50 protein-coding genes, 1 pseudogene and 1 riboswitch (2 of these 52 cut by a window edge) are annotated in these 57,671 nt (G+C 38.7%); of the genes and pseudogenes, 47 read left to right on the top strand and 4 right to left on the bottom strand.

Annotated features, from left to right (window positions below):
- Window positions 1–1,432, top strand: partial view of a cardiolipin synthase gene (cls, locus tag HMPREF9703_RS06210; protein ID WP_004636447.1) — the 3' portion only. Its footprint begins 23 nt before the window's first position; 1,432 of the gene's 1,455 nt are visible here — the last part of the coding sequence; its start codon lies beyond the left edge, outside the window; it ends in the stop codon at window positions 1,430–1,432.
- A gap of 91 nt (window positions 1,433–1,523) precedes the next feature.
- Here cls and HMPREF9703_RS06205 read toward each other — a convergent pair whose 3' ends face one another.
- Window positions 1,524–1,877, bottom strand: coding sequence for a DUF2200 domain-containing protein (locus tag HMPREF9703_RS06205; RefSeq protein ID WP_004636446.1), 354 nt, complete (start codon window positions 1,875–1,877; stop codon window positions 1,524–1,526).
- 197 nt (window positions 1,878–2,074) lie between these two features.
- On the opposite strand from HMPREF9703_RS06205, the gene HMPREF9703_RS06200 reads away from it, so the two are divergent.
- From HMPREF9703_RS06200 to relB, 11 genes are all read left to right on the top strand, one after another.
- Complete coding sequence (locus HMPREF9703_RS06200) at window positions 2,075–2,485, top strand: hypothetical protein (RefSeq protein ID WP_004636445.1); 411 nt, start codon at window positions 2,075–2,077, stop codon at window positions 2,483–2,485.
- Between the two features lie 758 nt (window positions 2,486–3,243).
- The gene (locus HMPREF9703_RS06195) at window positions 3,244–4,152 is read left to right on the top strand and encodes an ABC transporter ATP-binding protein (protein WP_004636443.1); all 909 of its coding nucleotides are present in this window, start codon (window positions 3,244–3,246) and stop codon (window positions 4,150–4,152) included.
- The gene (locus tag HMPREF9703_RS06190; protein ID WP_004636442.1) at window positions 4,136–4,864 is read left to right on the top strand and encodes an ABC transporter permease; all 729 of its coding nucleotides are present in this window, start codon (window positions 4,136–4,138) and stop codon (window positions 4,862–4,864) included. The genes HMPREF9703_RS06195 and HMPREF9703_RS06190 overlap by 17 nt, the downstream gene beginning before the upstream one ends.
- 10 nt (window positions 4,865–4,874) lie before the next feature.
- A complete protein-coding gene (locus HMPREF9703_RS06185) occupies window positions 4,875–5,093 on the top strand; it encodes a hypothetical protein (protein ID WP_004636441.1) in 219 nt (72 codons plus the stop codon).
- A 185-nt stretch (window positions 5,094–5,278) separates the two neighbouring features.
- Complete coding sequence (locus HMPREF9703_RS06180) at window positions 5,279–5,989, top strand: ABC transporter permease (RefSeq protein ID WP_004636440.1); 711 nt, start codon at window positions 5,279–5,281, stop codon at window positions 5,987–5,989.
- 368 nt (window positions 5,990–6,357) lie between these two features.
- The gene (locus HMPREF9703_RS06175; RefSeq protein ID WP_004636439.1) at window positions 6,358–7,056 is read left to right on the top strand and encodes an ABC-2 family transporter permease; all 699 of its coding nucleotides are present in this window, start codon (window positions 6,358–6,360) and stop codon (window positions 7,054–7,056) included.
- Between the two features lies 1 nt (window position 7,057).
- Window positions 7,058–8,545 carry a sensor histidine kinase gene (locus HMPREF9703_RS06170; protein WP_004636438.1) on the top strand — a complete coding sequence of 496 codons (1,488 nt, stop codon included), beginning with the start codon at window positions 7,058–7,060 and terminating at the stop codon, window positions 8,543–8,545.
- A complete protein-coding gene (locus HMPREF9703_RS06165; RefSeq protein ID WP_004636437.1) occupies window positions 8,526–9,122 on the top strand; it encodes a response regulator transcription factor in 597 nt (198 codons plus the stop codon). Before HMPREF9703_RS06170 ends, HMPREF9703_RS06165 begins: the two co-directional genes overlap by 20 nt.
- A 127-nt stretch (window positions 9,123–9,249) precedes the next feature.
- On the top strand, window positions 9,250–9,432 hold the full coding sequence (locus HMPREF9703_RS06160; protein ID WP_004636436.1) for a hypothetical protein: 183 nt from the start codon (window positions 9,250–9,252) through the stop codon (window positions 9,430–9,432).
- Between the two features lie 579 nt (window positions 9,433–10,011).
- The gene (locus HMPREF9703_RS06155) at window positions 10,012–10,278 is read left to right on the top strand and encodes a hypothetical protein (protein WP_040376835.1); all 267 of its coding nucleotides are present in this window, start codon (window positions 10,012–10,014) and stop codon (window positions 10,276–10,278) included.
- 76 nt (window positions 10,279–10,354) lie between these two features.
- Window positions 10,355–10,582: a type II toxin-antitoxin system RelB family antitoxin gene (gene relB, locus HMPREF9703_RS06150; RefSeq protein WP_004636435.1), complete on the top strand. Its 228-nt coding sequence runs from the start codon at window positions 10,355–10,357 to the stop codon at window positions 10,580–10,582.
- A 116-nt stretch (window positions 10,583–10,698) separates the two neighbouring features.
- On the opposite strand, the gene HMPREF9703_RS06145 is transcribed toward relB, so the two are convergent.
- Entirely contained in the window at window positions 10,699–11,328 is a 630-nt protein-coding gene (locus HMPREF9703_RS06145) for a tetratricopeptide repeat protein (protein ID WP_004636434.1), read from the bottom strand.
- Between the two features lie 286 nt (window positions 11,329–11,614).
- On the opposite strand from HMPREF9703_RS06145, the gene HMPREF9703_RS06140 reads away from it, so the two are divergent.
- The 16 genes from HMPREF9703_RS06140 (at window position 11,615) to HMPREF9703_RS06065 (ending at window position 30,911) form a co-directional block, all read left to right on the top strand.
- Window positions 11,615–13,639: a bacteriocin-associated integral membrane family protein gene (locus tag HMPREF9703_RS06140; protein WP_004636433.1), complete on the top strand. Its 2,025-nt coding sequence runs from the start codon at window positions 11,615–11,617 to the stop codon at window positions 13,637–13,639.
- A 2-nt stretch (window positions 13,640–13,641) separates the two neighbouring features.
- Window positions 13,642–14,274 (top strand): ABC transporter ATP-binding protein, encoded by a 633-nt coding sequence (locus HMPREF9703_RS06135; RefSeq protein WP_040376834.1) that lies wholly within the window; start codon window positions 13,642–13,644, stop codon window positions 14,272–14,274.
- A gap of 187 nt (window positions 14,275–14,461) precedes the next feature.
- On the top strand, window positions 14,462–14,797 hold the full coding sequence (locus tag HMPREF9703_RS06130; protein WP_004636431.1) for a response regulator transcription factor: 336 nt from the start codon (window positions 14,462–14,464) through the stop codon (window positions 14,795–14,797).
- Window positions 14,798–15,173: 376 nt separating this feature from the next.
- On the top strand, window positions 15,174–17,834 hold the full coding sequence (polA, locus tag HMPREF9703_RS06125; RefSeq protein ID WP_004636430.1) for a DNA polymerase I: 2,661 nt from the start codon (window positions 15,174–15,176) through the stop codon (window positions 17,832–17,834).
- A gap of 38 nt (window positions 17,835–17,872) precedes the next feature.
- Window positions 17,873–18,706 (top strand): DNA-formamidopyrimidine glycosylase, encoded by an 834-nt coding sequence (gene mutM / locus HMPREF9703_RS06120; protein ID WP_004636429.1) that lies wholly within the window; start codon window positions 17,873–17,875, stop codon window positions 18,704–18,706.
- The gene (gene coaE / locus HMPREF9703_RS06115; RefSeq protein ID WP_004636428.1) at window positions 18,706–19,317 is read left to right on the top strand and encodes a dephospho-CoA kinase; all 612 of its coding nucleotides are present in this window, start codon (window positions 18,706–18,708) and stop codon (window positions 19,315–19,317) included. The genes mutM and coaE overlap by 1 nt, the downstream gene beginning before the upstream one ends.
- Window positions 19,318–19,401: 84 nt before the next feature.
- The gene (gene nrdR, locus HMPREF9703_RS06110) at window positions 19,402–19,860 is read left to right on the top strand and encodes a transcriptional regulator NrdR (protein WP_004636427.1); all 459 of its coding nucleotides are present in this window, start codon (window positions 19,402–19,404) and stop codon (window positions 19,858–19,860) included.
- Between the two features lie 12 nt (window positions 19,861–19,872).
- Window positions 19,873–21,264, top strand: coding sequence for a replication initiation and membrane attachment family protein (locus tag HMPREF9703_RS06105; RefSeq protein ID WP_004636426.1), 1,392 nt, complete (start codon window positions 19,873–19,875; stop codon window positions 21,262–21,264).
- Window positions 21,264–22,190: a primosomal protein DnaI gene (gene dnaI, locus HMPREF9703_RS06100; RefSeq protein ID WP_004636425.1), complete on the top strand. Its 927-nt coding sequence runs from the start codon at window positions 21,264–21,266 to the stop codon at window positions 22,188–22,190. The genes HMPREF9703_RS06105 and dnaI overlap by 1 nt, the downstream gene beginning before the upstream one ends.
- Window positions 22,191–22,496: 306 nt before the next feature.
- A complete protein-coding gene (gene brnQ / locus HMPREF9703_RS06095) occupies window positions 22,497–23,891 on the top strand; it encodes a branched-chain amino acid transport system II carrier protein (RefSeq protein WP_004636424.1) in 1,395 nt (464 codons plus the stop codon).
- A gap of 209 nt (window positions 23,892–24,100) precedes the next feature.
- Window positions 24,101–24,535 carry a hypothetical protein gene (locus HMPREF9703_RS06090; RefSeq protein ID WP_004636423.1) on the top strand — a complete coding sequence of 145 codons (435 nt, stop codon included), beginning with the start codon at window positions 24,101–24,103 and terminating at the stop codon, window positions 24,533–24,535.
- A gap of 229 nt (window positions 24,536–24,764) precedes the next feature.
- Window positions 24,765–26,528 carry an ABC transporter ATP-binding protein gene (locus HMPREF9703_RS06085; RefSeq protein ID WP_004636422.1) on the top strand — a complete coding sequence of 588 codons (1,764 nt, stop codon included), beginning with the start codon at window positions 24,765–24,767 and terminating at the stop codon, window positions 26,526–26,528.
- Window positions 26,518–28,293: an ABC transporter ATP-binding protein gene (locus tag HMPREF9703_RS06080; protein WP_004636421.1), complete on the top strand. Its 1,776-nt coding sequence runs from the start codon at window positions 26,518–26,520 to the stop codon at window positions 28,291–28,293. The genes HMPREF9703_RS06085 and HMPREF9703_RS06080 overlap by 11 nt, the downstream gene beginning before the upstream one ends.
- 170 nt (window positions 28,294–28,463) lie before the next feature.
- Window positions 28,464–29,219: a type I methionyl aminopeptidase gene (gene map / locus HMPREF9703_RS06075; RefSeq protein WP_040376989.1), complete on the top strand. Its 756-nt coding sequence runs from the start codon at window positions 28,464–28,466 to the stop codon at window positions 29,217–29,219.
- A gap of 125 nt (window positions 29,220–29,344) precedes the next feature.
- Window positions 29,345–30,190, top strand: a complete 846-nt coding sequence (locus tag HMPREF9703_RS06070; RefSeq protein ID WP_004636419.1) for a YihY/virulence factor BrkB family protein — start codon at window positions 29,345–29,347, stop codon at window positions 30,188–30,190.
- Window positions 30,191–30,569: 379 nt separating this feature from the next.
- Window positions 30,570–30,911, top strand: a complete 342-nt coding sequence (locus HMPREF9703_RS06065; protein WP_004636418.1) for a hypothetical protein — start codon at window positions 30,570–30,572, stop codon at window positions 30,909–30,911.
- Between the two features lie 73 nt (window positions 30,912–30,984).
- Here HMPREF9703_RS06065 and galE read toward each other — a convergent pair whose 3' ends face one another.
- Window positions 30,985–32,001 (bottom strand): UDP-glucose 4-epimerase GalE, encoded by a 1,017-nt coding sequence (gene galE / locus HMPREF9703_RS06060; RefSeq protein WP_004636417.1) that lies wholly within the window; start codon window positions 31,999–32,001, stop codon window positions 30,985–30,987.
- 122 nt (window positions 32,002–32,123) lie between these two features.
- Between galE and HMPREF9703_RS06055 the strand changes: the two genes are divergently transcribed.
- The 4 genes from HMPREF9703_RS06055 to HMPREF9703_RS06040 are packed head-to-tail and all read left to right on the top strand — an operon-like array spanning window position 32,124 to window position 36,655.
- Entirely contained in the window at window positions 32,124–33,179 is a 1,056-nt protein-coding gene (locus HMPREF9703_RS06055; protein ID WP_004636416.1) for a glycosyltransferase family 2 protein, read from the top strand.
- Window positions 33,180–33,201: 22 nt separating this feature from the next.
- Entirely contained in the window at window positions 33,202–34,122 is a 921-nt protein-coding gene (locus HMPREF9703_RS06050; protein ID WP_004636415.1) for a glycosyltransferase family 2 protein, read from the top strand.
- Window positions 34,123–34,134: 12 nt separating this feature from the next.
- The gene (gene wecB / locus HMPREF9703_RS06045; protein ID WP_004636414.1) at window positions 34,135–35,283 is read left to right on the top strand and encodes a non-hydrolyzing UDP-N-acetylglucosamine 2-epimerase; all 1,149 of its coding nucleotides are present in this window, start codon (window positions 34,135–34,137) and stop codon (window positions 35,281–35,283) included.
- Window positions 35,276–36,655 (top strand): sugar transferase, encoded by a 1,380-nt coding sequence (locus HMPREF9703_RS06040; protein ID WP_004636413.1) that lies wholly within the window; start codon window positions 35,276–35,278, stop codon window positions 36,653–36,655. The genes wecB and HMPREF9703_RS06040 overlap by 8 nt, the downstream gene beginning before the upstream one ends.
- A 53-nt stretch (window positions 36,656–36,708) precedes the next feature.
- Here the strand turns inward: HMPREF9703_RS06040 and HMPREF9703_RS06035 are convergent, their stop codons facing one another.
- Window positions 36,709–37,803, bottom strand: coding sequence for a glycosyltransferase family 4 protein (locus HMPREF9703_RS06035; RefSeq protein ID WP_004636412.1), 1,095 nt, complete (start codon window positions 37,801–37,803; stop codon window positions 36,709–36,711).
- Window positions 37,804–38,053: 250 nt separating this feature from the next.
- On the opposite strand from HMPREF9703_RS06035, the gene HMPREF9703_RS06030 reads away from it, so the two are divergent.
- From HMPREF9703_RS06030 to HMPREF9703_RS05960, 15 genes and pseudogenes are all read left to right on the top strand, one after another.
- Entirely contained in the window at window positions 38,054–39,019 is a 966-nt protein-coding gene (locus HMPREF9703_RS06030) for an LCP family glycopolymer transferase (protein WP_004636411.1), read from the top strand.
- Window positions 39,020–39,040: 21 nt separating this feature from the next.
- Complete coding sequence (locus tag HMPREF9703_RS06025; RefSeq protein WP_004636410.1) at window positions 39,041–40,213, top strand: nucleotide sugar dehydrogenase; 1,173 nt, start codon at window positions 39,041–39,043, stop codon at window positions 40,211–40,213.
- A gap of 19 nt (window positions 40,214–40,232) precedes the next feature.
- Window positions 40,233–41,285: an SDR family NAD(P)-dependent oxidoreductase gene (locus HMPREF9703_RS06020; RefSeq protein WP_004636409.1), complete on the top strand. Its 1,053-nt coding sequence runs from the start codon at window positions 40,233–40,235 to the stop codon at window positions 41,283–41,285.
- Between the two features lie 131 nt (window positions 41,286–41,416).
- Window positions 41,417–41,968: a DUF3013 family protein gene (locus tag HMPREF9703_RS06015; protein WP_004636408.1), complete on the top strand. Its 552-nt coding sequence runs from the start codon at window positions 41,417–41,419 to the stop codon at window positions 41,966–41,968.
- A gap of 4 nt (window positions 41,969–41,972) precedes the next feature.
- On the top strand, window positions 41,973–42,914 hold the full coding sequence (gene prmA, locus HMPREF9703_RS06010) for a 50S ribosomal protein L11 methyltransferase (RefSeq protein ID WP_256998280.1): 942 nt from the start codon (window positions 41,973–41,975) through the stop codon (window positions 42,912–42,914).
- Complete coding sequence (deoC, locus tag HMPREF9703_RS06005; RefSeq protein ID WP_004636406.1) at window positions 42,914–43,585, top strand: deoxyribose-phosphate aldolase; 672 nt, start codon at window positions 42,914–42,916, stop codon at window positions 43,583–43,585. The genes prmA and deoC overlap by 1 nt, the downstream gene beginning before the upstream one ends.
- Window positions 43,586–43,684: 99 nt before the next feature.
- Window positions 43,685–45,876, top strand: a pseudogene (locus tag HMPREF9703_RS06000) (RelA/SpoT family protein).
- Between the two features lie 50 nt (window positions 45,877–45,926).
- Window positions 45,927–46,379, top strand: coding sequence for a D-aminoacyl-tRNA deacylase (gene dtd / locus HMPREF9703_RS05995; RefSeq protein ID WP_004636403.1), 453 nt, complete (start codon window positions 45,927–45,929; stop codon window positions 46,377–46,379).
- Between the two features lie 241 nt (window positions 46,380–46,620).
- Entirely contained in the window at window positions 46,621–48,510 is a 1,890-nt protein-coding gene (locus HMPREF9703_RS05990; protein WP_004636402.1) for an AAA family ATPase, read from the top strand.
- A gap of 61 nt (window positions 48,511–48,571) precedes the next feature.
- Window positions 48,572–49,324: an N-6 DNA methylase gene (locus tag HMPREF9703_RS05985; protein WP_256998279.1), complete on the top strand. Its 753-nt coding sequence runs from the start codon at window positions 48,572–48,574 to the stop codon at window positions 49,322–49,324.
- Window positions 49,314–53,684 (top strand): Eco57I restriction-modification methylase domain-containing protein, encoded by a 4,371-nt coding sequence (locus HMPREF9703_RS05980; protein WP_004636400.1) that lies wholly within the window; start codon window positions 49,314–49,316, stop codon window positions 53,682–53,684. Before HMPREF9703_RS05985 ends, HMPREF9703_RS05980 begins: the two co-directional genes overlap by 11 nt.
- A gap of 33 nt (window positions 53,685–53,717) precedes the next feature.
- The gene (locus HMPREF9703_RS05975; protein WP_040376986.1) at window positions 53,718–55,241 is read left to right on the top strand and encodes an RNA-directed DNA polymerase; all 1,524 of its coding nucleotides are present in this window, start codon (window positions 53,718–53,720) and stop codon (window positions 55,239–55,241) included.
- A gap of 102 nt (window positions 55,242–55,343) precedes the next feature.
- Window positions 55,344–55,443: riboswitch (TPP riboswitch) on the top strand.
- A 79-nt stretch (window positions 55,444–55,522) separates the two neighbouring features.
- Entirely contained in the window at window positions 55,523–56,698 is a 1,176-nt protein-coding gene (locus HMPREF9703_RS05970) for a YkoF family thiamine/hydroxymethylpyrimidine-binding protein (protein WP_004636398.1), read from the top strand.
- Between the two features lie 299 nt (window positions 56,699–56,997).
- Entirely contained in the window at window positions 56,998–57,348 is a 351-nt protein-coding gene (tnpB, locus tag HMPREF9703_RS05965) for an IS66 family insertion sequence element accessory protein TnpB (RefSeq protein ID WP_004636394.1), read from the top strand.
- Window positions 57,349–57,516: 168 nt separating this feature from the next.
- On the top strand, window positions 57,517–57,671 hold the 5' portion of the coding sequence (locus HMPREF9703_RS05960) for a nucleotide pyrophosphohydrolase (protein WP_004636393.1). Its footprint extends 145 nt past the window's final position; the window shows 155 of its 300 coding nt (coding positions 1–155); its start codon is at window positions 57,517–57,519; its stop codon lies off the right edge, out of view.

The following is a 57,671-nucleotide window of genomic DNA, read 5'->3' as shown; positions in this document are numbered from 1 at the left end:
TTGGTGGTTTATAATCATCAACTCGACCTTAGCTATCTTTACCATCTTTCGTGACAAGACTCGTGATATAGCCTCGATTTGGGCATGGCTTTTAGCCCTTATTATGTTGCCGGGGATTGGATTTATTGCTTATTTGTTCTTCGGTCGAGGCATGAGTGATAAAGATATTTACGATATTAAGCAACAGGATCAGATTGGATTACGCGAATTGAAAGACACCTTAACCGAACGATATGAACATCAACATGAAGCAAGGGATGAAGTATTTTCTAATAATAAAAAGGAAATGGTTTCTCTGTTCCAAGGATTGGATAATGCAGCACTAACACGTGATAATGAAGTTGATATTTATTCGGATGGTAAGGAAAAGTTCGATCAGTTATTGGAAGATATTAAGCAAGCCAAGCATCATATTCATCTCGTTTATTATATTTTTCGAGGGGATAAGATTGGTCGTGCCATTGTGGATGCACTGGAAGAGAAGGCTAATCAAGGTGTCGAAGTACGTGTTCTATACGATCCGGTGGGTACTCGGTGGATGACGCGATCATTTTTTAAGAAATTAAAATCATTCGGTGGGCAAGCCTGTCCATCATTCGGTGAACGGATGCATATTTTAAATATGCGCTTGAACTATCGTAATCACAGAAAAATAGTTGTAATTGATGGAAAGATTGGCTACACTGGGGGCTTCAATGTCGGGGATGATTACTTAGGAGAATATCCGGAAATGGGTTATTGGCGTGACACGCATGTCCGAATTGTCGGTAATGGGGTACTCCCATTGCAGACCCGCTTTTTAACCGATTGGAATGCATCAGCTGATGAGGCACAACAAGTTCCTTACGATAACCAGTATTTTCCTATTCAAGAGACAACAGGTGATGTCGATTTGCAAATTGTCTCTAGCGGTCCGGATAGCACCGAACAACAGATCAAAAAAGGCTTTATTAAGATGATTAGCTTAGCACGTGAATCTGTTTATATCCAGACACCGTACTTAGTGCCAGATGATGCCGTGTTAGAGACGATTGATATCGCCTCTAAGTCAGGGGTAGAGGTTCATGTCATGATTCCAAACAAACCGGATCATCCCTTTATTTATCAGGCAACGTTGAGTTATGCTGAGCAATTAGTTGAATACGGCGCTCATGTGCATATTTACGATGGGGGCTTCTTGCATGCGAAGACTATAATTGTAGATGATGAGATGTTAAGTATCGGAACAGCTAATTTCGATATCCGTAGCTTCAAGTTGAACTTCGAAGTTAATACCTTCATGTATAGTGAAAAACTAGCCCAAGCCTATCATGCTCAATATATGAGTGACTTACAACATGCTTATGAATTAACGCCGGATATTATTGCCAACTACTCACTCTGGGAACGCTTCAAGCAACAATTCTCTCGCTTATTCAGTCCTATCTTATAATATATACAAAGCTCCGTACCATCATTATTGTTTCGATGAGTACGGAGTTTTTCAGTATGTATAAACAAGGATGACCCCCTGTTGATGTGTATCATTGGGTACGTTTTATATTTTCGAATTTTTTGCCTCGTGCAAGTTCATCTATTAATTTGTCCAAGTAGCGAATATTTTGCATTAGCGGATCTTCGATATCTTCAACACGTTTCCCACAGATAACTCCTTTGATTAATGTACGATTTGGATGTAACTTAGGCACTTGGTCGAAGAATTTTTTGAATGATACATTAGCCTCCAACTGTTCATGCAACTCATCTTGGCTGTAGCCTGTTAGCCAACACATCAGCTCATCCACTTGCTCAGCAGTCTTACCCTTCTTCTCAGCCTTGTTGACATAATGCGGATACACCGCACTCACCGCCATATCAAAAATCTTATGTCTCGCCATGTCATCATCTCCTTCACATTCATTATAACATACGAAACTAAACTCATATAATGTGAATGAGTCAAGTTGCCCGGGCTAGACTTATCGGTAAAACAAGATGAAATGAGCAGCGATTGCCTGAAATACTCATGGGTTTCGACGGACAATATGATAAAATAAGGCTAGATAGTAGCCCTACAAATAAGGAGATGTTTCATATGAATCAGGAATCACACTACCAAAACCTACAGCTACAACTACACGACACTATGACACAACTCGATAAAATGATTAGCCAACTAAAATCGGCTAAACAGTGGTCATGGGTAGACTTGTTAGGAGGCGATTTGTTCTCAAGCATGGTTAAGCGCAAAAAAATGAAAAACATTAGCAGTGACCTACAAAAACTCCAACCTCAATTAAATGCTTTGAAACATAATTTGCAAGATGCCAATATTCAGGTGCATAGCTCCTTTGATCACTCAACATCGCGCCAATTTTTTGATATATTCTTCGATAATGCCTTTACTGATCTTAAAGTACAAGATGAGATCAAACAATTACTGACTGAACTAACGACACTTCGTCAAGTCTTAACTACGTATCAGCAGCAGATTGATAAGGAGTGAATTATTGTAAAGTGTTCCATGATTAAAGTCATTTTAGGGAATTAATAGCATTGCCTAATTTACTCATGTGCGAGATAGTTGTGTAGGGTAGAATGTAGTTGTAATAAAATGGAATACACAAAGTTGACAAAATAAGATGTAATGTTTTTGGTTTAGATTATTTTTAGAAGGGGTAATTATATGAAATATTTACCATATACATTATTGATAGTCGCAGCCGTTTTTTTATATAGTTTTGTACAAAAAATAATAGCTTCGAGATCTCTTAATTTAGATGATCCAATAATCATTATTGCATGTATTACTGGATTTTTTGTGTGGCGCAACTATCAAAAAAAGAGAGAAAATTAATCATACCTTGTTTATTCACATTGAGCTTATAAGTAGAGATAAATATTTATGCTGATAAAGAGGGCTAACAGTTGTCTTACTTTATCAGCATTTTTAATTGATTGATACGTTACTATTAATTTATGCTTCCCCTCTAGAATGACGAGGGAATTTTTGAAGAGTATCTCATGCGATATATGATTAGTCATTTTCAACGAAAAATACATATGCCAAGTAGAAAATCTAATATTGCCAATTTTACTCATGTGATTGATCAATTTGTGAGATAGAATACAGTTGTAACAAAAGGGATGTACGGGAGTTGACATAATAAGAAACACAAGAAGACAATAAAAGCAGAAAAAAATAAATTAGATGAGGATTATGTAAAAAAAGCCGATAAGTACTAAATCTAGGAGATGATAAACATGAATATCACATTTAATAATGTCAACAAAAAATACGGCCGAAAACAAATTTTGCAAGATATTAATATTACCATTCCAGAAGGCAAGATTTATGGATTTATCGGAGCGAATGGTGCGGGGAAAACAACCGCAATGAAGATTTTGACTGGATTGACGCCGGCGAGTAGTGGGACAGTCACTTTTGATGGGAAGGAATTAAATCAGCTAGAGAATAAAGCAAAAGCGTTCGGAGCGTTTATCAGTACACCGACGTATTACGAGAATTTAACGGCATATGAAAATCTAGCAATTATTCAAGATGTCTTAGAAGAATCTAAAGATGAGATTGATCGCGTACTGGAGATTGTTGGCTTGACCGACGCGAAGAACAAAACAATTGCTGAGTATTCATTTGGAATGAAACAACGGTTGGGATTAGCGTTCTCCTTTTTAAATGATCCAGATATTTTGATTTTAGATGAGCCAACGAATGGACTGGATCCGAAAGGCATTGTGGAAATTCGAGAATTACTGTATTCATTGTCTAAAGAGCAAGGGAAGACGATTTTTATCTCAAGTCATAATATTTCAGAATTGGAATCGATTGCTGATATGATTGGCATTATCCAAAATGGTAAATTGATTTTTGAAGGAGAGCTTGATGAATTATACGCAAGTGGCGAAAGTTCTTACTTACTGGAAGTAGATAACATTGAGCAAACCGAATCAGTGCTTAGCAAAGAAGCGATTTCCTTTACAAACAAGGAACACAAATTCCAAATTAAATCGTCTAAGCAACGTATTCCTGAAGTGATTAGTGCATTAATGACTCACGATATTGACATATTTGAAATTACACCGAACAAGAACTTAGAGCGGATTTTCTTAGACTTAACGGACGGAGATGACGGACATGTGGACACTCATTAAAAATGAATTTAAGACTAAAGGTAGTCAACCTGTATTTTACATTATATTAGGTATTATTAGTTTACTGCAGGTATTAATGGTAACCATGATGATTAAATTTTTTGATACCATTACGGTGAATTCTCCATTTTTAAAAGCACCATTTCGTGTAAATAATGCATTTTATCTAGGTCGTTCATTTTTCTTTACGGTTATAGTTGGCGCTATTATAGGTTACTATATAATATCGGTGGAATATAAGAATAATACATGGGAAATGTTGTTATTAGGCACAGGAGATAAAAAGAAAATATTGTGGTCAAAGTTTATAACTAGTACTCTGTATTATTGGGGCTACCAAGTCATTGCATATATACTTTTTTTAATTATCCAAATGACGTACTTTAAATTATCTGTTGATTGGCAATTCTCAATGTTAGCATTATTATCTCTCATATTTTCATCTCTTATTTTATTTACGCTCCAATTGATGGCCCATTACTTTATTAGTAATGGGACGTCAGCAATTACTTTTGCAGTTGTTTTAATTATTTTAATAATATTGATGGGACGCATTAGTAAATTTATGAGTTATATTGTAGTCTCATTGACTTCTCAATATTTACTGGTTATCGTTCAATTTAATGTGATGTACTTTTTGGGTATTATCGGATTAAATATTTTTGGAGCTATAATTTTAATGCTATTTGTTAGCAAAAAATTTAACTTATAGGGGACACAATATGTTTTTAAAATTAAAGTTATTAAAATTCAAACGTGGATTAAGTGTTATCTTGTTATTGCTATCTATGTTAGTAGTTGTTAGTCTACAGATAATGGTAGCACTTCATGTTGAAGACTCAAACTTTCAACATCCTGAACTAACTAAACCTTTTGGTACTATTGACATAACAGTTGAAAAGCTAGAAGTATTGGGAGGTGGAAAAGGCCCGGATTGTTAAAGACACTTATAAAAAGCTATCCTGGTACAGTTTCCGATGTTTGTGTAGATATCTTAGTGGTTAGCGCATATAAAAATTGTGAGTAAATAGAGTTAAAAAATGATATCGTGCGAAATCCGACTGGTAATATGGTGGGTTTCCTCTTTTTGATAAGCAGAAAGAATTATACGAAAAGGATTAAAAAAATGAAAACACTACTAAAAAAAGAATTCAATACACACGGGCAAAATAAATTATTGTATATTGTTCTACTAGTCGTTGGCATGATGCAAGTGTTTCTTGCGAGATCATTATTTGGAGCAGAAGGTGGGGGGACACTAGCTAAAACGATATTTCAGGACAACAGCATCATCTATTCTCTAATAGCTACGATATTTACGCCGATAATTGCGGGAGTTTTGGGTTATTATTTCATTTCAAGCGAGTTCGAACAAAGAACTTGGGAGATGTATTTTTTAGGCATAAAAAATAAGTCAAAAATCTTATGGACAAAGTATGTGGTATGCTTGTTCTATTGGATAGCATATAATATTTGCGTTTGGGGAATATTTCTAGGGTTATCTGCATTTTATTGGCAGCGTCAAGTTGACCTTTTTTTTGTTTGGTTGATCCCTATTAGCACTACTCTATTAGGACTATTTCTGTTCACAGCACAATTGAGTACTCATTTTTTGATAGCAAACACTAAGGTATCTATTTCTATGATACTGGTATTCATTGGAATAGTTGGAATGGTTGGAGAAACTTGGTTAATTTATATCATACCATTATCATCTGGTTTTTACTTAAATGATATAGATCATTTTAATATTGTAGAGAATGTACGGTTGATTATCCAAAATATTATTTTTTCAATTATTCTAATATCTACTGTGATTAAGCAATTTAAGTTATAGTTGCCTATTTTACTCATGATTTTTTTAAAAAGTCAATATAAAATACACACAGAGTCATCGAAAATCACACAAAAAGAAGCGAAGAAGGCATCTCATTTACCAATAAGGAACACAAATTCCAAATCAAATCGTTTAAGCAACGTATCCCTGAAATAGTTAAAGCATTGTTAGATCGTGATATTGCTATATTTGAAATCACACCGAACAAGAACTTAGAGAGGATTTTCTTAGACTTAACGGACGGAGATGACGGATATATGGACACTCATTAAAAATGAATACAAGCTACAGATGGATTAAACATTATCATTGCATCTGGTATGATGATACTTATTGTTAAACAATTCAAATTATAGGAGGCGAAGCAAATGTTCTTAAAACTGGAATTATTGAAATTCAAACGAAGAATTAGTGTTGTTGCGTTATGTTTATTTATGTTGCTAGTTGTGGGACTTCAAACATTTATAGCAATGAAAACACCAGAATTGGAGACGAATGTATTTTATATTGCAAGTTTAGAGTGGTTCAGTGGGATTATCTTCCCAGCACTAGCCCCCATATTTATTACGTTATCGATTTATGCGGCTACAGAACATAAGGGCATGCAAAATTTTGTGTTAAAAGGGGTGAAACCCCAGAAATTATCTCAATCGACGTGGAAGTTCTTTCTTATCGCGTTACCCTTGCTGTATTTAAGTTATGTGATGATACCATTTGTCTTGATGTTCTTTAGAGGTGGGCTAACGAGTGAAGGAATTTGGTCTGTTGTGATATACAGTGGTTTGTCCGTTATCAGCATTGTGTCACTTGTGAATATCAGTTTTATTATCTACAGAATAACGATGAATGACTTTTTACCTGTGATTATTGCCGTTGCAAGTGTGATGTTAGCTTTTGCTCCACTTGGACAAGATCTGTGGTTAGTTAATCCGTATTTATATATGTACTACAGTGCGGGACATAGTGGGTTTAATTGGTATCATTATGTTGTTATTATTGGTGTCTGTGTTGTAAGTTTTATACTAGTTAGATGGCAACATCACTATCAAAAAAATAAGGAGAGATAGTGTGAAGATAGGACGTATCAAGTTAGATATTATGTATCACATTGGATTTTTAGGTGTGGTAGTTTATCTGTTTTTGATGTATAGAAATGCTCAAAATTTATTAATTATTCCAGCTATAATATGGATTGTTTTGTTGCTATTTGATTATATCATGTTGACTATTATTGGGGTGAGAACTCAGATAGATCAGTTAATTGTATGGACATTTAGATTATCCCAAATTCAAATATTATCATTGATTGATCAGGTTCGACTACCAATAATTGTTCACTATTTGCTATTAATTGGCTTATTAAATATATTGTTTCTGTGCATTAGTAGTTTGTTAACTCAGTTTATAGATATGTCATTGTTGAAACAGCGATTACTCATCGGCAGTATAACAATTGTCGGATTATGGACAAACTATACACATTGGATAGTATTGGGTTATGTCGGTTATATCGTTATTTCATCATTTGTATCTATTAAGAATCGAATAAATTATTTTACATATATGAAAAAAGATCATATTGGTTATTGGCTATTAGTAAGCTTATTTGCAATACAATTGGTCCCTTGGCTAGGTATTGTTATATTATCAATTTATAAATATTTTGTCTTTACACAATTATGGTGGTTTTTTATTACATTAATGAATGTTTTATTGATGTTAATTGCAGGTTTTGATCAGAAATCTATGATACGTTATGGGCAGAAATGGTTAGGGTTAATCTTTTCTTTATTGCTATGCATTTATTTGTTTATATTAGTGATCGATATACCTTCATGGATTGTTATTTTTATTTTATATAGTGTGGGGAGTATTCAGTATATACTTCTGCTTATTAGATCAAGTGAAAATAGAGATATAAATACGTTGGTATTAATAAAAAAAGAAGAGGCTCTAAAACAAGATTTCTCCAATTATTTACACGATGATGTTTTGCAAGATATTAATGTATTGATCAAGATGACCACGTTGGAGCCGTCTGAGAAGACACAAGCGTTCTTGCGGGAGCAATTGTCAGCTTTAAATGATCAATTGCGCCAGCAGATGAATCAGTATAGTCCACAATTATCCAAGCACTTAACTTTGCAAGAGAACTATCGTCTGCTTGTGCGGTCACTAGAGCAGACATATCCGAATCAAGCTGTGTCGACATCTTTTTCGATGAATCGGAATTTGACTTTACCAGAGCCGTATGATGTGCTAGTTTATCGGTGGCTCAGGGAGTTGATTCATAATGTGTACAAGCATGCAGAGGCGAATCAGTTAGATATTCATGTGGCAGCGTACGATGAGTTGATAATTGTGTTGGTGGAAGATGATGGGTGCTTTGAGAAGGGATCGCATCTTGAGATTGGTCATGGGTTGTACGTGATCCAAGAGCAAGTGGAAGCAATTGGTGGCCAACTGTATATAGAGGCGAATCGTCCACGGGGGTTGCGGATGCGGGTTGAGTTCAGTGTGATGGGAGGCGAGATAATTGAAGATTTTGTTAATTGATGATCATAAGTTATTTTCGCAAAGTTTGGCATTAGTGCTAGATCAGACAACAAGTGATGTGCAAGTGGATATGATTAATAGTGAAGGGGAGTTACCTGATGATCTAAGCGAGTTGACAGTATATGATGTGTTAGTGTTGGATATTAATTTAGATAAGGGATTCAGTGAAGATGGGTTCGAGTTGGCAGAGCAGATTCAAGCGGTGGTGGACGTGCCGATTCTGATGCTGACGGGCTTTGATTTGCCGGTGTATGAATATCAGGCGCACAAGTTGGAGTTAAGCGGCTTTGTCAATAAAAATATTGATACCGAAGATTTATTGAGCCTACTCAAGCATGTGAAAGATGGTGGGCGGCATTTTACAACGGAGAATTGGTTTATTGATGAGTTGACACCACGCGAGCGAGAGTTGTTAGGGGCTATTGCGACAGGCAAGAAGCGGAAGATGATCGCTGAAGAGCTTTATATTTCTGAGCGCACACTGACCAATCATATGCAGAGTATTATGGACAAGCTAGAAGTGAACTCCACGATTGAAGCGATCCAGAAAGCCCGGGAGTTAGGTTATTTGAAGTGATCGGTGGCGGGAGAAAGATGACTTTTGGGGTATACGGATCTTGCGCTTTGAATGATTGCTTGATTTACTCATGCATTGCGCTGAATTGGGGAGTAAACTGGGGGTAGATTAGGTAATGGAGGAGATTATGATGAAATATGCACCGTATAGTCTGCTAGCCTTAGCAGGTATATTAGTTTATCTGACAGTGAATCGCTATATTACAATGCACAGCATTAATGTCGTTCCCCTGATTGGCGCAATCTTGTGTGTTATTTTCTTTTTCGTCTGGCGCAATCACTTGAAACAGCAAGGGTATTATGATGATTAAATAGATGAAGTCTCAGTGAAGGTACTGAGGCTTTTTTATTGGAGTAGACTTAAGATAATATCAAGCAGCTGCTGGGTGATTTCTTCGAGTGTGTCTAGGGGAATGGTGGATAGCTCTAATAGCAATGGGAAGTGATCACTGTCAAGTGAGTTGGGCAGGTGGTGTCGTTGGCAGGTTTTGATTAAGTCACGCAGGTTGATGTGTCTTGAGAGCGCGTGGCGGTAGGTAGGGTAAGTGCTGGTTAATTGGGTGATTGGCAACGATAGAGTGGAACAGCTCTAATTTCGCACTGTAATGTTGGTGGAGTTGCTTTAAGTGGCTATCCAGCATGCGGTTGTCGATGAGATAGAGTTGGGACGATTTGTTGGCCGGCAGTGAGTTATCCAAAGGTAGATAATTAGTTTGTGTGGTATTGAGATATTTAATTGAAGTATAAAAAAACTATGACCAAAGTGTTGTAACCGGATTCTTTAAGTGGTAAACTGTTGTTGGAAACAAATTAATGAAAGTAGAATGTACCGCTGTCGAACGATTAATTCAAAGGGGTGTTAATATCAAACATAAACAGTTACCTAAGATATGTTTTTGGTTAGGGTTGTTGTGTTTACTGTAGCCGTGCTGCTTCCAACTGATTTATTCCAAAGCATCACCTGGATTGAGAAAATACTTGGTGAATTAAAACCAGTCGGATTAGCGACCATATTTTTGTTGCCAATTATCGGGAGTGTAGGAGTGGTTGGGTCCATTATGAACAAATCCGTCTTGTGCGGCAGTTTGAATGTTACATTGATTCTGTCATTCCCGCTGATGATATTGGTTTCTAATATTGTGCATGCATTGTTTTAAATGATCAAAAATAAGTTATCCATAAAAGAAAATATTAGATTTTCTCTGAATAATGTATTACGAAGGAGAGATAAGGATGACTATTGTATCAGTAAGATTGAACAAAGAAGAAGAGAAAGCGATAAATAGCTATGCCACATTAACGGGACAGCCAGTATCACAACTGCTTAAACAAGCACTTCTTAGAGAGATTGAAGACAAGGTAGATTATACAATTGGAGTAGAAGCGCTAGAAGAACACGAGAAAGATCTACAGACATTTACGATTGATGAAGTAGCTGGGGAACTAGGAATTGAGCTGTGAGTTGATCGTATTAGCTCTAGCAGTTGGGCACGGTAAAGCTATTTACAAGTAGTACCAGTTACAATAAAAAGACAAGCTATCAGAGAGATGTCTCAGTGGCTTGTTTTTTTAATATGTCAAGTTTTGTCAGTGAACAACTGACTCATTAATAGCTGAACTTCTTGGGCGCCAATAGTATCGCCACCTTGTTCAAATAATTGAATCGCTCGCTTGAAATATTTCCTTGCAAGAGACGGCTTGTGTTGGGCGACGCATATTTCACCCATACCACGCTGAGCGCATGCTTGAGCAATTAAATCATCTGTTTGTTCTGCTTGTGTTAAACTTTGAGCCATAAAAGAGACTGCTTCGTTTAGTTGTTGCAATTTCATTCTTAAGTAGCCTTGTTCGTAGTTATTGACGGACTGTTTAAGTAAGTTATTAGGAAAGTGCTGTTCAATAATACGTGCTTCTTGTTGAATCAATTCCAATGCTTGTCCGTAATCTTCACGCATGCGATAGACCATCGCCAGTTGATGTAATGCTATATGTTCTTGTTCTATATCATGATTTTTACGGCTTAATTGTAGCCACTGTTGGTAAGTAGATTCAGCTTTATCTATTTTACCGTCTTCTAGATAGATATAGCCGAGTAAGTTCAATGCATTGTAATCAGTCGTTGCTTGTTCATTTATATAATCATCAACGAGTTGTTTGGCTTTTGGGATATTTCCACGCGAAAATTGTCCCCATGCTTGATTTATCATTTATTTCACTCCATTTGTCTATTGATTTATTATACTGGATTCAGAATAATATTTCGAGTATTTATTAAAAATAATTATTTTATTATAACTATATTATGTTATAATAAAATTAATAAAAATAAGGAACAAACATCAAAGGCATTTATTCCTACAAAATTTGGTGAAAGAGCAGCCTTTTACTACGGTGTTGACTAGATAGAATCAATATTTTTTTACAATCTGATTACTTTTAAAATAACAAAGTAATCAGATTGTATTTATAGATAGATAGAAAGAAGAATGAGCAATGATAAAGAAAATATTTGTCGTAGTATCTGTTTTTTTGACTTTAGTATTGTTATTAACAGGAATAAATTCACATAAGCATCAACTGGATTTCTCACAATATAAGGCAGTTAATATATTTGGTATTCAAGAAGATGTACATGTAGCTGATCGTGAAACTGTAACTGAACGATTAGAACAATTTGCTAGGGAGCATGATATTGTGATTGCTAGACGTATTGTTGAACCGAATGAAACTGGTGAAGTATTTTTTACGTATGATGTGTATGGTCAAGGTGACCTCCCCGATGAATTAGAAGTAGCTTCAGAAGAAAGTGCAGGAAAAAGTGACCTGGCCAATAGTTATTTAATTGTCTCAGGTGAAGTTGATACGGAGCTGTTGAGAAGTGAATTTGATAGTATGGGATTCCTAGCGATTACTAGTGGAGAAGCTTCGCCTATAAATCTTATTATGCCTTTAATAGCAGAAATGTCAACGTTAATTAGTTTTGTTATATTTATATTAACCTTTGCCGCTTTAACCATCATCTATCGAGTAAAAGATTTAAGGTTAGCAGGCATTCGATTGTTAGCAGGAGAATCTTCATGGCAAGTAACGCTACGACCAGTGAAAGAAGATTTGATCCTAATTGTATCATCATATGTGATTAATTTGATGATTGGATTAGTTTCTTTATTCGCTCTTGATCTTGCAACCATGCTTAATATCAGTCTTATAGCAATAGGTCTGCTGGTTCTTCCCCTAATGTATTCAGGGATATCAGTGGGCTTGAGTATAATTTATTTAATGAGTTTGAGACGACATATGTTAGTTGATCTACTTAAAGGGAAACTTCCATTGTACCGTTTAATTAGCTTAATGTTAGTTGGTCAGATGATAGCAGTCGTTGTCGTTGGATGGAGTATTAATGAAACGATTGTTGCTACTAGCAAGTATCAAGAATTATTATCTGGTCAACAGATTTGGCAAAGCAATCCTGATTTAGTGACTTTATCAGCTGGAATGTCAGCAGATGGGGGGAATGCCTCCGAAAGTAGCCGACGTGATAAAATTTGGTATAATTTTGCTCATGATGCAGTAGAAAATTATAATGCTATGCTAGTTAGAAATAACTTAGAGCAATATGTATTGAATGATGTGTCAGATGGTATTCATAAAGATGACTATGTTCCTATAGGTAATACAATTTATGTAACACCTAATTACTTAGATAGAGAAGGAATTGATGTATCTCCTACTATTCGTGAAAAATTACATCATTTAGAACAGGGGGAATTTGGCTTGCTCCTTCCTGAAAAATTAAAATCAGAAAGTGAAAAATACATTGAGATATTTACAGATGATATGAATAGCTATGGTAAAGCAGAATTAGATGCAGATAGCGAACAACTTTATACTTTTCAAGCTGTTGTCGATTATGTACCTAACAATCAGAAACGTTTCTTATATAATGATGCGGAGATAGTTAGAACACAATTTTTAGATGACCCGATTATTGTCGTTATAACTCCCAAATCAATGGGAGAAACTCTAGATACATTCTTGACTTGGGGGGCAGATGTGGCCAGTATGCTTTACTCTGATTACGAGGGAACAATTGATTTACTTAAACAACACGGTGTTTATGAGTGGGTTTCGTATGTAGAAGGCGGACAGTTGAAGTACCTTCAGAATATGGCGAGTATGAAGACTAACTTAATCATTCTCATTGCCGGCGCTGTCTTAAGTTTAGTGACATCAATTCTACTGTTTGTGTCAATGAACATATTGTATTTCGAGCAGTTCCGTCGTGAGTTATTCATTAGACGCATTGCTGGCATGAGCCCATGGGAAAATCATCAATACTACCTGATGGCTCAACTCGGAGTCATTACGGTTTCATCAGGCATCTCTTGGTATTTAACCGGCAGTATCGGGGTGGCTTCAGGTACATTCGGCTTATTCACTGTCAGTGCATTGGGTGCCTTATTCATCCAAGCACGACGGGAACACCACACGGCAATGACCGTACTGAAAGGAAAATAATGATGTTAGAAGTTCAGAATTTAGTAAAAGCCTTTGATGGGCGCCGGATTTTTGACCGTGTTCAGGTGGGATTTGAGCCGGGGAAATCGTATGCCTTAGTTGGGGCGAGTGGCAGCGGGAAGACGACTTTGTTAAATATCTTAGCGTATTTAGAGCCGTTCGAGAGTGGGCAGGTGCTGTATGATGGCAAGTCTCTGACGGAGGTGAAGTCGCAGCATTATTTCCGCGATCATATGGGATATGTATTACAGAATTTTGGGTTAATTGAGAGTCAGTCGGTGAAGGATAATTTGGACTTAGGATTTGTCGGGAAGAAATTATCGAAATCAGAGAAAATATCGAGGCAAAAACGAGCGCTAGAACAAGTTAATTTGGGCTATTTGGATCTGAAGCAAAAAGTGTTCACATTATCTGGCGGGGAAGCGCAACGGGTGGCGATTGCGAAATTAATCTTGAAGAATCCGCCATTGATACTTGCTGATGAGCCCACTGCCGCACTTGATGAGACAAATGGCAAAGAAGTGATTCAGATGATTTTATCGCTGCTGAGCGAAGAGCGAACTATTATTATCGCCACACACGATCCACTTGTCTGGGAGCAAGTCGATGAAGTCATTGATGTGACGGGGTTATAAGACTGTTTAAGAGTCAAGTTTACGGCGGGCAGACCGTGAAACTTGGCTTTTTTCAGGGTGAATATTATTGTCTTATACATAATTCAGGGGAGGAAATTTCGAATCGCTAACCCCTTGATATGATAGGGATTTCACCGATCCAAAAATAAACATCGACAGACCAAACCCTTTCATAATAGGATTTGATTTGCCGGTCTATGAATATCAGGCGCATAAATTGGAATTAAGTGGATTTGTCAATAAAAATATTGATACCGAAGATTTATTGAGCATACTCAAGCATGTGAAAGATGGTGGGCGGTATTTTACAACGGAGAATTGGTTTATTGATGAGTTGACACCACGCGAGCGAGAGTTGTTAGGAGCTATCGCGACTGGGAGGAAGAGGAAAATAATTGCTGAAGAAATGTATATTTCTGAGCGCACGTTGACCAATCATATGCAGAGTATTATGGATAAGCTAGAAGTGAACTCTACGATTGAAGCGCTTCAGAAAGCCAGAGAATTAGGTTATTTGAAGTGATAAAAGATATTATGAATAAATAGATAAAGTCTCAGTAATTATGTACTGACCCCAAGAGTTAGAGTGAATAATTCTAATTTTTTGGGGTCACATCATTTTAAGGGATTATTTTAGTCGTATTGTGGTGCTGTCATACATTAGATAGGGCTACAAGCTCATCCCTCGCATGTATTCAATTTCTTCTTAAGTTGTTTTATCTTTTGAAAAGATTATAGACCAATAAAAAGTCAAGTTCTACGGCGGGCAGACGGTGGAATTTGACTTTTTAAATGAGCTAATAAAAATGAGTCAATCACTAGGGTTTATACGAGCGTGTTCTTTTGGTAAAATAGGAATTGACGATAGGGAAGATGAGATAATATAGGGGAGTTAATCGATGTCAAAGAAGAAATTGTTATTAATTGATGGGTATAGTATTGCGTTCCGGGCGTTCTATGCGATGCATAGTCAGTTGCACCGGATGAAGAATAAGAATGGGCTACATACGAATGCACTCTATGGGTTCCATAATATGTTAGAAGCAGTGATGGAAAAAGAACAACCGACGCATGCATTAGTGGCATTCGATGCGGGGAAGACTACTTTTCGGCATGAGTTGTTTGATGATTATAAGGGTGGTCGTGAGAGTATGCCGGCTGAGTTATCCGAACAGATACCTTATTTGAAGGAATTAATTGCAGCGTATGGTCTACAGACGTATCAATTGCCGGATTATGAAGCGGATGATATTATCGGAACCTTAAGTACTCAAGCATCAGATGAATTCGAAGTCGTCATTATTACGGGAGACAAGGATTTGACGCAACTGGCCAGTGATCAGACCCGGGTTGATATTACGAAGAAGGGGATTACGCAGTTGGAGTCGTATACGCCGGAATCAATGATGGAAGAGATGGGGATTACCCCAGAACAAATTACCGATCTGAAGGGATTATCGGGGGATTCTTCGGATAATATTCCAGGTGTGACACAGATTGGAGATAAGACGGCACTTAAGTTGTTGAAGAAGTTCCATACAGTAGAAGAATTGTATGAACGTATTGATGAGATGAATGCTTCTAAGCGCAAGGAATATTTAATCGCTGAGAAAGAAACAGCGCTACTCAGCAAGCAATTGGCGACGATTATTACTGATGCGCCTATTGAGATTTCACCGGAGTCATTAGCTTATTCGGGGAAAAATATGGAGGCGTTGATTGGCTTCTATAAGGAAATGGACTTCAATAGTCATTTAGAAAAGTTAGATACGGATGTGTACTTCGAAGAATTACAAGATGAAGCAGAAGCGGTCGAATATGAATGGGTTGAAGAAGTAACGGAAGCAATGTTCGGACAGAGCGGGACGCTGTATTTTGAAATGTTCGAAGAGAATTACCATACGGCACCTTATATTATTGCGAGCTGGACTAATGAGAAGAAAGTCTATGTAGCTGAGCCAGAGACGTTATTAGCTTCCAAGGCTTTCCAAGATTGGCTAGAAGATGAGTCAGCCCGGAAGTATACGTACGATGCGAAAGCATTAATGGTATCCTTGAAGCAACGTGAATTGGAGATTGCTAATATTACTTTTGATTTATCGTTGGCATCGTATGTATTGACCGCTGAGAATTCTAGTGGAGGCGACGTGGCGGCTATTGCCAACAAACATGGATATGTGGATGTGTTAGAAGATGAAGCGGTCTACGGTAAAGGGAAAAAAGTAAGTATTCCTAATGATAAAACAGTCATGTATGAGCATGTAGCCCGTAAAGTAACAGCAATTGATGCCTTAGCAGAGCAGTTAACAGTGGAATTGGCGGATAATGATCAGTTAGCCCTGTTCGAAGAGATTGAATTACCGCTTGCTCATGTCTTAGGTGAGATGGAGATTCAAGGTATTACGACGGATGCGAATCGTTTGGAGACTATGAAGGAAGAATTCGCTGACGTATTAGAAGAGATTGAGGCTAAGATTTATGCAGAAGCAGGCGAATCATTCAATATTAATTCTCCGAAACAATTGAGTGATGTACTGTTCAGTGAAGATAAGTTGAACTATGAGCCGATTCGTAAGACGAAGACGGGTTACTCTACTGCGCAAGATGTCCTGGAAAAGATGACGTCCTATGCGCCCATTGCTAAGCTGATTCTGGAGTACCGAACCATTGCGAAACTCCAGTCAACCTATGTGGAAGGCTTGTTGGATGTAATCGAAGCAGATGGCAAAATCCATACGCGTTATGGTCAAACCGTGGCTCGGACAGGTCGCTTAAGTTCAGTTGATCCGAATCTGCAAAATATTCCGGTGCGTTCTGAGATGGGGCGGAAGATCCGCCAAGCGTTTGTTCCAAGAGAAGATGGATGGAAGATCTTCGGGGCAGATTATTCTCAGATTGAATTGCGTATTCTTGCCCATATGTCGGAAGATGAAGCTTTAATTGAGACGTATCTGAATGATCAAGATGTCCATACGACAACTGCGATGAAAGTCTTCGATCTAGAGTCACCGGCAGAAGTGACAGCAAATCAACGTCGCGATGCCAAAGCGGTTAACTTCGGAATCGTCTACGGGATTAGTGATTATGGTCTATCGGAGAACTTAGGTATTACGCGAAAAGAAGCACGAGAGTATATTGATACGTACTTTAGTCGCTTCCCGAATGTGAAGGAATATATCGATCAATCCATCCGTGAAGCGAAGGACAAAGGTTACGTAGAAACTCTGTACCACCGTCGTCGTTATTTACCAGATATTAATTCGAGAAATTTCAACGTGCGGTCATTTGCGGAGCGAACAGCGATGAACACGCCTATTCAAGGCAGTGCAGCTGATATTATTAAAGTGGCGATGGTTGAGATGCAAAAACGACTGAAAGCATCAGACCTGAAAGCAACGATGCTCTTGCAAGTTCATGATGAATTAATCTTCGAAGCACCGGAATCAGAATTGGCTGAATTAGAAGCGTTAGTTAGTGATGTCATGGAACATGTGGTTGAACTGGATGTCCCGCTACAAGTTGCTAGCAGTTCTGGCGACAATTGGTATGAAGCGAAGTAAGCATAATAGTAACTGAGATGATGAAGAGGAGGATATAGATGCCAGAATTACCAGAAGTCGAAGCGGTGAAGCGAGGATTAGATCAAAGTATTGTGGGGAAGCGTGTAACAGCTATTGAGGTGATGTGGTCTAAGATCATTCGGCATGATGATATAGAGGCATTTAAACAATCACTTATTGGTCAAGTATGTCAGCGAATAGATCGTCGCGGGAAATTTTTGTTGATCTATTTTGATACACATGTGCTTTTGTCTCATTTGCGGATGGAAGGAAAGTATTTTTTGTGTGATAAGGAGCAGCCGGTGCACAAGCATACGCATGTTATCCTGGAACTGGATGAGCAGGAAGAGTTGCGTTATCATGATGTGCGCAAGTTTGGGCGAATGGAGTTGCTGGAGATCGGTCAAGAGTTCCAGCATCCATCCCTTACAAAATTAGGTCCGGAGCCAATGCCAGCAACATTCAGCCCTCACGTCATAAAAGAGTATCTAAGTGGCCGAACAACTGCGATCAAAAATATTCTCTTAGATCAGCGTATGGTGGCAGGCATTGGGAATATCTATGCGGATGAAATTTTATTTGATGCCTATGTTCACCCTGAGATGTCAGCAGCTGAGATTACGGATGAGGAGATTCAGCAGTTGTATTATTCGATCATCTCTATTATGCAAGCAGCAATTAAAGCTGGAGGCTCAACGATTCGTAGTTATACTAATATGTTCGGTGAAGCCGGTCATTATCAGGCGTATCATCAGGTATACGGCAAAGATGGCGAAAGTTGTTCACGATGCGGCACAATCATTGAGAAGACTAAAGTGGGTGGACGAGGCACGCATTTTTGTCCGAATTGTCAACGAAAGCGAGGCGCTTAATGACCACGATTATAGGACTAACTGGAGGCATTGCAACGGGGAAATCAACTGTTACGAACTACTTACGAGCACAGGAGATTCCAGTTATTGATGCCGATGACTTATCACGTCGCGTCGTCCAGCCAGGAGAACCGGGCTTAGCATTAATTAAAGAGCACTTTGGACCTCACGTCATTTTAGATACCGGTGAGCTAGATCGGCAAGCATTGGGCAAAATTATCTTTGGGGATAAGGTGCAGCGGCAACAGTTGAATGAGTTGCTCCATCCGTTGATTGCAGCTGAGATGGACCGAGAAATTGCACGGTTGAAGCAACAAGGTGAGAGGCTGATTGTGTTAGATATTCCGTTGTTGTTTGAGACAGATTTTGGGGAGAAAGTGGATGAAGTACTGGTTGTCTATACGCCAGAATCTGTCCAGTTAGAACGATTGATGACGCGCGATGAACTCTCCCGAACAGATGCGGAATTGCGAATTCAGGCACAACTTTCAATTGAGGAGAAACGTTGCCGGGCGGACTACGTGATTGATAATTCCAGGAGTCACGCTCAAACCATCCAACAAGTCACTGAGTGGTTGCAGACAAGATCTGAGTTGGGGTTTAATGGCTAGCTAATCGTTTTTGGGTAGAAGAGGCGCTAGTTGATGGCCAAGAGTGTGGTATAATAAAGGGTGTATATGAGGAGGAGTGGCATCATGCAGTGTCCAACATGTAAAAATAATGGGAGTAAGGTCATTGACAGTCGACCGTCTGATGATGGGAAGTCGATTAGACGGCGCCGTGAGTGCGAACAGTGTGGTACGCGTTTTACAACGTTCGAGCGGACAGAACAGTCAGCGATCTTAGTTGTGAAGAAGAATGGGAACCGTGAAGAGTTTAGTCGTGAGAAATTATTGCGCGGGATTAGGCGAGCGTGTGAGAAGCGTCCTATTCCGGCTGAAGTACAGGAGTCCGTGGTGTCTCAAGTAGAGCGCCAAATTCGTGATGATGGCAAGAGTGAAGTGGATTCAACCGAGATCGGTAAATATGTGATGGATCAGCTAGCACATATTGATGATGTGGCTTATATTCGCTTTGCCAGTGTATACCGTGAGTTTAAGGATATTGGGGTCTTTATGGAAGAGATGAAAGCTTTTGAAGAGAAGAAGAAGTAATGGAGGAGTTAGATGAGTTATCCGTGGCAACATATTGATCCGAAAGATCAGCTGATGATCCAGTTAAGTCAACCGATTACAGAGGCAGATACTTATCTAATCAGTACACTGTATAAGCCACTGATGAGTGGGCAGGCCGTGTCGTTGTATTTATCGTTAAAATCAGTACTTTATTACTCACCGAAGGCATCATCTGAAATTTTGGTGTCGCGGTTATTAAGTGAGAATAATATAGGGATTGAAGCATTTTTTAACGCGCGTAGTCAGTTAGAAGCCTTGGGACTACTGGATTTATATCAGCACAAGCATCAACAGCATCAATATATTTATCAAGTGCATCCTCCTTTATCAGCGTCTGAATTTTTTAGTGATCCCATTCTGCGGACATTATTGTACCAACAAATCGGGGAATCCCATTATGACATGTTGAAGCATACATTATTACAAGGCCATGAGATATCGGATCAGTTCCGGAATATTACAAAGTCATTCTTAGATGTCTATCATTATAATGGTCAAGTGGTGTCACAAGAGCCCATTCATTCACCCAAGCAGTCAACTGTCAAGGAACAAGTGGAAGCTGAGAGTGATTTTGACTGGCAGTTTTTCAAGCAAGGGTTAAGTCAACACTTTGTAAAGGTGCAATCGATTACGAGCGAAATTCGCCAACTTATTGCGATCTATCATGTGACGTATGGCATCGATGAGCAACAAATGCAGCAAATTATTTTGGAAACAGCCGACGTTGAGACGGGGAATGTGGATGCGGCTACTCTTGAGCGAAACCTTAACCGTAAAATCCAACAATTAAACCGCTCGAATCAGTTAACCCAAAAATCCCAAGCAGTCACTCAAGCAACTGAGAGCGATGGCCCAACAGATGAAGCGTTGGCTAAGCAAGGGTTTTCGCCAGAGACAATCGAGTCGATCCAAGTCGCCTATGCGTATTCACCGCTTGACTACTTAGAGTCTATAAAGCAACAACGGCATGGGTTCGTTACCTCATCAGAAAAATGGACTATCAAGGAATTGGTGAGTCAGTCCCGATTAACAGCACCAGTCATTAATATCTTGCTGAGTTATATTTTAATTATTAAAGATAATCCGACGTTAGAGAAAAATTATGCGCTCAAAATTGCCAATGACTGGGCCCAAAAAGGTATTCGAACACCAGAAGAAGCGATGAAGCTTATTTATGACTTGTATCGACAACAGAACTCGTCGAACAAGCCAAGAACCAATAAATCGCGTTCATCCTACAAAGGAACATCGTCAAAACGTGAGTCGCTCCCGGACTGGGTAAGTAATCCAGTTGCAGAAGAAGAACGCCTCAGCCCAGAGAAAGAAGCCGAAATGCGCCAAAAATTACAACAAATTAGCCACTTAACTAGAGGAGAATCATAATGGAGAGTATGCGTGATTTATTGAAATATTATGATAAAGACAACAAGATGCAGGAGCAGTTCGAAGCGATCTTGCGTGAAGAAGTCTTTACCGATACTGATGTGAAAGGCTTCTTGAATGAGCATCAAGATTTGTCTGAAGAAGTCATTCGCCGGAGTTCAGCTATATTATACGAATTTGTAAATGAGAAGAAAAAATTTCAGCACAATGAACGCGGCTTAGTCTCCGGCCATTATCCTGTCTTAGTGCGGCATAATAATCAAATTGAGATTGAATATGTCCCAACTAAAGAAGAAAAGCAGCGCCAAAAACAAGTATCTGAGAAGAAGCGTTTGAACTTATTTTATATGCAATCAGATGTGCAAGGGGCTTCTTTTGATACGTTAGAGCTTACGCAACAACGTGAGGAAGCGATCGTGAAAGCAACGGACTTCATTACCCAATATGATCCGAAGAGTGCAGAGTATCAGAAGGCACTTTATTTACATGGAGCATTTGGTGTAGGGAAGACCTTCTTATTAGGAGCGGTAGCGAAGGCCTTAACGAAAAAAGGACATACAGTCGCGTTAGTTTATTATCCATCGTTTTGTACGGATATGAAGGAATCAATTCGCGATAATTCGGTTAATCAAAAGGTAGATTACTTCAAATCAGTTGAAGTGTTGATGCTAGATGATATTGGGGCCGAATCTTTATCGACGTGGATTCGTGATGATATTTTGGGAATTATCTTACAACATCGGATGCAATATAATTTACCTACATTTTTTACGTCCAACTTAAGCATGCAGCAATTGCAAGATGAGCACTTATCGACGGCTAATAATGGAGCGCACGAACCGATGAAAGCCCGCCGTATAATGGAGCGCATTAAATACTTAGCTGAAGAAATCGAGCTTAAAGGAAAAAACAAACGCCATTCGTAAAAAAATAAAAATTGTGCTTGCATTTTGTATAAAATCCAGTTAAAATAAATAACATATTAGATTAAATCAATAAAATTCAGAAAACAAAGGAAAGATTCCCATGCAAACTCAGACGAAAGCTATTGTGATTATTATTTAATATCGGACTAACACACTTAGATTTTTTTCTCAAGTTGTTTTAGTCCTATTCGTACGGAGAGATGGATGGGACTAAAGGCCTCCCATTTATCAAGGATGGGGGGCCTTTTGTGTGATTTGGATAGCGTTGATGATCTAATCATCTTAATTATATAGAGGAGTGATTTTATGGAACAAAAATTAAGCACAAAGCATTATATCACGATTGGTGTGATGTTATTTGGGATGTTTTTTGGAGCCGGGAATTTAATTTTTCCGATTTTTATGGGTCAGAATGCGGGCGTTAATTTCAGTCAAGCCACATTAGGATTTATTATTACGGGGGTTATTGTGCCGTTTCTAGGAATTGTGGCGCTCGGTGTTAGTCGAAAAGAGAGTGTCTTCGAAATGGCAAGTAAAGTTCATCCTATTTTTGGGTATATCTTTACTGTCGCGCTTTATATGACAATTGGTCCATTATTTGCGATTCCGCGATTAGCAACGGTTCCGTTTGAAATTTCAATGACACCGTTCGTTCCCGATTCAGCTGAAACATTGGGCTTAGCAATTTTTTCTATTTTATTTTTTGCCGTGTCTTTATTTATGTCGCTTAATCCAACAAAAGTATTAACATATGTTGGGAAATGGCTAACACCAGCCTTTTTAGTTGTATTAGCTATTTTATTCCTGACAGCAATCTTCAATCCAATGGGAGAAGCAACTAGTACGATGGCCGTTGATAAATATATCGAACAACCATTCTTTACCGGATTTTTAGAAGGATACAATACAATGGATGCGTTGGCGTCGTTAGCTTTTGGGGTTGTTGTAATTAATACGATAAAACAATTAGGTGTGAGTGAACCTAAAGCAATGGCGATTTCATTGACAAAATCAGGCGTTATTTCGCTGTTGTTAATGGCGGTTATTTACTGGGCAATGGCATTTGTCGGAGCGAGTAGTGTCAGTACGTTAGGAATGTTCGAGAATGGTGGATTGGCGCTCGGTGCGGTGAATCGTCATTACTTCGGAGGGGCAGGAAATATTTTGCTGGCATTGATGGTCATCTTAGCTTGTGTGAAGACATCAGTTGGGTTGACAGTTGCGATTTCAGAATCATTCGTTGAGATGTTCCCGAACAGCTTTAGCTATAAAACATGGGTTGTTTTAGTCAGTCTATTAGCAGGTGGATTAGCCAATATCGGGTTAACAAATGTTATTGCGTTCGCGGTACCCGTCTTGATGTTTTTATACCCACTAGCAATTACGTTAATTTTTGTCGCATTGTTGTCACGCTTATTCAATGATAGTCCAATTGTCTACATTGGAACGATTTTATTCGTCTTACCGATTAGCTTATTGGATGGGATCCGTGCAGCTTTAGGAACAGTGGCTTCTTTGGAAAATTACACTGCAACATTGCAACCCTTCTTCAATGCAAGTGATCGGGTTGTTCCATTTATGGCATATGGAATGGGTTGGGTTGTGCCAGCTGTTATCGGCTTCGTCCTTTCATATGTCCTCTATATGACTATGAGCCCGCGCTTGAAGCGGGTAGATCGTCACCACTCTACAGCAGAATAAAGCTTAAAATAAGTAGCGCCCAGTGCAAACTGAGCGCTGCTTATTTTAATGCCATTAAAGATAGATGAGATTATATTAAAAAAAACACTAGCATCCCTATCGATTCCTTGATAAAATAGAAGGAGCTAAAAAAAAGTAAGTGAAAAAATATCACGACTCAGTGAGTCCTATCTGTTATAAGATGAGTGATCAAGTAAAGGAGTATGAGAATGGGAATTGTATTAATTTTATTACTATTTTTGATTGTTGGTATTTGGGGAGCACTCGTTCATATTGAAGATTTGGATCATTATGATGAATATGCTCCGTTTTTACATGATACACAAGCGCTAACTCCGCAACAATTTTTGGATTTTTATGAGGAGAAATTTCGGATAACCCGTCAATCTTTTCATAAAAAAGCTGAAGGTCCTGGAGTTCATGTAATATATAACAAGACCAGTGATATTTACTATATTCAACGACACGAGCAGATTTTGCAGTTCATATATAGTCAACTGACTGCAGAAGCAAGCGACATTGCAGTGGCTCAGGCAGCGGGCGATCAATTAGGGATAAAAGTGCGCTTGTTAGCAGACACCTCGCTAACTGATTTAGAAGAATTAGAATTGCTTACGGCAAAAGAATTTTATGTTGCCGAATAGATTGTTTTAGGTGAGTGAATGACTTTATTTTTATAAAAAAATAAAGATGTGTAAACGCTGTGAGAACAGTGAATTTTGATGGGTTATCAGAGTGTTTATGTATAAATCATTGTATAAAGAGAAATTAAGGTGGTCTAATCACTTGTTTTACTCAGTTTTTATCTAATTGATTGATGGATACTTGTGATACAATGTGGTAGTGGCAAAAGAGGATAAGGAAGAGGATTAGATGTTTGATATTTTCAAAAAATTAGATTGGTTTTTTAAGCTCCGAGCGAAAACATACGGCTTAGCGGTAGTGTGTTTACTCGTTGTTTCGCTAGCCAGTGCGGTAACGCCAATCATTATCGGAAATTTGATTGATGCCTTGGCGGAGCGAACATTGGTAGCTAGCGATATTTATTTACAAATTGGAATTATTTTTGGATTGGGTGTGTTGATGTACGCGTTACGTTATGCATGGCGGGCTTTAATATTTACCAATTCAACCATGTTAGAAGCGATTATGCGTAATAAGTTGTTCGATCATTTCACGAAGATGGATAGTGAGTTTTTCCATGAGCATCGGACAGGAGACTTGATGGCGCATGCGACGAATGATTTAGCATCACTTAAATTCGTGGCAGGGGGCGGAATTTTGACATTGACGGATTCGATTGTCGTAAGTGCGACGACGCTGTTCAGTATGTTTGTCTTTATTGATTGGCAGTTAACCTTACTGACGATTGTGCCGTTCCCATTACTGATTGTTATCTCACGAAAGCTTGGAAAGGTCATTAATACAAGATTCCGCAAGTCATTGGAATCTTTTTCACGTGTGAATGATCATGTTCAGGAGAGTGTCTCTGGGATTCGAGTGATTAAGGCATTCGGTGAAGAGCAGGATGACTATGCGAGTTATTCTGAGGATATCGAACATGTTGTGGAGATGAATAAACAAGTATTTAAAATTGACTCACTCTATCGACCAGCGATTGATTCCATTACGAGTTTATCGTACTTGTTAGCTTTAATTTTTGGGACATATTTTATTTATAACGGTCGGATTACGATTGGGAATCTAGTTTCTTATTTTAGTTACTTAGCGATGATGACGTGGCCGCTCTTGGCAGTTGGTTTCTTAGCTAATACGCTTGAACGTGGAAATGTCAGTTATGATCGTATTCAAGAGTTACTTAATAATAAATCTAATATTAAAGAAGCTCAAAATCCTGTCAGAGAGCCAATTAAGGGCGATATTCACTTCGATGTTCGGTCATTTCAATATGAAGATGATGAAGCGGTGTTGTTAGAAGATGTCCAATTTGAACTAAAGGCTGGGCAGACGCTAGGATTGGTTGGTAAGACTGGTTCCGGTAAGAGTACGATCTTTAAGTTGCTGATGCGTGATTATGATCATTATAAGGGTCAGATTACGTACGGCGGGATTGATATTAAGGATTACGCGGTTGATAGTGTGGCAGAGGCTATTGGTTATGTGGCACAAGAGCCTTTCTTATTCTCGCACTCGATTGCGGAAAATATTCGCTTCGGCAATCCGTCCTTGTCTTTGGACCAAGTAGCGGAATTTGCCAAATTGTCCGATGTATATGAAGATATCATGGGCTTCCCTGAACAATTTGATACGCAAGTAGGAGAAAAAGGAGTAGCTCTCTCGGGTGGACAGAAGCAACGAATTTCGATTGCACGTGCACTCGCCGTGGAACCAGACTATCTCTTCTTAGATGATTCACTCTCAGCGGTGGATGCGCAGACAGAGCATAAAATTTTGGCCAACTTTAGAGAATTGCGCCAAAACCGTACGACAATTATTGCCTCACATAAGATTAGTTCGGTGATGGATGCGGACTTGATCTTAGTGATGGAACAAGGTCGCGTGATCGGTAAAGGGACACATGATGATTTAATCGGATCAAATGAGTGGTACAGTAAGATGTATCAAAAACAACAACTAGAAGAAAAAGTAGAAGGAGGGGATCAATATGGAGCGTAAGGATTATCAGATTTCGTTTTCGCTCAAGGAGAACCTCTCGATTATGATGCGATTGTTGCAATTTGCTCAACCTTATTGGAAGGTTTTTACGTTATCATTGATAGCGATGGCGGTTGTATCCGGAATTAATGCGTATTTACCCATTATTGTTCAGCGCTATATTGACCAATATTTAGTGAATGATGTGTTCGAAGTTGGGATACTTGTACGGGTCTTATTATTTTATGCGGGATTGACGATAGCGAAACTTGCATTGACTTATATTAAGGATTATCTTTTCAAGAATGCCTCAGAACAAACAGTAGCCAACTTACGCCGTTCAATTTATGAACATGTTATTCACTTGGAGATGCGCTACTTCGACCAAACCCCGAATGGATCGGTTGTCTCTCGTGTGACCAATGATACGGAGACTATCAAGGAATTTTGGAATGTCTTTATGCAAGTAGCGAATGGCTTGTTTAACGCGATATCGATTGCCATTGCGATGTTTACGTTGGATGTGAAACTCGCGCTTATCTTTATGGCTTTCTTACCGGTAGTGATTATCTTAATGTACATCTATCAGAAAAAAAGTACGGTTATTTATGGAAGAATGCGGGAAGCATTGTCCAAGGTGAATACAGAGCTTGCGGAGTCAATTACCGGGATGATGACTATTCAACATTTCAATCAAACAGATCGTAAAAAAGAAGAATTTGATAATGTCAATCAAGAATATGTTGATGCTCGTATTAAGATGTTTAAGATGGATGCCGTCTTGTTGATGCCAGCGATTAGCTTCATTGAAGTGGTTGTGTTAGTGATTATTTTACTCATGTTCGGACAAGAATACTTGAGTGGGATAGCAGTTAACGTGGGGGTGCTCTATGCCTTCACACAGTATGCCAAGCAATTCTTCAACCCAATCGGCGAGATTATGAACAGTTTAAGTATCTTCCAAAATGGGCTTGTTTCCGGCTCGCGAGTTATTCACTTAATTGACAAAGATGACTTAGCTCCACATGCCAATCCAGAGGCAACTGGTGAAGTGACCGCTGGAAAAATTGAAATTACTGACTTAACTTTCTCTTACGATGGCGAGAATGATGTCTTAAAAAATATCAACATTACTGCCGAAGCAGGCGAAACAATCGCTCTAGTTGGGCAGACTGGTTCTGGGAAGAGTTCAATTATTAACTTATTGATGCGCTTCTATGAATTTAATCGAGGAAGCATTAAAATTGATGACCAGTCGATTAAAGAGATTAAAGATAGTGACTTGCGCGAAAAAATGGGCTTAGTACTTCAAGATAGCTTCATGTTCTACGGTAATGTACGCGATAATATTACGATGTATGGAGACTTTACCGATCAAGAGGTGCGCAAAGCTGCTGAGTTCGTTAATGCTGACAAGATTATTGATAACTTAGAGGATGGGTATCAGTCAAAAGTTATTGAGCGGGGAGCTTCCTTCTCTACAGGTGAGAAGCAGTTAATTAGTTTTGCGCGGACCATTTTACGTGATCCAACGATTCTGATTCTAGATGAAGCAACCGCTAATATCGATACGGAAACTGAGATGATGATCCAAGAAGGGTTATCTAATATGCGACAAGGACGGACAACGATTGTAATTGCCCACCGTCTATCAACTATTAAGGAAGCAGATCGCATCTATGTCTTGCGTCAAGGGGAAATTATTGAATCGGGCACTCACGATGAATTGATTGCACAAGGTGGTATGTATTATGATATGTACGAATTACAAACAACAGATGCTTAACTAATCAGAAAGCTACTTTGGATAATTTATCTGAAGTAGTTTTTTTATAAGCAATGAAGGGAAGGATAAGATATTTAAGGAGCTTCTTATATAATATTAGGTCTAATATTCGCGATGTATAGGGGATTTCTGATATAATGAGTAAGATTGATGAAGGGAAGGATGATGAAATGATTACGTTGAAGTCGAAGCGAGAAATCGAAAGTATGAATCAGTCCGGGAGTATCTTGGCTGAGATTCATGAGCGGTTACGTGATTTTATCAAACCAGGTGTAACGGGACTTGAGATTGATCAATTCGTAGAAAATATAATTGATGAAAAAGGAGCAGAAGCCGAACAAAAAGGTTATCAAGGCTATGAATATGCGACGTGTGTGACGATTAATGATGAAATTTGTCACGGTTTTCCACGGAAAGAGCCACTGGAAGAAGGCGACTTAGTGAAGGTCGATATGGTCATCAACTATGAAGGAGCCTTGTCGGATTCATGCTGGAGTTATGCGGTCGGTGAAGTGTCAGAAGAAGTACGTCACTTGATGGAGGTGACGCGAGAAGCGCTCTACGTTGGAATTGAAGCAGCTCAGCCAGGTAATCGAATTGGCGATATTGGTGCGGCTATTCAAGCATTCGTGGAACCTAAGGGCTATTCGGTTGTTCGTGAGTTTGTCGGACACGGTATTGGACCGACGTTGCATGAATCACCAAGTATTCCTCATTACGGTACTGCGGGGAGAGGAAAGCGTCTGAAGCCGGGTATGGTGATTACGATTGAACCAATGATTAATACCGGTGCGTGGAAGTCGAAGATGGATGATAACGGGTGGACTGCACGGACAATTGATGGTGGCTATAGTTGTCAATATGAACATACCTTGGCGATTACTGAGGATGGTCCACAAATTTTGACAAAACAAAAAGGCGAATAAGATAATTTTTGTTCAGGGACCTAGGCGAATAATGTACCGTCTAGGTCTTCTGTTATTGCTAATTTTCTATTAGAATGAATGATGGGAAGAAATACATCAGATGGGTTTGGAAAGGGGGGCGTGCGATGATTGATCGTGTGCTTGATTTATTGAAATATCAGTGGCTAATAGAACTAAAAGATCGAGTAAAAGCCAGTCATGTGTGGCAATATTCAACGTTTATTACATACTATATGCTGTTTACATTATTTCCACTGATTGTGGGGGTGATGAATGCTGTGAAATTTCACCAGTTGAACTTGGATCGATTCTTTGAACTTTCACGGTTAGTGTTGCCAGAACAAATTGCTGAGCGATTAGTGGTTGATTTTCAAGTGATTTATGATAATTCCACATTTGGTATTTATTTGATTGCCTTTATATCATCGGTTTGGACGATTAGTATGATGATGAATTCACTTATTATGGGCTTGAATGACGCGTATGGTGTGCCGAGTCGTCGCCATATTATTGTGACGCGACTATATGCCTTTGTATTCTTACTCGTCTTGTTAGGCTGGTTTGGAGCAGTGGGGATGGTCATTTATGTATGTCAATTAACTGGTATATTACGTGGAATTATTTTGTTACTAGCGACATTCTTTACGTGGTGCTTCTTGTACCGTTTTGGACCGAATGCGCATCAATCTTGGCGTCAAGTGATCCCGGGAGCACTCTTAGCGACCGGTTCAATTTTCATTGCTAGTATTATTTACTTATTAGTCTTGGCCTACATTCCTCCGGGGTCGATTCTGGTCACCTTGCTGGGCGGTTTCTTAATTATTCTCTCTGTTCTGCAGAAGGTGAATATGATGGTGCTGATTGGCGGCATGCTGAATGCGTACTTAATCGAACAACAGGGTGAGATTGAAGTAAAAGGCGATAATAGTCGCTTCATCAAACTTCTCCAAACCTTATCGATTATTGATTGATAACTGCTCTAGAAATAATAATCATCGTGAAAGTCGCTCTCTATCCATAAATAGAGAGCTTTTTTAGTGCTAACAATTCCTATCACAACAAGCCTTAAAAATGTAATATATATAATGAAAGGACAACATCAAAAGAAAGGATGACGACATTGCTGGAAAAAGCTATTTGTTTGGTAAGCGTGATATGTGAAATAGATGTCATATTGGATATTAAGGCATTTTCGTATTTTTGGTTAAATACTTGCTCTATAGCTATAATTTTTGTTAGTATTAATTTGTAAGGGTTTTTATTTTATTTCAATTGGGGATGGCCTCCGGTTGACTCTGTAATAGAGTGATTGATGTAATAAGACAGTATAGATAATGGAGGGATCACATAATGTATTGTTATTATACTGGCGTTACCGGTGTTTTAGCGATGAGTTTGTCCATGTTTACAAGTATGAATGTAATTAGCGGATTTGGAGCGGAATTTCCTTACCTTTTTACAGCAGGACATGTTATCTTTTTGTTTATCGTACTAGGTTTAATTGCGAAGGCATGGTTTCATTGGGTAGATTTTTATCAGTTAACGAAATATGATTTTTATAGATCGTTAATGATATATATATTCTTATACATCATTGGTTGGTTAGGATTTGCTTACAGTGGTTCGATTGCTCTTATTGTAGGTGTCATTGATGTATTTATAACCAGAAAACGCGCAGGCCTTATAAAATAAAGGTATTGAAATTTTAAATTTCCCAGCCCGATTGAGCAGTTAATTGCTCAATCGGGCTGGGGTTTTGAATATATTAATCGGTATAGCCTTCGGGGTTATTTTTCTGCCAGTTCCAAGCATCGCGACACATGTCTTTAATGCTGAGTTGAGCTGACCAATTCAATACGTCTTTTGCCTTCGTTACGTCGGCGTAACTTGTGGCAATATCGCCGGGACGACGCGGTGCAATGCTGTAAGGCACATCTACTTGATTAACATCTTGGAACGTTTTTACTAAGTCAAGAACAGAGTAGCCTTCACCGGTTCCTAAGTTGAATGCCTGTGCACCGGTTGAATCTAAGACATATTCGAGTGCCTTCAAGTGACCGAGAGCCAGATCAACGACGTGGATGTAGTCTCTGACACCCGTTCCGTCTGGGGTCTCGTAATCATCACCGAATACTTGCAGTTGCTCACGTTTGCCCACTGCGACTTGGGTAATGTAAGGCATCAAGTTATTTGGTGTGGCGGACGGATCTTCGCCCATCTGACCACTTGGATGCGCACCAATCGGATTAAAGTAGCGTAAGTTTGCCGCCGACCATTCATTATCGGCCGTATACTGATCTTCGATAAACTGTTCGATAAAGAGCTTCGTTGACCCATATGGATTGGTTGTCGATAGTGGCATATCTTCTGTGAAGGGTGCTTCATTGTGCATGCCATAGACGGTTGCACTTGAGCTGAAAACAAGCTTTTTGACTTGGTATTCATCCATCAGTTCCATCAAGACGATGGTTCCTAACAGGTTATTGCGATAATACATTAAGGGGTGAGCGACTGATTCTCCCACAGCCTTATAACCGGCAAAATGAATGACCGCTTGTAGATCATCATGTTTGTCGAATACTTTTTTTAATTCAGTTCGGTTGTTAATATCAACTTCATAAAAGATTGGACGCTTGCCAGCAATGGTTTCAATTCGGTCAAGTACTTCTGGATGCGCATTCGAGAAGTCGTCCACAATGATGACTTCATAATTTTTATTCAATAATTCAACAACAGTATGGGAGCCGATATAACCAGCTCCACCAGTGACTAAAATACTCATAATATAATCCTTTCTTTGGAGGTGTTTTGTTCATTATAGCATTAAAACCGGGGAAAACCATAATATTAAGGAAGAATTGCCTCGTGATTTATGTTAAAATAGACAAGATGGGAGGGAAGGTCGTGTTTATTTCAATTATTATGCCGGTCTATAATGTGGAGGAACATTTACATAGAGCACTTCAGTCGGTGCTGGCGCAATCATCGCAGGCGTGGGAGTTAATCTTGGTAGATGATGGGTCGACGGATCAGTCTGGGAGAATATGCGATCAGTTTCAGGCCCAATATTCAGATCAGATGATTCACGTGATTCATCAAGAAAATCTAGGCTCCGGGATGGCGCGTAATGCAGGACTTGCCCAAGCTAAAGGCGAGTATATTTATTTCGCTGATCCGGATGATTATTTGGAACCTACCTTGATTGAGGACAACCGAGCGCAGTTACTAGTGAAACCGACTGATTTGTTAGTTTTTGGCTATGAGGTCGCAATTGCTGGTTCACCTCATTTGAATGAAGTGCGCCTGCCTGCTTTTCCGAATTTAACAACTACCGAGATGGTGCGAGATCATTTTGGAAATTACTATTATAATTCACCTTATGCGTTGTGGAATAAGCTATATAAGCGAGAATTTTTAGCGGAGATTGGGGCTCAGTTTACGGATCAAGTGGTGGGACAAGATGCGCTCTTCAACCTTGATGTGTTAGCGGAAGTGTCCTCAATCGGGGTGAATCGTCAAGTCTATTATCATTACGTCAAGCATCCTGGATCAGCGATTCGACGCTTTCGTGCGAAGCGATTTGAGTTAGAAAGTCAGATTGCGCAGAAGTTAGACTGTTTGATAGATAGCTGGGGGATGTCGGATCGGTTCCGACCGCTTATTCAAGAAGCGTATTGGCAGGCTGTTTATTTGGAAGTTGTCAATTTGTCTCATTCAGATTGTCCGTTAAGTGTGGGTGAGCAAGCCCAGCGTCTACAAGCAGTTATGGCTCAGGAACAAGTTAGCCGTTATATTGATCGATCATTTGCGTCTCAAGAGACCAATGTGTTTCGTCGGCAGTTAATGCGTGCGTTATTGGCCGGTCATTATCGATGGGCACTGCGACTGATGAAGGGACGGTTAGCCGTTGAACGCGGGTCGGCTGCTATATTTTATACAGTGCGACAATGGTTAAGTTAAAGAGGTAAGAGGAGGGAACGCAATGAGTGAACCGGTTGTATCGGTGATTATTCCGACCTATAATGTAGAGCGGTATGTGGAGGAGTGTTTGGCATCGATTATGAGCCAGACCTACGAGTCGATTGAGCTCATTGTCATTGATGATGGCTCAACGGATACCACGCCCTATTTACTGAAGCAGCATCCGGGTGACTTCCACTTAATATTGAATCAAGAAAATAAAAAACAAGGCGCGGTCCGCAATGAAGGATTGGCACAAGCGACAGGGAAGTACATATTATTTGTTGATGCAGATGATCTCATAGTGCCCGAAGCGGTTCAAGTATTGGTGGCGGCAGCTGAACGTGATCAAGCCGATTTAGTGCGCTTCAACGCCGATGTCATCCAACAACACCTTCTTCCAGATATGGCTGTTAATCAGTATAATTTTAGCCATGTGTTGGAAGAAGAGGTGCTGTATACGGGCAAGCAGTTATGGTCAGTCTTGCGGAAGTCGTATCATCCTTCACCCTGTCTGTATATGACGAAGCGAGCGGTGTTAACAGAGGGAAACGTGCGCTTTCCAGAGGGGATTATTCATGAAGATGAGTGGTTTACTTTGAAGTTGTTTACATTAGTTGAGTCAATGGTTTATGTGAATCAAGCCTTGTATCAGCGACGTTATCGTTTAGCTTCAACTATGACAGATCGTTCGAACCTACAGAAGTTGCGCTCCTTCGAGTCATACAGGGAGATCTTACATCGGATGACCGAGCTGTATCATGACTTAGAACAGCCAGCTGAACGAAAATTTGTCAAACGCCAGATGCTGTCGATCTATAGTGGCTTAGAACAGCTCGAGGTACCAGCAGAGAGACGGCAAGAATTACGAGAGTTTAAGGAAATAACATTAGTGGACCGGTTGTTGTTAGATGTTCGTCGTCTAAAACAGCGCTGGTTATAGAGGAGTGAGTCGATGGTAAGGAAAAAAATTGGTGTTGTCTTCGGGACACGACCGGAAGCTATTAAGATGGCGCCGGTTATTCATACATTAAAGCAATTTCCCGCTGAATTTGAAGTTGTCGTCATTGTATCGGCCCAACACCGAGAGATGTTGGATCAAGTGCTTGATGTATTTGATATTGAGCCAGATTATGATTTGGACATTATGAAGCCGAATCAGTCACTGTCACATATCACAGCAGATGTGTTGAAAGGATTAGAGGAGATTTTTATTAAAGAAGCTTGCGATATGATCCTAGTTCATGGTGATACGACGACAAGTTTTTCAGCAGCGTTAGCAGCCTACTACCAAAAGATTCCAGTTGCTCATGTAGAGGCAGGCTTGCGGACGTATGATAAGTCCTTCCCGTTCCCAGAAGAAGTGAATCGCCAAATGATTGATAATATTGCCGATCTATATTTTGCGCCGACTAAGCAAGCGCAAGCTAATTTATTGCAAGAGAATAAACCAGTTGATGCCATTACAGTGACAGGGAATACGGCGATTGATGCACTGGCTTATACCAAGGAGATGCAGCAGTCGCACCCTGTCTTGGAGTTAGTCCCTAAAGATGAAGATAAACCGGTTATTTTACTGACGATGCATCGGCGTGAAAATTTTGGTCAACCGATGCAGCAGGTGTTTACGGTAATTAATCGGTTAACCGCTGAGTTCGATGAGTTAAATGTGATTATGCCCGTTCATCTGAATCCGAATGTGCAAGAATTGGTGGCGGAACATCTGGCGGACAATGAACACGTCCACTTATGTGAGCCTTTATCGGTAGAAGTGTTTCATCAACTGATGGCTAAGGCAACGGTTATCTTAACCGATTCAGGCGGCTTGCAGGAAGAAGCGCCCGCCTTAGATATTCCTGTTCTTGTATTGCGCGATACGACTGAGCGCCCGGAAGGAATCGAAGCAGGGACGTTGAAGTTGGTCGGGACTCATCCTGAGACCGTTTATGCTGAGACGAAGCAACTATTAACTGATAGAGCAAGTTATGAACGGATGGCTCAGGCCAAGAATCCATATGGGGATGGCCATGCGAGTGAACGCATTGTTGCCGTGTTACGAGAATTTTTCCAAGATAAGAATCGTCAGGAGGGGTATGATGAGTAATACTGGTGGATTTGACCGAACGAAGAAGATGATTATTCTAATCTCAGATGTATTATTGTATCATGTTAGTATTTATTTAGCTTTTTTCTTACGCTATCAAGGCGATTTGCCGTATAATTACTTGGCATATGAGAAAACACGAATCTATATTTTTATTTCCTTTATTGTGTTGAATATTTTGCTCGGGATCTATGTGATGTATAATAAGCGCAAGACGGATTTGATTTTACTGACTCTTATTATTCAACTTATTATGTCGGTGCTTATTATGGCGATGACGTTCTTTGGGCGATTATTTACTTTCCCGCGAACGGTCATTTTAATTAGCTTGATTACAAGTACGATTATTTTGTCACTTTGGCGGATTGTTATTTTTAAACTGTATTTGAAGCTATCTGGTAGTAAGAAAGTCGTGGTTATCGGGGATGAGGAGCAGTGCCGACAAGTGGTGCAGAACTTCGCGATGGCTAAGAACAACCGTCACGTTATCGAAGCGGTGATTACGGGACATGTGCAAGAGCATATTGAACAGCTAATTGAGTCGATTGATATTATCTATTTAGTCGATAATAGTCGACCGGAATTGACCGGTGATCTGTACCGATTAGCACTGATGCACGACAAGAAGCTCTTCTTACCAACAACTTTCGAGACATTGAAGATGGTGTCAGCGAATGTGATGACGATTGAAGATGAGAGTATCTTGGAATTGTCGATGTTTCATATTAGTCCAGAAGATGATCTGCTCAAGCGTGCCGGCGATATTTTGATTTCAGTGATATTACTTATTTTGGCTTCGCCGATTATGTTAGTAACTGCCTTGCTGATTAAAGCAACATCGAAGGGGCCTGTTTTTTATAAACAAACACGGATAACGCTTGATCAGCGAGAGTTTTCTATTTTGAAATTCCGTACGATGAGTGCTACCGCCGAGAAGGATTCTGGTCCGGTCTTAGCGCAAGCGAATGACTCGCGAGTGACAACAGTTGGTAAGTATTTGCGCTCACTTCGAATCGATGAGTTACCGCAATTGATTAATGTTTTGCGTGGTGACATGTCACTTGTTGGTCCACGTCCAGAGCGCCCGTTCTTCGTTGAACAGTTCAAGGAAGAGAATCCGTATTATGAGTTGCGTCATAATGTGCGAGCAGGTATTACAGGTTACGCACAAGTTTACGGGAAATATTCGACTGATTTCCAGGCAAAATTAAAGTTCGATCTGGTCTATATTAAGAATTATTCACTTTTGTTCGACATCCAGATTTTGCTTCAAACGATTAAAATTTTATTTGATAAAGTTTCCTCAAAAGGAGTCGACGAAGCGAGTGAATGGGGAGACACACTCCCAGACTCGATCGATATTTATAAATAACAAAAAACGAGTATCACTTGATAGTTGAGTGATACTCGTTTTTTCTCGCTTTTTTAATCATAGCGGTTAAAGTTATTCATCAGCCATTTTAAGCTGTTAAGCAAAGGTTTGGTCTCCCCCATTAAGCCAATTAGCTCAACGAATAATTCTAAACTAATGAGAATACCGAAAATGAGCAGAATAGCTCCGATAAATGATGAAAAATTCAAGAGCAAAGCGACAATTGAGAAGATGCCCGAAAGTAAGTAGAGGGCTACAACTGCTTGGCGATGCGACATACCAAGAAAAATAAACCGGTAGTGAATATGGCCAAGATCGCGTGATTTGAAGGATTGATTATTTAGCTTTCGCCGAATAATGGCATAGATCGTATCCGTAAACGGAATTCCTAAAATCACAATAGGCAAAATCAAGGCTACAAAGGTTGCGTTCTTCAAGCCAGCGAGCGAAAAGATACCAATCATGAAACCTAAAAATAGCGCACCGGTATCGCCTAAGAAAATCGTAGCTGGGAAGAAATTATATGGCCAAAAGCCCATAATCGCTGCGACTAATATAAAAATCATGACGGATAGACTAACTTGTTCGATCGCTAAGAAGAAAAAGCCAATAATTCCCATTGTTGTCAAGGAAATAATCGAAATCCCACTTGCCAACCCATCTAAGCCATCAATTAAGTTCATCGAGTTGGCAAAGCCAAGCAACCAAATCATTGTCAACAGATAACTAAACGGCCCGAAGTGAACTTCTCCCACCATAGGCAATGTAATGAAATTTAAGGCAAAATCACTATATAAATAAAAAACTGTCGCTCCGATAACAATCCCCAAACTTTTCATCAACGGCGATATAACGAGCCAATCATCAATCACACCAGTCAGCACAATAATAGTGGTGGAAAGAAAAATTGGATGAATAATCTCGCTCGGTATATCCACTAAAAAATACAGGGTGAGGAAAAAACTTGCATAAATAGCGAGTCCTCCCATTGTTGCGACGGATGTTTCTTTATGAATGACTTCTCCATCGTGATAGTCGAGTGAGTGCGTTTGGATTTTTTTGGCGAAGTAACGCAAGATGGGTGTGGTAACTAATGTTAAGAACATTGTCGCCATACACGCCAATAAAACTTCAAAAAAATTATACATAAAACCATCCTTATACCTTGCTAATAAAACGTCTCTAATACGTAACTTTATTATAACATATTTTGAACAAGGTAGTTTAAAAATGATGATTTTTTGAAGAATATCGTTTATTTTTAGCAAGATGGTCGCTCGTGATATGACGGAGGAAAGACGAACATGGAAAATAGGGACTACTTATGATAAAATTGGCGGTAGTAGTCGTTTAATGACGAATGATGAAAAAGTAAAGAATTAAAGAATAGGTGATTATATGGAAGAAAAGAACCAGCGATTTAGACAAGAACCGAGACGAAGACGCGGTTGTGGCTGTGGATGCTGCGCTGGGTGTTTAGGTGCTTTTGTGATTATTTTAGTTGTGCTAGCCGTGCTTGGTGTGTTCTTCTACAATGATATTCGCTCTGCCTTCAACGGCTTCCAACAAACGATTAGCCAAGAAAATTTGCGCCAGCAACCGGTGAACTTGACGGCGGGCGATCCATTTTCCGTCTTACTCTTGGGAATTGATTCAGGAGATTTTGAGCGGACGGATCAAGGACGATCAGATACGATCATGCTGTCATCGGTTAATCCGCATAATAATCAAACCACTATCTTGAGTATTCCACGTGACACGCGAGTCTACATCAATGAAGTAGGTTATGAAGACAAGCTAAATCATGCCTATGCGTATGGTGGGGCAGGAGCAGCCGTTAATGCTGTTCAGTCCCTCTTGAATGTCCCGATAGATTATTACATAACCGTTGATATGGCCGGTCTGCAACAGTTAATCGATGCAATTGGTGGCATTCAGCTGACACCTTCCATTGATGTGTATCAGGATGGCTATCAATTTATTGCGGGGCAGACGCTGATCGTTGATGGGGCGGGAGCTCTTGCCTATGTGCGCAATCGTCAAGATGATCCGCGCGGTGATTATGGCCGGCAAGCGCGTCAGCGAGAAGTCGTCTTAGCGACGTTAAACGCAGTTGGAAGCATCGATTCGCTAATTAACTACCGACCACTTTTAGGTACATTGGAACAAGCGGTCACCACGAATTTATCGTTTGAACAGTTAATGACGTTTTTCCAGAACTATCGCAATGTGGCTGATTCAGTGATTGAAGAACAGCTGAACGGTGAAGGGGTAACGATCGATAATATTTATTATGAAGTCATTCCGGAAGCTGAACTGAACCGCGTACAACAATTATTACGTGGCGAATTAGAATTATCATAACGAGAGAAGAGAGGATTAATTATGAGTCGAATTACAGTTGTTGGGATGGGATATGTGGGCTTATCGAATGCCGTATTACTGGCCCAACACAACCAAGTTAAAGCATTAGAAATTATCGAAGAAAAAGTGGAATTAATCAATGCCGGCAAGTCGCCTATTGTAGATCATGATATCGAAACCTACTTGGCAGAGAAAGAATTGAACTTAGAAGCAACATCAGATATTGCCAAAGCATATGAGGAGTCGCCTGAGTTTGTCGTGGTCGCAGCTCCGACAAATTATGATGAACAGACGAATTATTTCGATACATCTGCCGTCGAACGGGTGATTGAAGACGTTCTCGAACATGCGCCAGATGCAACAATTATTATAAAATCAACCGTTCCTGTCGGTTATACCAAAGATATCCGTGCAAAGTATAATACCAATAATATTATCTTCTCGCCTGAATTCTTGCGCGAAGGTCGTGCGCTCTATGATAATTTATATCCAAGCCGTATTATTATCGGTGAGGTATCCGAACGGGCAGAACAATTTGCGGAGTTATTGAAAGAAGGCGCTGAAGCAACTGAAATTGAGACCTTATTTATGGATTCGACTGAAGCAGAAGCGGTGAAACTGTTCTCCAATACCTTCTTAGCCTTACGTGTGGCTTACTTTAACGAATTGGACTCTTATGCCGAAACACGTGGCTTAGATACCAAGTCTATTATTGATGGAGTTGGACTAGATCCACGGATTGGCGATCATTACAACAATCCTTCGTTTGGGTATGGCGGTTACTGTTTACCTAAGGATACGAAGCAATTATTAGCTAACTATGCGGATGTCCCGAACAATATTATTCGGGCCATTGTCGATGCGAACCGAACACGCAAAGATTTTGTAGCAGAACAAGTTTTAGCGAAAAAACCACAAACAGTTGGTGTCTACCGTCTAACAATGAAATCGGATTCTGATAATTTCCGTCAATCAGCCATTCAAGGTGTGATGAAGCGAATTAAGGCAAAAGGTATCCCGTGTGTGGTCTATGAACCAGCTTTGGATGCGGAACACTTTTATCATTCAGAGGTTATCAAGGACTTGGCACAGTTTAAAGAACAGAGCGATGTCATTATTACGAATCGGATGACACCAGAGTTGGCAGATGTTGCGGAAAAAGTGTATACAAGAGATTTATATCACAACAATTAATTGAGGGAGGATGAGCAGGGTGGATGCATCGGTATTGGCGATTGAGGCATTAATTAGGCGTGAGGAACAGCTTTTTCATCCGGAACAAGTGCGTCCATCAATTGTCGGGAAAACAGTGCTCATTACTGGAGCAGCAGGATCGATTGGATCAGAATTATGCCGACAGTTACTAAGATTGGACCCGGATTGCCTCTTGTTGCTAGATCATAGTGAACATGGGATTTACTGTCTTCACCAAGCATTGCAGTCGCTGGAGTCAGAGACAACGCTCGTCCCCCTCATTGCTGATGTGCGAGACAAAGCACGTATGATCGCAATTTGTCAAGCGTATCAGCCAGATATTATCTGTCATGTTGCGGCTTATAAGCATGTCCCCTTGATGGAAAGCCAACCTGATGAAGCGGTGACGAACAATATTTGTGGTACTTTAAATTTACTGGAAGTGGCTACTGATCAGGAAATACGCTCGTTTGTTCTCGTGTCAACGGATAAGGCCGTTCAGCCGGTTGGGATTATGGGAGCGACTAAGCGTGTAGCTGAATTGCTCGTCTCTGCCTTCCGTGAACAGACGGGTTATCCTTATTTGGCCGTTCGCTTCGGTAATGTCTTGCAGTCGAATGGATCAGTTATCCCTCGTTTCCTTACTCAGATCGAAGCAGGCGGCCCCGTTACAATAACTGATCGCCGGATGCTGCGTTACTTCATGACGGTGCGAGAAGCTGCTCAACTTATACTGAAAGCTCTCTCCTTTTCGGATCAAGCAGATTTGTTCGTCTCCGATATGGGGACACCGGTGAAAATTATTGACTTAGCCCGAGCGCTTATTGACCAGAAGGCTGCCGGAGAGTCAATCAAGATTGTAGAAACAGGCATTCGCCCCGGTGAGCGACTAGAAGAAGTTTATTTAACAGCTGATGAATTCGTGAAAGAACAAATAGTAGAGGGGTTATTTATTGGCCAGAATATCACTCTACCCCTAGAAGAGTTAATGGACTTCATCGAACAACTCACTACTAGTCCACCAGATCAATTGAAAAAAATCTTATTATCTTTTGTCAACAACTATCACTAAATATATCAAACTACCTCTCGGAGGTAGTTTTTATTTGGGGACAAATACTAAGGAAGGGTGAGACAAAAGTTGATACAAAATATATGCAGAATGATAGAAATTGTGATACAATGAGAACAGGAGGGCGTGCGATGAACAGAGACTTGGCGCAATATATAGCAGAACAATTAAAAGAAATCCATCCATTTTTTAGATGGAAAGTAATTAATCATTCGAAGAAGCGAATTGTGGAGTTATACCTCACCTTTCGTGTTGAAATAACCGAAGATATTCACGTACAAGATATTCGAGGCGAGATTAACGGAGAGAAGTATATTCAGTTCGAAGATGTGATCGCCTTCTATGATTCAGTGATTTCCGATATCCAGAATGAAAACTATCTGGCTACTATCAACTTCGATCATGAACTAGGGATTGAAAAAGGACGCGTACAAGCCACTTTGAAGCATTTGATTCGAGTAGCATCCAATGGTAAAACAGAATTAGATGAATTCCTGGCTGATAGTACCATTAACACGTTTGAATTGCGTTGGGGTGAGCGCAATCTCCAACAAGCTATTCAGACGATGAAAGAAGCAGAACGATTCAATGATGAGCGGTTATTTATGCACTTCGAGGTAGAACCATCGCTTATTAATAAATTTACGGGGGGCAATGCGGTTGACGGTGTGGAGCGAATTTAGTGTAATGATTCATAGTGATGCAGAAGAAGCTGTGGCGAACTTATTGATCGAACTGGGCTCGGCAGGAGTCTCAATCGTCAATCAACATGACTTGATGGACTTGCCGGAGTATCAATATGAAGAGTTGTTGGATCGTGATGATCCTAAGTATCTCACTGATCGTATTATTGTCAAGAGTTATTTTTATGATGTGGACAATGCTGAGCACTTGAAGCAGCATATTGAAGATCAGCTGGCAACCTACCATGATTATGGTCTGAATACTAGCAACTTTACGGTTCAGTATGCAACGATTGATGAAGAAGACTGGGCAGACACGTGGAAGAAGTATTATCATCCCGTAGCATTGACTCGCTTCCTCACCATTGTTCCGCAGTGGCAGGCGTATGAGCCTCATCATTCGGATGAAATAGTCTTGAAGCTCGATCCGGGGCAAGCCTTTGGAACGGGAACGCATCCGACCACGCAACTTGCTCTCCAACTGCTAGAGACGACGATGCGTGGTGGCGAGACCTTGCTTGATGTGGGAACTGGCTCAGGTGTCTTAAGTATTGCTGCTGCTTATATGGGTGCGGGAGATATTTATGCTTATGATATCGATGCGGTGGCCACTAGAGTCGCTGCCGAAAATATTGCCCTGAATAACCAGTCCGACCAGATCAACGTGGCGGTTAATCAATCGCTGGACAATATTACTCATGAAACCGATATGATTGTCGCCAATATTTTGGCGGACATCATTATCCCCTTAACGGCCGATGCTTATCGCTTGCTGAAGCCCGGTGGAACTTTTATCACATCCGGCATTATCGACAGTAAGAAAGAAGCTGTTATTGCTGAACTAGAACGAGTCGGCTTTATTGTCGAACAGATGAACCAGATGACGGATTGGATCGGCATCCTCGCCCGCAAACCGCTTACGACTAAAGAAAAGGAGTTAAAATAATGAAGAACTTAGCACAATACATTGATCATACTGCACTAAAACCAGACGCCACGGAATTAGACATCCAAAAAATCTGTCTAGAAGCTAAAGAACATCACTTCAAGTCCGTCTGTGTGAACCCAACTTGGGTCGAATATTGTCGAGACTTCTTGCACGGATCAGATGTAGAAATCTGTACGGTCATCGGCTTCCCCCTCGGAGCTAATGCGATGGAAGCAAAAGCCCAAGAAGCGAAGTTAGCTGTCGAACAAGGCGCGACTGAAGTGGATATGGTCATTAACATTGGCCGCTTGAAGAGTGAAGATTACCGAACTGTTGCTCGTGACATTAAAGGGGTCGTCCAAGCTGTTCAAGGCAAAGCGATCGTAAAAGTGATCATCGAAACATCACTACTGACAAAATACGAAAAAATTCGTGCGTGTGAGATTGCTAAACAAGCAGGAGCTGATTTTGTTAAAACATCGACAGGCTTCTCAGGTGGTGGTGCAACTGTGGAAGACGTCAAATTAATGCGTAGCACGGTTGGTCCAGAGATGGGTGTAAAAGCATCCGGTGGCGTTCGCAGTGCTGAAGATGCCCAAGCGATGATTGAAGCGGGTGCAACTCGGATTGGAGCTTCCAGTGGTGTCAAGATCGTCAGTGGTCAAACAGCTGACTCAGGCGAATATTGATCATATAGCGCAAAAGCTTTATAATAAGAACAACAATAACCAGCACTAATCGCAGTGCTGGTTATTCCCTTAAGAACATCCAATAAGAAGGTGAAACAGATGTCTGTGAAGAAAAATTATACTCCCCAAGAAGTTATCGCTCTATGCTTAACGTATATGAGCAGTGAACATGTGACCTTTGTGAAGCGTGCATATGACTTAGCTGAGAAAGCACATGCCGGACAGATGCGAAAGTCGGGCGAACAATTTATCTCTCACCCGGTGCAAGTCGCGGCGATCTTAGCCGAACTAAGAATGGATCCGGTTACTGTCGCAACGGGCTTCTTACACGACGTTGTAGAAGATACCGAATATACGTACGCTGATATCGCTGAGCTATTCAACCCAGAAGTGGCAGATCTAGTCGATGGCGTGACCAAGTTAGGAAAATTCAAATTCAAATCCAAAAAAGAACACCAAGCCGAAAATCACCGCAAAATGTTAATTGCGATGGCTCAAGACGTACGCGTTGTCTTGGTGAAACTAGCCGACCGCTTACATAACATGCGGACTCTGAGTTATCACCGCAAAGAAAAGCAAGTCGATATCGCAACGGAGACGATGGAAATCTATGCCCCACTAGCGGATCGACTCGGAATTAGCCGCATTAAATGGGAGCTAGAGGATATCTCCTTACGCTACACGAACTCCCAGCAATATTACCGAATCGTGCATATGATGAACTCGCGCCGAGAAGATCGCGAGCGCTATATTGAGAATGCGAAGGCTACCATCCAAGAAGCCGTCGACGAACTTGATATTGAAGCCGATATTACCGGGCGCCCTAAGCATATCTTTTCGATTTACAAAAAAATGCGTAATCAGAAGAAGCAATTCAGCGAAATCTATGACTTACTGGCGCTACGAGTGATTGTGCCATCGATTAAAGACTGCTACGGCGTGCTCGGAGCGATTCACACCAAGTGGAAGCCGATGCCAGGGCGCTTCAAGGACTACATCGCCATGCCGAAAGCGAACATGTACCAGTCACTGCACACCACCGTGCTAGGACCGGATGCAACACCGCTAGAAGTCCAGATCCGTACCTTTAAGATGCATGAGATTGCTGAGTACGGGGTAGCGGCACACTGGGCTTATAAGGAAGGTATTACAACCAAAGCACCCACCGATGAGATGGACCAACATATCTCCTGGTTCCGTGATATTATCGAGTTGCAGACTGAATCCAATACTGCCAGTGACTTCATGGACTCGATCAAGCAAGATATCTTCAAGGATAAAGTCTACGTCTTCAGTCCAAAAGGGGATGTCATGGAACTGCCTCGCGATTCCAGCACACTGGACTTCGCTTATCATGTCCATACTGAAGTCGGCAATCAATCGACCGGTGCTAAAGTTAACGGTAAAATCGTCCCACTGAACTATAAGCTGAAAAACGGCGATATTGTAGAGATGTTAACCTCCAGCAGTTCTTTCGGTCCAAGTCGAGACTGGTTGAAGTATGTGAATACCTCCAAGGCGAAAAATCGCATTAAGCATTTCTTCAAGACGCAGCAGAAGGACGCGAGCTGATGCAAGAGCACCTTGAGCGACTGGACTTCACGCCTAAAGACTTTCTCGATGATAAAGACCGGATGCATGCTCTAGCCGAGCGCTTTAACTATAAGAATGAACAAGACTTGTATGCCGCGCTAGGATTCGGTGAGATTAAAGGAGCAACAGTAGTAGCGCGTCTGACGGAAGAGGATCGACGCAAGCGAGAGCAAGAACGCCAGAAGACAGCTGATACGAACACTGCGCAGTTGAATAAAGAGCCTGAGAAGATGAAAATCCGGCACGAGGATGGAGTGATCGTGCAAGGAGCTGACAACTTACTGCTACGACTCAGCAAGTGCTGTAACCCTGTGCCTGGGGATGATATTGTCGGCTACGTCACGCGTGGTCGGGGAATTTCGGTTCACCGTCGCGACTGTGCCAATGTCAAGGATGACAAGACAACGGGTGAGCGTCTGATCGAAGTCGAATGGGAGAACACGAAGTCAAGTGAAAAAGTCTACGATAGCGAGTTACAGATTACCGGCTATGACCGAACTGGCTTGCTGAATGACGTGCTCCAAGTCATCAATACTCAAACCGACACCTTACGCAATGTGGTTGGTCAAGTGAACGATGAAGAGATCGTTGTTATTAAAGTCAAAGTTGGTATCAATAATCTACAAGATCTTAAAATACTTGTCGACAAGATTAAGAAAGTCCCTGACGTCTATTCTGTTAAACGCTTAGCCACTTAAGCAACAACACAAGAACTCATACTACAAGAAGAATTCAGAAGGATGATAACATGCGAATTGTACTACAACGTGTCTCTCAAGCCAGCGTGACGATTAACGGTGAGGTGACCGGCCAGATTAACCGCGGCTTTGTTATCTTAGTTGGCGTGGAAGATGCCGATACGATGGAGGATGTCGATTACTTAACGCGAAAAATAGCTGGTATGCGTATCTTCGAAGATGAAGCAGGGAAGATGAATCATTCGCTCGATCAAGTCGGGGGCGAGATTTTATCGATTTCCCAATTCACCTTGCATGCCTCCACGCGAAAAGGCAACCGCCCCAGCTTCACACGAGCCGGGGACCCCGATCATGCCGAACAATTATACGACGCCTTGAACGACCGCTTGCGCAAGGAAGGCTTAACCGTCGCAACCGGAGAATTCGGCGCTGATATGGCAGTTGACCTCACCAATGACGGCCCTGTCACCATCATCATTGACTCACAGGCCAAAGATTTTTAAATAAATGAACGACTAACAGCTTGTCTGCTTCACCGTGGATGAGCTGTTTTTGGATTGGATAAAAAGAAATAAGGGTCTTGCTCAGCTAGAAGAATTCACCACAACAATTCGCTGATTCTAGAATTTCAAGCTAAACAGTAATACTAAAAGTAGGTATTGAAAAAGATTTCAAAAATAAGATAATTAGGGGTATAATGAAGTTAATAGAATAAATTTAATAATCGAGGAGAGTGAAGTTATTATGGATTTAAAGGAGATTAAAAGTTCACTACAAAATAATATACAAAAATTTGTAGATTTTTGTAAAAGAAATTCATGTACTGTAGCTTTTGAACATATAAATTACCTAGAAACAATAAATAGATTGGAAATAGTCAGAGATGAACTAGAGAATAAAGAAATAATTGAATTGTTTACTGCATTACTAATTACATATGATAAAAAATTAGAAGAATTAAATTATGAAACAGTACATTATGATAAAGGAAAAGCCCCATATAATAAATTTCAACACATAATTGATGATTTAGCAGATGAAATAAAAAGAATTAATTATTTAAAAATTATAAAAAATAAGAATATAAACTTAGTAGGTAGTAATGGATCTGGCAAATCAGCTTTTGCTTCATTTATGAAAGATTCTCTTTCAGATAAAATTATGGTAATACCTGCACAGAAATATTTATATTATCATCATAATCCTAGTTCTGTTGAGGACTTAAATAAAGAACACCTAATGGAAAAATTAAATATTAACTATTCAAAGAAATTTTATGAACCTATTGGAGAGGGTGGATATTATTATTTAAATAGTAATTTAGAAAGACAATTTACAACATTAATTATATCGACAATCAATGAGTACGTAGATACTTCAATGAAGATGCAAGAAGGAATTTTCAGTGAAACTGGTATTAGAAATGGTAAGTATATTTATATTAAGTTTAAAAGCATGTGGAAGAGTTTAATACCAAAAATTCAATGGGATCTAAATTTTGTTAAAAGAACCATTAACCCAATAATAAATGATAATATTCCATATGATATAAATAATATGAGTGATGGGGAAAAAGCTATAGTATACTACTTATTAAGTGTTTTAAATGCTAAAGAAAATAGTATTATAATAGTTGATGAACCTGAAACATATTTAAATCCATCTATATATAAGAAAATGTGGGATTTATTAGAAAAAGAACGTGATGATTGTAAATTTATTTATATATCACATAGTATAGAATTTATAAATTCAAGATATAATCAAGATTTATATTGGATAAAATCATTTGATGGAAATACAAACTGGCAAATTAATCCAATTTCTGAAAAAGAAAAAGAAAAATTGCCAACTGAATTATTGACTGAGTTATTAGGAATAGCTAAACCAATTATATTCTGTGAAGGTAATCATAACAGTTTAGATTATAAAGTTTACTCTAAATTATTTGATGGAGTGGCCAATATTATTCCTGTTAAGGGGCATCTTAATGTTGTTGCATATACTAAATCTTATAATAATCTCCCAAATAAAAATAATATAGCCTTTGGGATTATTGATCGAGATCAGCATAGTAAAGATCAACTTAGTAAATGGCGGGAAGATAACATTTTCCCAATAGAATTTAATGAAATTGAAATGTTACTTTTGAATGAAGAAGTAATGGAAGCAGTCTTAAATGCTAATTTCTATGATAATAAAAAAAATAAAGAGAAAATAGCTACTTTTAAAAATAAATTTTTAGAAATTTTAAAAAAACGCAAACGTAAAATATTAGATGAATTTAGAAAGAATAAGATTGATTCATTTTTAAAAAGTGAACGAGTTGAGGATGAGACAAAGAAGACAGATGAAATAATTAATGATATTACTCAAAAGTTGCAGAACATGAATATTGAACAATATCTCGATGATACAGAGAAAAAAATAACTATAGTTTGGATGGATAAAAACTACTGTGAAGCGTTAAAAATTTGTCCATTTAAAAATATGATAAATGAAGCAGAAAAAATTTTTAATATAAATTCTTACACAGAAGTTGCTATTACTCAAATAGCTAACAATAGCAAATTATGTAAAATCTTACTAGATAAATATTTCCCGTTTTATGATAAGCTCCATCAAGCTAAATAATTAAAATCAAAATCTATTGAATATTAATCATAAAATTATATGAACAAAAAGGAGTGATTAAATGATGGATCAGCCGATTGAGCAGTTGATTAAGAGTAAGCAGCGTGTTCAGAAGCATGGGGAGGTGTTTACGCCGGCTTGGATGGTGAAGAAGATGATTGAGACGGAGGGAATCAAGGAAGCTTGTGAGAATTTGACAGCAACGTTTTTGGAACCAGCTGCGGGGGAAGGGAATTTCTTAATTGCTATTCTGATGAAGAAGTTAGAGATGGTCGAGCGAGAATATGGTAAGACGATTCAACAGTTTGAACAGTTTTCACTTCTAGCATTGTCAACGCTATATGGAATCGAATTGTTGGAAGATAATGCGCAGATGTGTGTGATGAATATGTTCGAGGTATTCAGCGATTATTATACCCAAGTAGCGACCAACTTCGATCAACCCAAGAATTCTGATGTAATCAAAAGTGCAAAAGTGATCATTAAAGCCAACATTGCTCAGGGAAATTTTTTAACTCGAAAAATTGAAACGGGCGAACCTATTATCTTCTCAGAATGGGAAGCAATAAATGAATTGTTAGCAAGTACGGAACAAATTACTATTAATCGAACTGAATATACTTTAGATGAAATCTATAATGGTGTTGATAGAGAATCCGGTGTAATGTACAAAAAAGAGACAGGGAATAAACAATTGAACTTATTTGATCTGTTCAATGAGCAATTAGAGGTTGAACAAGAACCGTATTATCGTTATAAGCCCGTAAATATTACTCAAATTCATAAAGAGGAAGTGGAAGAGTATGAGTTGTAAAACTGAAATTAAACCATTCGAACAACAGCATATTACAATCTATGCCTATACGTTGCCTGAGGTACCTAATCATAATGGCTATATAAAAATTGGGGATACAAGACGAGATGTGCAGGTTCGCATTAATGAACAGCTTGGCACATCTGGCTTGAAACCTAATATCTTATGGGATAAAGTTGCTCGTCATAAGAGTGGAGAATGGTTCCGTGATCATGATTTGCATCGTTTTTTAGAGTTACATAATATTGAACGTGAAAGTTTTGGCACGACAGCTCGTGAATGGTTTTTCTTCAATGGGCATCCTGAGCAAGCTGAAGAATTAACAGAAAAGTTTATTCATCGTGACTTTAGTGAGGCTCAGAGAAATGAAATTGTCCAAACTGATTATATCCTACGCGAAGAACAAGAAAAAGCAGTGGCATTAACCCATCAATATTTTCAGGAGCATTCCAATGCTAGCTTCTTATGGAATGCAAAACCGCGATTCGGGAAAACACTTAGTACGTATGATCTTGTCCGACGTCTTGAAGCAAAGAATGTTTTAATAGTCACGAATCGTCCGGCCGTTGCTAACTCTTGGTATGATGACTTCGAGAAATTTATTGCGCATCAAGAGGACAACCTGTATTTTGTGTCGGATACAGATGGTCTAACACATAAAGCCATCTCTCGTTCTAATTATGCAGATATTGTTATCAATTCAGACGACCATTCTGTTCGACAAATATCATTTGTATCACTACAAGATCTTAAAGGAGCTAAATTCGCTGGCGGAGACTATGATAAGTTAAACTTCATCCCAATGATTGAATGGGATTTGTTAGTCATTGATGAAGCTCATGAAGGAGTGGATACCGCTAAGACCGAGCAAGCGTTTGATAAAATCACACGAAAGCATACCCTTCACTTATCAGGAACACCATTTAAAGCCATTGCTCATGGTAAATTTCCAGAAGAAGCAATTTACAACTGGTCTTACTTAGATGAACAACAAGCGAAACACAATTGGAATTATGCTCAAGAAGATGATAATCCTTATGAGAAACTACCAGAACTTAGTTTATTCACGTATCAGATGAGTCAAATGGTGAGCGAACAACTAAAGCAAGGCACAGCCATAATGAATGAAGTGAATCGTGATTTTGCGTTTGATTTGAATGAATTCTTCTCAGCAGATGATGACGGGAAGTTTAAACATCAAGAATCTGTCAAAAAGTTCTTGGATAACTTATCAAGTGGGAAGTTTCCTTTTGCATCTGGAGAGTATAAAAATGAATTGAATCATACATTCTGGTTGCTTCCATGGGTTAATAGTTGTAAAGCATTGAAGAAATTATTGGACAAACATCCTGTCTTTAAAGAATATGAAGTCATCTTAGCTGCTGGAGACGGGAAACCATTAGTAGAAGAAAATGCGGAACAATTAGAAGGAGAGGCTAATAATTTTCCAGCGAATGAGAAGAGCTTTGACCGAGTGACAAAAGCAATTAAAGAACATGAGAAAACTATTACGTTATCTTGCGGTCAATTGACAACCGGGGTGACTATTCCTGCTTGGACAGGGATTATGATGTTGAATAATATAACAAGTCCAGAATTATATTTCCAAGCAGCTTTCCGTGTCCAAAATCCGTACGAAAAACAAGATGGCGATAAATTATTGAGAAAAGAGAGAGCCTACATTTTTGATTTTGCTCCAGATCGTACATTGCAATTATTTGCTGATTTTGCCATTGGACTTGTTGATGACCCTGCCACCTTTACTAATGAACAACAGAGAGAAAAAGTAAAAGAACTCTTGAATTTCTTCCCCGTTATTGCTGAGGATGAAGATGGGACGATGAAAGAGTTAGACACGGATGAAGTGATGACTATTCCGAATAAGATTAAGTCTTCTGAAGTTGTTAGTCGAGGTTTTATGAGTAACTTGCTCTTCGATAATATTGGTCGTATTTTTAATGCACCGATTGATGTTCGTCGTATTCTGGAAAAAATCAAACCAGAAGAACAAGGTAAACTTGGAAAACAAAAAGAGATTAAATCATATAATCCAATGGTGGACGAACGTGGAGACGTGGATGTGCCAGATGAAGTAGTAATTAATGAAAGTAATAAAGTATTCGGCGAAAAAATCTTCACAAATTTTGATATTAACCAAGATATTGAAGTGACCAAGCAAGTTCGAGAGATTACATCACAATTCGAACCAGCGATAGAGACCGATGAAGACAAGAAACGTTGGAAGAAAAAAGAAATTAAACAAGTAAAAGATACATTTAAAGAGAATTTGGCACCAAAACTACAAGTTGAACATAATAACTACAAGGAAACTGTTGCTGAAGTTGATCTAACATATAAGACAAGAGTTGAAGAACTTGAACAAGAAACAAATAAAAAAATTGCAATCTCATCAGAAGACCAATATGATACAATTCTTGAAGAACTCGAAACCAAGAAAAATACTCTAGAAAAAGAGAAACAAGTCAAACAAGAAGAAGTCAGTCAAACCTATAAAGAGAATATCGAAAAAGTAACTCAAGAAACAGCGCAAGAATCGGTTAAGCTTCAAATGGAAAAACAAGAAACGAAGAAGAAAAAAGAGGAAGAACATGATGTGAGAGATCACTTACGTGGATTTGCGCGAACAATTCCAGCCTTCTTGATGGCTTACGGGAATAAAGACACGAAACTAAGAAACTTTGAAGAAAATATTGATCCCGACACGTTTGAAGAATTGACGTCTATTACAATTGATGAATTCCAGAAATTGCGAGATGGCTTCATCTATGAAACAGAAGATGGAGAGAAAAAAGAATTTAAAGGTTTCTTCAATGCGGCTGTATTCGATGCGTCGATTAAAGAATTTTTCAATAAGAAAGAAGAACTGAGTGATTACTTCGATGATAGTGTGTCGGAAGATATTTTTGATTATATTCCGAACCAGGAGACGAACCAAATCTTTACACCAAAGTGGGTCGTTGAGATGATGGTGGATAAGTTGGAAGAAGAAAACCCAAGTATCTTCTCTGATCCAAGTCTGACCTTTGCGGACTTGTATGTAAAATCAGGGATGTATATTACTGAAATCGTTAAGCGACTAAACGAGGGATTGAAAGATGAGATACCAGATCGCTCACAGCGATTAAAACATATCTTCGAAAATCAAGTGTATGCCATTGCACCAAGTAATATTATTTACAATATTGCTAAAAATTATATTTATGGTGTTACTGAAGATGTGAATACAGCGAACTTGAAGGAACTAGATCTATCACCGATTGTTCAAGAGGGTGATGCACAAGATGCAATTGATAATGTATTTGGGAGAGATAAGATGAAATTTGATGTTGTGATTGGAAATCCGCCGTATCAAGAAGAGGGTAAAGGAGAAAAATCTAGAGATGAACCTATTTATAATTATTTTATAGATGAAGCTATTAAATTAGCTAATAAAACAATGTTCATTACGCCTGGGAGATTTTTATTTGATGCAGGACAAACCCCTACTAAATGGAATAAAAAAATGTTAAGTAATCCTGATTTTAAAGTTGTGTATTATAAACAACAAAGTGCTGCTGTTTTTCCAAATACTGATATTAAAGGTGGTGTTGCGGTAACTTACTATAGTTTAGATGAAAACTTTGGTGCAATTGGGACATTTACACATTTTAATGAATTGAATAATATTTTAAAAAAAGTAGTTAGTAATAATTTTGAGTCTATCAATAAATTATTACATGCCAAAAGTTCTTATAAGCTTAATAAAGAAATTTATCTTGATTATCCTGAATTTACTGATAGAGTTTCTAAAAGCGAACGCAAATCAATTCCTTCGAATATATTTGATAAAATGTCTGAAGTTTTTTCAAATGAAAAAACTAGCACAGATCAAATACAAATATATGGTAGACAAAGCAATAAAAGAGTATATAAATGGATAAATAGAAAATATATAAAAAATTATTCTAATCTAGAAAAGTATAAAGTATTTGTGCCAGCCTCTAATGGATCAGGAGCGTTAGGTGAAGTGCTTTCAACACCCCTAATCGGGGAACCCCTAATCGGGCATACCCAAACATTTATTTCATTTGGCTCATTTGATAATAAATTAGAAGCTGAAAACTTATTAAAATACCTAAAGACCAAATTTTCTAGAGCTTTATTGGGGACAATGAAAATTACACAACATAATCAAACGAAAAAAGTATGGAAAAATGTACCACTAATTGACTTTACTATACAATCTGACATTGATTGGACACAGTCTATCGAAAATATTGATAAACAACTCTATAAGAAATATAACTTAAACCAAGAAGAAATTGACTTTATTGAAGAAAAAGTACAAGCTATGGATTAAATTACTATATACAAAGGGGCAATGATAAATATTATGGATCAAGATAAGCAAATTAGTATTAAAGATATGACACATAACGAAGCACGTAATTTTTTGTTAAAACCAGAGAGTTACTGTACAATATCATTGCCCGAGTATATAGATTTCACAGAGGTAATTAAAATTGCAGTAGATAGACTTAAAACTAATAATGGTAGAGAACTAAGAAAATTACATGATTTATATGCAGCGAAGAAAAAATTAAAAGAATTTGAAAATGTTAATTATACATTTATGCAAAATAAAAATGGTGAATATAGTTGGCGTCCAATTACATTAATTCATCCATTAATTTATGTTGACTTAGTAAATTGTATTACAATAAAGAAAAATTGGGCTGAAATAGTAGAAGTATTCAATAAGCCTAGAGATATTATAAAAGGTAAATCTTTACCAGTTGGTGCACTATCGGCAGGAGAGAAAGATATTAAGAGAGTTATTTTAAATTGGTGGGAGGAATTTGAGCAACTACAAATAAAGAAATCAATGGAGTATAAATACTGCATGCACACAGATATCTCTAATTGCTATCCATCTATATATACTCACTCTATTCCATGGGCGATTATGGGAAAAGAAAGAGCAAAAGAAAATAGAAGTACAGATTACTTTCCTAATGAACTTGATGCCTTAATTAGTAATATGCAATATGGTCAGACAAATGGAATCCCTCAAGGTAGTGTATTGATGGACTTTATTGCTGAAATTGTATTGAATGGAGTAGACCTGGAAATAGAGAAAAAACTGGCGGAGTACAAAGATAGAGTAGAAATTTTCCGATATCGAGATGACTATAGAATTTTTGGTAATACAATAGAAGATGTTCATGAAGTTACAAAATATATATCAGAGATTTTAGCTAAATGGAACTTTAGTTTAAACTCAAATAAAACTTTCTTGTCAAAAGATATTATTTCTGATGCATTCAAAAAAGGAAAAAGATATTGGCAAGGAAAGCAGCCAATTTTAAAAGATTTAAATGCCCAACAACATTTACTCCAAATAAAAGAATTAGCGGATAAATTTCCAAATTCTGGAAGCCTAAAAAAAGCTTTAAATGATTTTCATACAAAATATTTTGGAGAAAATAATCAAGGATTAGACAGTAAGAGTGATATAAGCTCTTTAATTAGCATATTAGTAGATATAATGGATAATAATTCAATAGTTATAGAATTTTGTGTGGTAATAATAAGTGAGATGCTTTCGCTTATTAGTGTAGAAGAAGCAGGTCAGTATCTAGATCATATTTATAACCGGTTTAAAAATTATCCGAATTCCGATTATGTAGATATATGGTTACAAAGACTAAATTTGCCTTATAATAAATCTAGTTATAGAGAAATTAATTTTGCTAAAAAGGTTGTGGGTGGTTTTCCAAGAAATATTTGGAATCATGATTGGCTACATAAGAAGTTTGATGAAGAATCAATAGTAAATCGTAATAAGATAGAAGATCTTGATAGGAAAATTGATATGTCTAACATTGACGCATTTGCATATGTTAGCTCTGAATAATAAAGTTCATTCCTTATCGACGACAATAAGGTTGAGGGATCTTCTTCAACCAAATTGACAAATATTAATTGATATGCTATATTGTTGCTAGAAAATTGAATATTTTAATACTAGGGGAGCCTACTGTAGGCTGAGAGGAGTGATCTGACCCTTTGAACCTGATCTAGTTGATACTAGCGGAGGGAAGTATCTATTCTTTCTATACAAAATTAAGAATATTAATACGGATAGACTACTTTCCTTTGCGAAGGTAGTCTATTTTACTATAGGAGGAAATTATGATGGGAAAGAATGATGTTGCAGGATTATATTTTTCAATTTCGGAGATGAGTGATTCATTCTCGGTAATGGATGCAGTGAAAAAGATTGATCACTCTGCATTATATGAACATACATCAAGTCATATGGGATCAGTGTATCGTGGAAGAATTGAATCAGTATTTGATGCGTATAAAGCTTGGTTTATTTATATGTATGAAGAAGGTAAGCATGCTATTTTAACAGCGGCAATTGTTCATGGCGATAAGCAAGATAAAGAAATAGATTTTACACCAAAAGTAACTAATTTAAGACCAAATGAAGCAAAAACTCCTAATATTGATTTTGATATCGTTGGTCGTTTTTCTGTCTATGTGATGGGTGATGAAGATACAGACGATATAGATAATCAATTGTTATCGATAGACCAAGAACTTAATGGTCTCACACAAGTATCTAAAGGAGAATATGAACTTAGAGGGAAATTCTCACATGTCACGGCATATATTGAACAAGTTTATGCTAAATTGGCAACTAGTTTTGACCACTTTGCTATTGATTTGAAATATTATACGCATTCACCTAAGATTGATTATCATTCAGAACGATCACAGAAGAAGATGGGCATTACAACAAAAGCTTCTATTACAACGTCACCTATGACCGTTAACTATATGGAAGTAATCAACCAAGTCTTGTCAAAGGTTGATAATTCTGCGGTAGAAGCTGCAATGGATGATATTGCAACGACTTACCGTGGAAATCAAGCAGCTGTTTTTGATGTAATAAAGGCTTACTATCTTCACTCATACAAAGAGGAACAGTATAATGCTTTTGTCGGGACTATTCGGAATAGTAATACTGATCAAATGAATCAGAAGTTATTACGAGTGAATCAATCTGCGATAGAAGATATTGATTTTGATGTGATTGCTCGTTTTTCATTGTTTCCACTAGGTATTGATCAGTACCATGATGTTATTCAACAAGCAAGAGATGAAGGAAAGAACCGAGGATTAGTTATACAAGATCTAGATATATACGGTACAAATTTATCAGGATCAGTACAGGATGTAATGGATTTCTTTGAAGATGTCTATGAACTTACAGCGACACATACAGATCAATTTGCAATTGAAATTATTGTAAAAGCAACAAGTTGGATGAATCATACAACGATGGATTTAAGTCATGATTAAGAAGAATACTATCAGTTGATTAGGTTACAAATAATCAAATAAAACGTAAGCGCCCATAATTTAGGCGACTAGTTCCACCACAAACAATCCTCTAAGATAGTTAATGTAAGGCAAAACTATTGAGAGGATTGTTTGTATGTCAAAAACAGAAATTATCAAAGTAACACAGCCCAAGACTCACTCCGAAAAACTTAACTCCACTCAAATTATGAGTATCAAAACACGTGGGTTGTCCCTTATAGTATATGACCGTATTTCCTTAGATCAGTTGAGCATTTTATTAAAGGCGGTGAATGAACATGATTATTAATTACGAAGTAGCCGATCACATTTATATTGTATGCGGAAAGACTAATTTAAGAAAAGGAATTGACGGATTAGCTGAAATCATCCGATCTGACTATGATTATGATCCCTTTTCATCCGCTTTATTTTTGTTCTGTGGGTCCAGTCGCGATCGATTTAAAGCCTTGTATTGGGATGCCGATGGATTTTATCTATTGTATAAACGCCTTGAGAATGGGGTGTTCCAATGGCCCCGAACCAGTAAAGAGTTAAAAGAATTATCCCCCGAGGCCTTCCATTTATTATTGACCGGATTTAGTCCATTTCCCTCTATACATCCAGCAAAAACCGGCTCTATATTTTAAATAATTGATGATTTTCTAACTTATTATGTTATAATGATGTTATAAGGAGGTGAGCTATCATGTAAATGTACTATTAACTCGAGGAATTGATGGGTTATATATTTATGCAGTAGATGAAGAACTTCAAAATGCTCTACTGAATGCCAGTAAAGAAAGGAAAAACAATTGATGAAACAAAGTACAATTGAATTAATTAAACAATTTCATAAAGAGCGAAATTGGGAGCAGCATCATAATTTAAAAGATTTATCGTTATCTTTGACACTCGAAGCAACAGAATTATTGGAACTTTTTCAATGGAAAAATCCTGAGGAAGCAGCTAA

This window comes from Dolosigranulum pigrum ATCC 51524 (assembly GCF_000245815.1).
GTDB lineage: Bacteria > Bacillota > Bacilli > Lactobacillales > Carnobacteriaceae_A > Dolosigranulum > Dolosigranulum pigrum.
This window is presented reverse-complemented; position numbering and strand designations above follow the sequence as displayed.

Coding starts and splice junctions, on each gene's coding strand:
- HMPREF9703_RS06205 (WP_004636446.1), bottom strand. CDS start 1,877: ATGGCGAGACATAAGATTTTTGATATGGCGGTGAGTGCGGTGTATCCG.
- HMPREF9703_RS06200 (WP_004636445.1), top strand. CDS start 2,075: ATGAATCAGGAATCACACTACCAAAACCTACAGCTACAACTACACGAC.
- HMPREF9703_RS06195 (WP_004636443.1), top strand. CDS start 3,244: ATGAATATCACATTTAATAATGTCAACAAAAAATACGGCCGAAAACAA.
- HMPREF9703_RS06190 (WP_004636442.1), top strand. CDS start 4,136: ATGTGGACACTCATTAAAAATGAATTTAAGACTAAAGGTAGTCAACCT.
- HMPREF9703_RS06185 (WP_004636441.1), top strand. CDS start 4,875: ATGTTTTTAAAATTAAAGTTATTAAAATTCAAACGTGGATTAAGTGTT.
- HMPREF9703_RS06180 (WP_004636440.1), top strand. CDS start 5,279: ATGAAAACACTACTAAAAAAAGAATTCAATACACACGGGCAAAATAAA.
- HMPREF9703_RS06175 (WP_004636439.1), top strand. CDS start 6,358: ATGTTCTTAAAACTGGAATTATTGAAATTCAAACGAAGAATTAGTGTT.
- HMPREF9703_RS06160 (WP_004636436.1), top strand. CDS start 9,250: ATGATGAAATATGCACCGTATAGTCTGCTAGCCTTAGCAGGTATATTA.
- HMPREF9703_RS06155 (WP_040376835.1), top strand. CDS start 10,012: ATGTTTTTGGTTAGGGTTGTTGTGTTTACTGTAGCCGTGCTGCTTCCA.
- relB (WP_004636435.1), top strand. CDS start 10,355: ATGACTATTGTATCAGTAAGATTGAACAAAGAAGAAGAGAAAGCGATA.
- HMPREF9703_RS06145 (WP_004636434.1), bottom strand. CDS start 11,328: ATGATAAATCAAGCATGGGGACAATTTTCGCGTGGAAATATCCCAAAA.
- HMPREF9703_RS06140 (WP_004636433.1), top strand. CDS start 11,615: ATGATAAAGAAAATATTTGTCGTAGTATCTGTTTTTTTGACTTTAGTA.
- HMPREF9703_RS06135 (WP_040376834.1), top strand. CDS start 13,642: ATGTTAGAAGTTCAGAATTTAGTAAAAGCCTTTGATGGGCGCCGGATT.
- polA (WP_004636430.1), top strand. CDS start 15,174: ATGTCAAAGAAGAAATTGTTATTAATTGATGGGTATAGTATTGCGTTC.
- mutM (WP_004636429.1), top strand. CDS start 17,873: ATGCCAGAATTACCAGAAGTCGAAGCGGTGAAGCGAGGATTAGATCAA.
- coaE (WP_004636428.1), top strand. CDS start 18,706: ATGACCACGATTATAGGACTAACTGGAGGCATTGCAACGGGGAAATCA.
- nrdR (WP_004636427.1), top strand. CDS start 19,402: ATGCAGTGTCCAACATGTAAAAATAATGGGAGTAAGGTCATTGACAGT.
- HMPREF9703_RS06105 (WP_004636426.1), top strand. CDS start 19,873: ATGAGTTATCCGTGGCAACATATTGATCCGAAAGATCAGCTGATGATC.
- dnaI (WP_004636425.1), top strand. CDS start 21,264: ATGGAGAGTATGCGTGATTTATTGAAATATTATGATAAAGACAACAAG.
- brnQ (WP_004636424.1), top strand. CDS start 22,497: ATGGAACAAAAATTAAGCACAAAGCATTATATCACGATTGGTGTGATG.
- HMPREF9703_RS06090 (WP_004636423.1), top strand. CDS start 24,101: ATGGGAATTGTATTAATTTTATTACTATTTTTGATTGTTGGTATTTGG.
- HMPREF9703_RS06085 (WP_004636422.1), top strand. CDS start 24,765: ATGTTTGATATTTTCAAAAAATTAGATTGGTTTTTTAAGCTCCGAGCG.
- HMPREF9703_RS06080 (WP_004636421.1), top strand. CDS start 26,518: ATGGAGCGTAAGGATTATCAGATTTCGTTTTCGCTCAAGGAGAACCTC.
- map (WP_040376989.1), top strand. CDS start 28,464: ATGATTACGTTGAAGTCGAAGCGAGAAATCGAAAGTATGAATCAGTCC.
- HMPREF9703_RS06070 (WP_004636419.1), top strand. CDS start 29,345: ATGATTGATCGTGTGCTTGATTTATTGAAATATCAGTGGCTAATAGAA.
- HMPREF9703_RS06065 (WP_004636418.1), top strand. CDS start 30,570: ATGTATTGTTATTATACTGGCGTTACCGGTGTTTTAGCGATGAGTTTG.
- galE (WP_004636417.1), bottom strand. CDS start 32,001: ATGAGTATTTTAGTCACTGGTGGAGCTGGTTATATCGGCTCCCATACT.
- HMPREF9703_RS06050 (WP_004636415.1), top strand. CDS start 33,202: ATGAGTGAACCGGTTGTATCGGTGATTATTCCGACCTATAATGTAGAG.
- wecB (WP_004636414.1), top strand. CDS start 34,135: ATGGTAAGGAAAAAAATTGGTGTTGTCTTCGGGACACGACCGGAAGCT.
- HMPREF9703_RS06040 (WP_004636413.1), top strand. CDS start 35,276: ATGAGTAATACTGGTGGATTTGACCGAACGAAGAAGATGATTATTCTA.
- HMPREF9703_RS06035 (WP_004636412.1), bottom strand. CDS start 37,803: ATGTATAATTTTTTTGAAGTTTTATTGGCGTGTATGGCGACAATGTTC.
- HMPREF9703_RS06030 (WP_004636411.1), top strand. CDS start 38,054: ATGGAAGAAAAGAACCAGCGATTTAGACAAGAACCGAGACGAAGACGC.
- HMPREF9703_RS06025 (WP_004636410.1), top strand. CDS start 39,041: ATGAGTCGAATTACAGTTGTTGGGATGGGATATGTGGGCTTATCGAAT.
- HMPREF9703_RS06015 (WP_004636408.1), top strand. CDS start 41,417: ATGAACAGAGACTTGGCGCAATATATAGCAGAACAATTAAAAGAAATC.
- prmA (WP_256998280.1), top strand. CDS start 41,973: ATGATTCATAGTGATGCAGAAGAAGCTGTGGCGAACTTATTGATCGAA.
- deoC (WP_004636406.1), top strand. CDS start 42,914: ATGAAGAACTTAGCACAATACATTGATCATACTGCACTAAAACCAGAC.
- dtd (WP_004636403.1), top strand. CDS start 45,927: ATGCGAATTGTACTACAACGTGTCTCTCAAGCCAGCGTGACGATTAAC.
- HMPREF9703_RS05990 (WP_004636402.1), top strand. CDS start 46,621: ATGGATTTAAAGGAGATTAAAAGTTCACTACAAAATAATATACAAAAA.
- HMPREF9703_RS05985 (WP_256998279.1), top strand. CDS start 48,572: ATGATGGATCAGCCGATTGAGCAGTTGATTAAGAGTAAGCAGCGTGTT.
- HMPREF9703_RS05980 (WP_004636400.1), top strand. CDS start 49,314: ATGAGTTGTAAAACTGAAATTAAACCATTCGAACAACAGCATATTACA.
- HMPREF9703_RS05975 (WP_040376986.1), top strand. CDS start 53,718: ATGGATCAAGATAAGCAAATTAGTATTAAAGATATGACACATAACGAA.
- HMPREF9703_RS05970 (WP_004636398.1), top strand. CDS start 55,523: ATGGGAAAGAATGATGTTGCAGGATTATATTTTTCAATTTCGGAGATG.
- tnpB (WP_004636394.1), top strand. CDS start 56,998: ATGATTATTAATTACGAAGTAGCCGATCACATTTATATTGTATGCGGA.